A 57087-nucleotide genomic window follows, 5' to 3' on the forward strand; every position below is an offset into this window, starting at 1 on the left:
ATGACATAAGATACACCGAGGGGATGAAAGATCTCTATTCTCACAGGAAAGAAACAATAGAGAGAATCTTTGGGACAGCCAAAGAGAATCATGGATTTAGATATACACAGATGTATGGAAAGGCGCGGATGGAAATGAAGGTCGCGCTTACCTTTGCGTGTATGAATCTAAAAAAGCTTGCAAGAATCAAGAATGAATGGCGGTTAGAAATGGCCTGATAAGGGCTGTTTTGACCATTTTTATTATGAAAATCCGGCTTAAGAAGAAAAATGGTCTTGAGAGCTATGCTCTCAAGACCACTTTGTCTACAGTCTGAAGGGTCAAAAGCTTTTGCTTTTGGCCCTTATAATCTTTAAAACACGTTTAATTCAATTTTTCTTTTATAAAATCATCAGCAGTTTTTCCACCTGAAAAAGTGGCAGTTTTCTTAAAGGGATTGGATCTGTAAGCGGATATGTCCTCTATAACTCCGGAATTTAGTTTGCAATCCTTCATGCTGAATACATTATATTCCGAGTCGGATTTTTCCAGGATTATATTTTTGCCGGGAACATATTCATATTCGTTTTTCGAATGATGCCAATTCATAAATTGATATACATAACCGTCCTTGAAGGTGCATACGGAGAAATTGTTTCCGCCTTCACCTGTATCCATGAGGAGTTCAGGTATGTCATCGTTGTTAATGTTGATAAGATCATATCTGTTTGTTCCGGCAGACATTGTTTCATAAAATCCTATGATGGCTTTATAGCCTTCTTTATAAGAACTAAAATCTCCGTTTATCTGTCCCTTTGAATAGTAATCGCAGACATCATCTACAGTAAATCCCTTATTAAGATATTGTGTTGCGTCAGTGATCGGAGGATATGAAATAAAACAGGTACCCTCGGAATCATAGCTTGAATCGTAACTTAATGAATCGCCAACGAAGAGCCAGGACATTTCGCTTGAATCTTTTGTTCCGGTAAAGAGAAGATCGGTGTATCCGTCAAAGTTAACGTCAGAAGCTTTGAAGCCGGTTATTGTATCCGGAGTGTTTCCATCATCGTGAGAAAATAAAGTACCCAAGCCGCTTTCGTGGCTGTAATAGGAATAATCAATATCGTATGCTCTGTCCGCGGGGAGAAGGATGGTGCATGTATCATCACTTTCGTTAACATCAAATGTGATAGCGTATTCTTTGGGAATATCTCTTGACCAATCCAAAGATACTGATTTATTTATGCCTGCGTCAATATCAATGCTTTCATAGGAAGTATGATCGGCTTCCGGGGCTTCGTCCGAAACGGATTCGGAAGCTGAAGCGGATTCGGATGAAGAAGCTATCGCAGCTTGCGATTTTGGATTTTTATCCTGTGATATTTCATGCTTGGCAAAAAGATACCCGGAGGCGAAAATGATCACGCCTCCGATCATAGTAAGAAATGAAGCGATCGGAATAATAATTCCCAATCGCTTTTTGTTTAGACTTTTGTTTGACAATTTAAATTATCCTCCTGTCCTTTAATAAGCGTTTTATGATTATAAATTCCCCAATTTATAATAACGATCTAAGATCGTTGAAAAATGTGGGATATGAGATATCCACGCATTTATCGTCTGCAATTATTGTTTCGCCTTCTGCGCCGAGAGCCGCGATGGCAAAGCTCATCGCAAGTCTGTGATCGCTGTGAGAATCAATCTCGGCACCTGTAAGAGGTTTTCCGCCGCGGATGATCATTCCGTCGTCGGTTGCCGTAACGTCGCATCCCATCGCCTTTAAGTTATCTACAACCGAGTCGATTCGATTGGATTCTTTTACCTTGAGCTCTGCGGCGTCTTTGATGATCGTTGTGCAATCGGCTGTAGCTGCAAGAACCGCCACAACGGGAAGCTCATCAATCATTGTCGGGATATCGGCGCCGCCGATAACAAATTCTTTGTTTTTATCGCCATGGAGCTTGCTGTATTTAACAAGGATGTCGGCGCGCTTTTCGCTTGAATCATCTTCGTTTAAAAGAGTGATATCGGCGCCCATGCGCTTTAAGACATTTATGATGCCGGCTCTTGTCTCGTTAACTCCGACGTTCTTGATAAGAAGCTCGGAGCCGGGAACCATGAGCGCTGCCGCGATAAAGAAAGCAGCGGAAGATATGTCGCCGGGAACATTTATGTCTATTGCTTTGAGTGACTGCCCGGGATTAAGGACAGCTGCGGCTTTGCCGTCTTCGTAAATTTCATTGTGTATATCCGCGCCGAAAGCTTTCAGCATGATCTCGGTGTGATTTCTTGAAAGAGCGGGCTCTATAACTGTTGTCGCAGAATCTGCGTAGAGGCCTGCGAGTATTATCGCTGATTTAACCTGCGCGGAAGCAACGGGGCTGTTGTAAGTGATTCCGTGAAGCTTCTTTCCGCCTGTGATATGAAGAGGTGCGCAGTCATTGTCTTTTACTGAAACTATATCGGCGCCCATTTCAGATAAGGGTGTGATGACTCTTTTCATCGGACGCTTTTCTATCGAAGCATCACCTGTGATATCGGTGTCAAAAGACTGAGCGGAGAGTATTCCGGAGATCAGTCTCGTGGTCGTTCCGCTGTTGCCGGTATAAAGAAGTGAATCCGGCGCGGTCAGGCCGTTTATTCCTTTACCGTGAACATATATCGTAGGAACTCCCGTCATATGATTGTTCTTTTTCTCAATCTCGATTCCAAGCTTTCTGAAGCAATCTATTGTTGAGAGGCAGTCTGCGCTCTCAAGAAAGCCTGTGATCGTTGTGGTTCCTTCGGCAAGAGCACCGAACATGATACTTCTGTGAGAAATGGATTTATCTCCGGGAACCGTTATTTCGCCTTTTATCGGGGATGTAGCTTTGCTAAGTAATATCATCTTTTTTCCTCAGGTGATTTATTTCTTGTAAACATTGTAGCCTTTGTCTGCGAGTATCTCGATGGATTTTTCCAAGCTTGCGTTGTCGTGAAGTTCGATCTTAAGCGTTCCGCGCTCGTACTCTCTGTTGTGAACAATGCCGATGTTCTTGATGTTGATCTTGTTCTCGGAAAGAAGGAGAGCAACGCTTGCAAGACGGCCGGGCTGGTCGTCAATCTCAACATTGATGCTGTGTACCTTCTGAATCGGTCCGCTTGACGTCTCGATAAATGATTCTCTGTATTCTCTTGCGGATGAAAAGAAATCGAATATCTTATCAGTCTCTTTTTCATCGATGGCAAGCTTGATCTCATATAATGAATCAATGTATTTGCCAAGGAGCTCCGAGATGTTGTCTGCGTTGGTAGTGCAGATCTGTTGCCACATAACGGGTGAAGATGAGGAGATACGCGTGATGTCCTTAAATCCTCCCGCTGCGATTGTCTTCATGAGCTGATCTTCCGAATCGTTGTCTTTTACCAGGTTGACGAGCGAAGCGGAGATGACGTGCGGAACGTGGCTTATTGCCGCTGTGATGTAGTCGTGTCTGTTGTGGTCGACTACAAGCGGGATCGCGCCGATCATCTTGACGAGATCATAATATTTATCAAGTCTTTCTTTTTCCGTAGACTCTGTTGTTGTAAGGATGTAATAAGCGTTTTCCAAAAGAGATGACTTGGAATTGCCAAAGCCGATCCTCTCGGTACCGGCCATCGGATGTCCGCCGATGAACTGAGATTCAAGCGAAAGCTCTTTTATCTTCTCATGGATTCCTGTCTTGACGCTGCCGATATCCGTGAGCGTCGTCTTCTTATCAAGGAAGGGCAAGAGCTTGTCGATGTTGTCGTTGTTGCACTCGACGGGTGCGCAAAGGAAGATGTAGTCGCAGTCCGAAAATTCTTGACCGATCTCGTAAAGGGGCAGGTCTACAATCTTTTGCTCATATGCCTTGTCTACGGTCTCCTTGTGAGGAGTGTAGGCTATGATGCGTGATGCGGGCTGCTTTTCTTTTATTGCGCGGGCTATCGAGCCGCCTATAAGTCCAAGGCCGATAAAGCCGTAGGTTTCATTGTTCATGTAAAAAAATCTCCTAAGTAATATACGCCTTTATTTGAAGGCGAAAATAATCGTAAGTAGTGAATTACACTATAACACTTTAATGTACGAAAATCAAATGCATAAAGGCTTGAATGCTATGTGAGAACGTTGTGCAAAATCACCTATAACTCTTGTTTTGGTACAGTATCTTTAGTAAAATATCATTATAAGTTTTTGGGGGACTTGTATCATATCTCATACATATTACCCAAAATGAAGCGACTGGAGGACAAGATATGAACGTTTACACAACAGACAAGATCAGAAACGTTGTACTGCTTGGGCACGGTGGTGCCGGCAAGACAAGCTTGGCTGAATCAATGGCTTATCTTGCAGGTATTACATCTAGGATCGGTAAAGTGGAAGATGGAAACACTCTCAGCGATTTTGATAAGGAAGAGCAGAAGAGACATATTTCTATCAGCACATCAACAATTCCCATGGAATGGGATGGACACAAGATCAATGTCCTGGATACTCCCGGTTTCTTTGATTTTGTCGGTGAAGTAGAGGAGGCTATAAGCGTTGCCGACGCGGCGATCATCGTAGTTTCCGGCAAGGCAGGAATAGAGGTAGGTACAGAAAAAGCGTGGGAGCTTTGCGAGAAGTATAAGATTCCCCGCATGATATTCGTAGCAGATATGGATATCGATGATGTTTCATACAGACAGGTCGTACAGGATATGACCGATAAGTATGGAAAAAAGATTGCGCCTTTCAATTTACCTATTCGTGAGAACGAGAAGTTCGTCGGATACGTAAATGTTATTCAGGAGAAGGGCTTTAGATGGCAGGGTAAGGAAGTTGTTGAATGTGACGTTCCCGAGTACAACCAAGCCAACTTAAAGATCTGCCGTGACACTCTTTTAGAGGCTGTTGCAGAGACATCCGAAGAGTTCATGGACAGATATTTTAACGGAGACACTTTCTCGGAATCAGAGATAAGAGCGGCTGTCCGCACCAACGTATGTGACGGAAGCATCGTTCCCATCGAGATGGGTTCAAGTACTCTTTGTCAGGGTATTTACACTCTTATGGATGATATCGTTAAGTATATGCCAAGTCCCGAGAATCGTAAGATGGCGGGCATCAACACCAATACCAACGAGATCTTCGAAGCTGACTTTGATTTCTCAAAACCCAAGACAGCTTTTGTATTTAAGACAATGATCGATCCTTTCATCGGTAAGTATTCACTTATCAAGGTTAGATCGGGTATCTTAAAGCCCGACGACGTAATGTTCGTTGCCGGAAAAGATACTGAGGTTAAGATCGGTAAGCTCTATATTCTTCAGGGAAATAAGACTTCCGAAGTACCTGAGCTTCATGCGGGCGATCTTGGCGCACTTCAAAAGCTCGATGTTGCTACGGGCGATACGCTTTCAACCAAGGCTACTCCCGTTCAGTACGCTAAGATGGATATCTCTCAGCCTTACACGGTTATGAGATACCACGCTCAGAACAAGCAGGATATCGATAAGATCGCACAGTCACTTGCCAAGATCGCGGCTGAGGATCAGACGATCAGTGTTGTAAATGACGCCGAGAACAGGCAGACTCTTTTGTACGGCATGGGTGACATGCACCTCGATGTTGTTAAGAGTAAGCTTGAGAATATCTATAAGGTAAACATCGATCTTACCAAGCCTAAGGTTGCGTTCAGAGAGACGATCAGAAAGAATTCTGACGTTGAGTACAAATATAAGAAGCAGACAGGTGGTCACGGTCAGTACGGACACGTTAAGATGCGCTTTGCTCCTTCGGGAGATCCTACAACTGCATATACCTTCGATCAGGAGGTTGTAGGAGGAGCTGTTCCCAAGAACTTCTTCCCTGCAGTTGAAAAGGGTATCGCAGAGTCAGTTCTTAGAGGACCTCTTGCAGCTTATCCCGTTGTGGGCGTTAAGGCTACACTTTATGACGGATCGTATCACCCTGTTGATTCGTCCGAGATGGCGTTCAAGGTTGCGGCTTCCAATGCCTTCAAGAAGGGCTTCATGGATGCAACTCCCGTTCTTCTTGAGCCCATCGTATCTCTCAAGGTTACGGTTCCTGACAGCTATACAGGCGACGTAATGGGCGACCTTAACAAGAGAAGAGGAAGAGTGCTCGGAATGAATCCTACCGCAGCGGGCAAGCAGATCATCGAGGCTGAGGTTCCTCAGATGGAGCTTTACGGATACTGCACACAGCTTCGTTCAATGACGGGCGGCAGCGGCGAGTTCGAGTATGAGTTCAACAGATATGAGCAGGCTCCTTCGGATGTTCAGGCAAAAGAGGTAGAGGCAAGAGCAGACAAGGTTGCAGCTGCAAATTCGGAAGAATAATAAATAAAAAGATTTTTTGGCCGGGAGCTTGTGATGAGCTCCCGGCTTTCTTTATTTCTAGGAAAAAAGAGCTTGCATTAATTGTTAGCAAGCGCTAACATGTTTTTGTTGAGAAATGTATACACTTATAGCTATGATTTCTTTTGGAGGAAATGAAACATGGGACTACTTAAAAAGTTTTTTGCACAGACACGTAAACCTAACGGTGTTTTGGGGAAGATGATGATCAACGGTATGAATAAGGGACATGCGAAAGTTGCTGACTGGGGACTATCACATCTTCAGACAATAGCTCCTTCTGAAATGCTTGAGGTTGGATGCGGCGGCGGTAGAAATGCCCGCGCGCTTATGAAAAAGTATCCTTCCGCTAAGATGACTGCTATCGACTATTCCGATACATCGGTTGCGACAACTAAAGCTTACAATGCGGATATGATAGAAAAAGGCAGATGCGAGGTAAGACACGGCGATGTGTCCGCACTTGATCTTGAAAGCGATAAGTACGATCTTGCAACTGCTTTTGAGACAATATATTTCTGGCCGGGACTTGAGAAGTGTTTTAGCAATGTCGCCAGAGTCCTTAAGCCGGGCGGAACCTTTATGATTGTCAATGAATCCGACGGAACCGACAAGGCATCTTCTTATTATGAGAGTATGATAGAAGGCATGAAATGCCACAAGGCAGAGGATATCGTTAACGCCCTTAAGAGCGCAGGATTTTCTTTCGTTAAGACGGACGTTCACGCATCAAAGCCTTGGATCACGGTTCTTGCGAAGAAGTGATGTTTGTAAATGCTTCAAGCTCGCAGTTTTGCTGGAGGTTGCTCCAGAAATCTTTGAGCGGTGTTTTTCGGAGTTGTGATATAAGACCGCAATTGAGAGCGCCGTGGGCAACGACGAGAATTGTCTTTCCGGCGTTCATATCGGGAATAAGGACTTCTTCTATAAAGGAAGAGGTCCTTTCTTTTAATGATTCAAAAGATTCAGAGCCTCCGATCGGCACGTATTCTTCGGGGCGACGGAAGAGGTTGCTCAAAGGAAAGTTCGGGTCTTTGAAGTAACCGCGTACGCCTTCGTATTCTCCGAAGCACATCTCTTTTAACCTATCATCTGTTATGATTGGGATATCTCTTCCTTCCAATAGTAATTCAGCAGTCTCTTTTGCCCTAAGTAAGGGAGAAGAGTAGCAGACATCAAACTTGATATCGGAATATCTTATCCCGGCGGCTTTCGCCATCTCTTTTCCGTTTTCATTTAATGGTATATCGGTGTGACCCTGGAGTCTTTCTTCTTTATTCCAGTCGGTCTGCCCGTGTCTTGTTATATATAGCATTTTTTCTCCGTTTCAGTTTTGAGTAAAACGCAAATATTAAAAAAAGTCAAGAAAAACTAGATAAATACTGACCTTGACACTCATGGTATGATTGTATACAATTATACGCGATGACCATTTTAGTATTTAGTGAGGAGTTTATTCATGAGTGAGACTAGTGCATTTCAGAACAGGCCGGTGACCATGAACGACAAGAATAACTTGCTTCAGATCGAGGAGCACATGTATATTCTTGACGATGTTCAAAAACCAAACGTTTTCAGAAATATGTTTCCCTATGAGGAAGTTCCCAAAATTCCATTTAATGATAGGATTGTTCCACATAATATGCCCAAGGACATCTGGATCACGGATACGACTTTCCGTGACGGACAGCAGTCAAGGGCTCCTTATACAACCAAGCAGATAGTCGACATCTTCGACATGCTTCACGAGCTTGGCGGCCCCAACGGTATGATCAGACAGAGCGAGTTCTTTTTATACAGTAAGAGCGATCGCGATGCGGTCTACAAATGTATGGAGAGAGGCTACAAGTTCCCTGAGGTTACGAGCTGGATCCGCGCAAGCGAGGATGATTTTAAGCTGGTAAAAGAGATTGGGATGAAGGAGACGGGTATTCTTGTATCTTGTTCCGATTATCATATTTTCTTAAAGCTTAAGATGACAAGAAGACAGGCGCTCGATCATTATCTCAGCATCGTAAGAGCTTGTCTTGAGGAAGGAATCAGCCCCAGATGCCATCTTGAGGACATCACAAGAGCCGATATTTACGGCTTCGTTGTTCCTTTCTGCGTAGAACTTATGAAGTTAAAAGAAGAGTACGGTATCCCTGTTAAGATCCGTGCTTGCGATACAATGGGCTACGGAGTTAACTTCTCCGGTGCCGTTATTCCCAGAAGTGTTCAGGGTATCATCTATGCGATCAACACCAACGCGGGTGTTCCCAGTGAGCTTATCGAGTGGCACGGTCACAACGATTTCTACAAGGCCGTTACCAACTCAACAACGGCTTGGCTCTACGGCTGTTCATCCGTTAACACATCACTCTTCGGAATCGGAGAGAGAACGGGTAACACACCTCTTGAGGCTATGGTATTTGAGTATGCACAGCTCAAGGGTACGCTCGACGGCATGAACACACAGGTTATTACAGACCTTGCCGAGTACTATGAGAAGGAAGTAGGCTTTACCGTTCCTGCCAACACACCTTTTGTGGGCAAGAACTTCAACGTTACAAGAGCGGGTATCCACGCTGACGGACTTCTTAAGAACGAGGAGATCTACAACATCTTCGATACGGAGAAGTTCCTCAGAAGACCTCCTGTAAGTGCCGTTTCAAACACATCCGGACTTGCGGGAATCGCACATTGGATCAACATCCATTACAAGCTCCGTGAGGAGCATGCTCTTTCCAAGTCATCACCTCTTGTTACCAAGATAAAAGAGTGGGTGGACAAGGAGTACGCAGGCGGCCGAGTTACGGTTATGACTGACGAAGAGCTCATTTCCGAGATTAAAAAAGTCAGCAAAGAACTTGGCATAGTTGTTAAAGAGGGTGAGATTGTCTCATCTTCCAAATAAAGGGGAACATTATGGATAATCAAGACTTAAAACAGGAAGTAACCGATAAGTATTCACTTAGAGGCAGAGTTTTCCATCGTATCAGAGAAGATATCCTTAACGGCAAATACAAGGATCACGAAGAACTTAAGGAAGTTGCGATCGGACAGGAGCTCGGCGTCAGCAGAACTCCCGTAAGAGAAGCGTTCAGACAGCTTGAGCTCGAGGGACTTATTCAGATCATTCCCAACAGAGGAGCTTATGTCACAGGCATCAAGGTTAAAGATATCCAGGATATCTATATGATCAGATCCAAGCTTGAGGGACTTTGCGCAAGATGGGCTTGTGAGAATATCTCAAAAGAGCAGCTCGAGGAGATGGAAGAGAACATCTACCTTGCTGAGTTCCATGCGGCCAGAGGTCATATGGAGCAGATGGCTGAGCTCGACAACAGATTCCACAATATTTTATACGAGTCATGCAATTCCAAGATGCTTGAGCATCTTTTGAAGGACTATCATCAGTACGTTTGGAGAGTCAGACAAAAGACTCTTTCCAGCAGCCGAGGTGCTGTTTCCAACGTTGAGCACAAATTTATCATGGAGGCCATTAAGGAGAATAATCCCGACAAGGCCGAAGAGCTTGCCAATCAGCACATGATAAATGCGTACGAGAATATGGTTGAGAAGGGCCTTCTCTCCATGTTTGAGTAAATTTGAAACATAACAACAGCTTTTGAAAGGACATTATTAATGAGCAAGATTCAGATGACAACACCCATCGTTGAGATGGACGGCGACGAGATGACAAGAGTACTGTGGCAGATGATCAAGGATAAGCTTATTTTGCCCAGTATCGATCTTAAGAGCGAGTATTACGATCTCGGACTTAAGCACAGAGACGAGACAGACGATCAGGTAACCGTAGACAGCGCCAATGCAACACTTAAGTACGGTGTAGCCGTTAAGTGCGCTACCATTACTCCCAACAATGAGCGTGTTGAGGAATACAATCTCAAGAAGATGTGGAAGAGCCCCAACGGTACGATCAGAGCCATTCTTGACGGAACAGTTTTCCGTACACCCATCATGGTAAAAGGAATCGAGCCCAACGTAAGAACATGGGTAGAGCCCATCACACTTGCAAGACACGCATACGGCGATGTTTACAAGAACGTTGAGATCAGAGTTCCCGGAGCAGGTAAGGCAGAGCTTGTATTTACCGCTGAGGACGGAACTGTTACCAAGGAAACTATCTTTGATTTCAAGGAGCCCGGTATTATTCAGGGTGTTCATAATAAAGATGCTTCGATCAGAAGCTTTGCAAGAGCTTGCTTTAAATATGCTCTCGCCGAGAAAAAAGAGCTTTGGCTCGGAACCAAGGATACCATCAGTAAGACATACGACAGAAGATTCAGAGAGATCTTTGAGGAAGTATTTGAAAACGAATTCAAGGCTGATTTCGAAAAGGCGGGAATCACATATTTCTACACACTTATCGATGACGCCGTTGCCCGTGTAATGAAGTCTAAGGGCGGATTTATCTGGGCCTGCAAGAACTACGACGGAGACGTTATGAGTGACATGGTTTCTTCCGCGTTCGGTTCACTTGCAATGATGACTTCTGTTCTTGTATCTCCCACAGGAGTTTACGAGTACGAGGCAGCTCACGGAACCGTTCAGAGACACTATTACAAGTACTTAAAGGGTGAGCCTACATCAACCAACCCTGTAGCAACTATCTTTGCTTGGACAGGTGCTCTTCGCAAGAGAGGCGAGCTCGACGGAATAAAAGAGCTTATGGACTGGGCTGACAAGATGGAGAAGGCAACACTTTCAGTCATTGAGTCAGGCCGCATGACAGGCGATCTTGCGCTTATCACATCTCTTCCAAATCCCGTAAAACTCGGAAGTGAAGAGTTCCTTGATGCTATCGCTGAAGAATATGCAAAAATGTAATTAATAACACGCCCTCATCATCAAACGGTAACACGCGTTATTGTTGAAGATGGGGGCGTGTTCTGATATACTATACTCTGGTTGAATATTCATGGGGGAAATGTTTTTTATTCAAAATGGCGTACGATAAAGGTGGGAGAAAAAGTGAAAAGGTACTGTACAACAGGCGTATCCGAAGGCTTCGCAAATTCATTCTGATAACCGTCGCCGCCGCTTGTCTTATTCCCACTTTAATCTGCATTATTTTATCCATAAGATTCGACAGACTTAAGACTGATTACAATCAGACCAAGGCTGATCTTGACTGGTACAGAGAGCGCTTTGGCGATGAGATGGAAATCTTGGCCGAGGAGAGTGAGGACAAGAACTCGCCCGGAGCCTTTGGGGAGAATCCCGATATCGATTATACGGATGTCGATGTTATCGGAGCTCAGAATCCCGAAGATATCGAGGGTACCAGATATGTATATCTGACCTTTGATGACGGCCCGAGTGTCTATACCGAGGAGATACTTGATATCTTAAAGGAGAAAGACGTTAAGGCTACATTCTTTGTATGCGGCAAGCCTAAATATGAGGACAGCTACAAGAGAATAGTTGATGAGGGACATACCTTGGGTATGCATTCCTACAGTCATAAGTACAGTGATATATATGCTTCACCCGAAGCTTTCCATGATGATCTTAAGAAGCTTAGAGTTTTTTTGTATGAGAATACCGACACTATGTCCAAGTATTACAGATTCCCGGGCGGAAGCTCCAACAATGTCAGTAAGGCTGATATGAACGAGCTTGTCGGAATACTTGATAACGAGGATATTACGTTTTTTGACTGGAATGTTTCCGCCGGAGATGATAAAGCGGGCGCCACCAAAGACGTTATTTGTGCTAATATAGTAAATAACATACCTAAGTTTAAACATTGCATTGTCCTTATGCATGACGCAGCGGATAAGAAGGCCACAGTAGAGGCACTTCCCGAGATAATCGATGCAATAAACGGTATGGAAGACACAGTGATGGTTCCGATAACAGATGATACGTTACCGGTTCAACATATCAAAAACAACTAAAACAAACTACTAGTAAGGGGAGGATATCAGGATGGGATTTTTTTCTGAGCTAAAGAGCGATCTGTCCCAGGCAGTTAACACTCTTATGCCGGATGACAAGCTCGAAGGGGCAAACGGTCTTGATAAAGACAAAGCAGCTGAGGAAACGGTTAAGGTGAGTGAGGTCGATATCGACAGCATGCTTAATCGCCTTGACGACATCAAGCTTGAGGACATCACAAACGAAGAGACTAACAAAGAAGAGGAAGCTACTTCTGAAGTTAGTACCGAGGAGGTAGTAACTCCCGAGGAAGAGAGCACTGTGAACGAAAGCGAAAGCTCTTTTGCGGAAGCTTCCGAGGAAAAAGAAGCTGAAACGACAGTATTCAATGAGATCGAGGAGCTTACTGAGGAACTCGAAGATAAGATAGAAGAGGAGACTCAGGCCGAGATAGCAAACGAAGAGCCCAAGAGCGCTCTCGAAGCTATCAACAACGAACACATTGATGAGTACATTGCCAAGAGCAATGAAACTGATAAATCTAATAATGATGGGGGAAATGAAACTATGGAATTTGAACAGCAGACACCAACCGATGAAATCGCTAACATCACCGAAGGAATGGTCATCAACGGTGACCTTCAGACAACAGGTTCTCTTGATCTTGTAGGTAAGATCGTAGGTAACGTTAAGGCTCTCGGTAAGCTCAATGTTACAGGTGAGATCCAGGGTGATTCAGATGCGGCTGAGATCTATGCAGAGGCAGCAAGGATTACAGGTGAGGTAAGAAGTAAGGGCAGCGTCAAGGTAGGACAGAGCACTGTTATCGTAGGTAACATCTTTGGTTCAAGCGCAGTTATCGCAGGAGCCGTTAAGGGTGATATCGACGTACACGGACCTGTAGTTCTTGATACAACAGCAATCGTTATGGGTAACATCAAGTCCCAGTCTGTACAGATCAACAACGGTGCGGTTATCGAGGGTATGTGCTCACAGGCATACGCTGACGTTAATCCTTCAGAGTTCTTCGAGGGACTTAAGAATAAATAATTACAGACATACATGGAGATATTATGAGAATACTATTGAAACTCAGCGGCGAAGCGCTGGCAGGAGACAAGAAGACAGGCTTTGATGAAGCAACTGTCAGAAAGGTGGCTCTTCAGGTTAAGCAGCTTGTGGATAACGGAACCGAAGTAGGTATCGTTATCGGCGGCGGTAACTTCTGGAGAGGCAGGACCAGCGAGAACATCGACCGCGTTAAGGCCGACCAGATTGGCATGCTGGCTACTATCATGAACTGCATTTACGTTTCCGAGATCTTCAGAAGCGTAGGCATGATGACCAATATACTTACACCTTTTGAATGCGGTTCTTTTACCAAATTATTTTCCAAGGATAGAGCCAACAAGTATTTTGCCAAAGGTATGGTTGTATTCTTTGCAGGCGGTACCGGACATCCGTATTTCTCAACAGACACCGGTGTTGTCCTCAGAGCTATCGAGGTTGAGGCTGATTGCATTCTTTTGGCTAAGGCTATTGACGGAGTCTATGATTCAGACCCTGCTACCAATCCCAACGCCAAGAGATACACAGAGATCTCTATTGATGATGTTGTAGCAGGCAACCTTCAGGTTGTTGATATGACTGCTTCGATACTTGCAAGAGACAACAAGGTTCCTATGAGGGTATTCGCCCTTCAGGAAGAGAACAGTATCGTCAATGCTTGCAGCGGAAGCTTTAACGGCACTACAGTTACTGTTTGATAGATTACAAATTTAGGAGGCATCGGTATGAACGATAAGATTAAAGAATACGCAGATAAGATGCAGAAATCTTTCGATTTTTTGAAGGAGGAGCTTGCTTCTATCCGTGCAGGAAGAGCCAATCCCCATGTACTTGATAAGATTAAGGTAGATTATTACGGAACTCCCACACCTCTTCAGCAGGTTGGTAATGTTTCCGTTCCCGAGGCACGTATTATCCAGATCGCACCTTGGGATAAGACACTTATTAAAGATATTGAGAAAGCGATCCTTACATCCGATCTTGGTATTACACCTGCCAATGACGGTAATGTTATCAGACTTGTTTTCCCTGAGCTCACTGAGGAGCGCAGAAAACAGCTCGCAAAAGACATCCGTAAGAAGGGTGAGGATGCCAAGGTTGCTGTCAGAAACGTAAGACGTGACGGTAACGACGCTCTTAAGAAGCTCAAGGGCGGAGATATTTCCGAGGATGAGATCAATGATCTTAACGATGAGCTTCAGAAGGTTACAGACAAGTATATCAAGGACATTGATGCTGCTGTAGAAGATAAGAACAAAGAGATCATGACAGTTTGATCATACGGAAATAGGATTTTTACAATGGAAACACAAGAATTAATGAATGTACCCGAGCATGTGGCCATCATTCTTGACGGTAACGGCAGATGGGCCAAAGAAAAAGGAATGCCCAGAAACTACGGACACATGCAGGGAGCCAAGGCGGTTGAGGATATTCTTGTTGATGCAAGAGATCTCGGTATCAAGTACCTTACCGTCTATGCTTTTTCAACAGAAAATTGGAGCCGTCCCGAGGCTGAGGTTTCAGCCCTCATGACGATCCTTCGAAATTACTTAAAGACAAGTATCAAGAAATCCATGAAGAACAATGTTCGTTGCCGAGTTATCGGTGACAGATCCGCTCTTTCGGAGGATATTCAGAAGGCTATCGCAGAGCTTGAGGAAGCAACTGCGGGCAATACCGGACTCACATTTACGATCGCGATCAATTACGGAAGCAGGGATGAGATCACCCGCAGCGTCAAGAAGATCGCAGCTAAGGTTGAGAGCGGAGAGCTCAAGGCAGATGACATAACCGAGGAGCTGATAGCCAAGAACCTTGATACTGACTTTTTGCCGGACCCAGATCTTTTGATCAGGACGTGCAATGAGCAGCGAGTTTCCAACTTCTTATTGTGGCAGCTTGCATACACGGAGTTTTATTACACCCCGATCGCATGGCCCGACTTTAACAAGGCTGAGCTTGTTAAGGCGATAGAAGCTTACGGCGGAAGAAATCGTAAGTTTGGCGGTCTTAAGAAGGATCAGATCTAAGCACTATCGGAAACTGAAAAAAGGCTGGTTAAAAGAGTTGAAGACTAGAGTTATAAGCGGAATATTTATATTTCTTATTCTCGCGGGAGTGCTTATTCCCGGAGGATACCTGCTTGCGGGAGTGCTGTTTGCGGTATCGTTTATCAGTTTTTATGAACTGGTAAGAGCACTCGGCATACATGAAGAAGGAAAGAATTTCAATGCATTGGAATTATGCGGATACGCATCGATCATCGTACATTACGTTCAGATGATCCTTGTTAGGGACTACAGATATTATATCTTTTCCCTGATGTTTGCATTTTTCCTCATCATGGTATGTTACGTCGTAAACTTCCCCAAGTTTAAGTCTATACAGGCCATAGCTACTTTTTTCTGTTTCGTATATGCACCCGTTAATATGTCGTTCGTATATCTTTTGAGAATACGTGCGTTTGGTAAATATCTTGCTTGGATTCCTTTCATAGCGTGGGTTTGCGACACATGTGCATATTTCGCCGGAAGAGCATTCGGCAAGCACAAGCTGGCACCGCTTCTTTCGCCAAAGAAGACTATAGAAGGTGCGATAGGCGGTATCATCGGAAGTGTTTTGGTCGGTGCGCTTATCGGTTATATCATTTACGTAAGAGAGAATTATAAGGTCGATGTAATTTGGGTTATGGCCATCATTACTTTTGCGGGCAGCATCATTGCTCAGCTTGGTGATCTATTGGCTTCCGGTATTAAGAGAGACCATAATATAAAAGATTACGGCAAACTGATTCCGGGACATGGCGGAATTATGGACCGTTTTGACAGTGTGATATTTGTGATACCTTGCATATATTTCTTGGCAGCGGTTCTAACAAGGCGTTTTTAAGGCTTTAGAAAATTTTTTGCACCGGAGAATAAACTTCGGTGCTGATTTTATATAATAGGAAAATCCATCGGATTTCCCGGTAGATTGCATTAGGAGTTGAAATGAGAAATATCGTTTTACTTGGTTCCACGGGTTCTATCGGAACACAGACACTTGATGTTGTTAGAAACAATTCTTCCGAGCTTAAGGTCATCGGCCTTGCAGCCAACAGGAAGGTAGAAGAAGTAGAGGAGCAGGTTAGGGAGTTTAAGCCTAAGTATGCCTGCATGTTTGATGAGAATGCGGCAAAAGATCTTGCCGACAGGATCAAAGATACGGATACGAAAGTTTACAGCGGTATGGACGGGCTTTTGGAGATCGTAGCGGTTCCCGAAGCCGATACCGTTCTTACGGCGGTTGTAGGTATGATCGGAATCAGACCGACTATCCGCGCTATAGAATCCGGCAAGGACATTGCACTTGCCAATAAAGAGACGCTTGTTTGCGCGGGACATATAATCATGCCTCTTGCAAAAGAAAAGAATGTTAAGATCCTTCCCGTTGACAGTGAGCACAGTGCGATCTTCCAGTCACTTAACGGTGAACCTAAAGATAAGGTTGAAAAGATCCTTCTCACAGCCAGCGGCGGACCTTTCAGAGGAAAGAAGAAAGAAGAACTTAAGGACATGACGGCTGCGGATGCGCTTAAGCACCCCAACTGGGATATGGGCCCGAAGGTTACGATTGATTCTTCAACGCTTGTAAATAAGGGACTTGAGGTTATGGAAGCAAGATGGCTCTTCGATGTAAGCCTCGATAATATTCAGGTTTTGATACATCCTCAGAGCATCGTTCACAGTGCTGTTCAGTACTGCGACGGAGCGGTTATTGCTCAGCTCGGTGTTCCCGATATGAAGCTTCCGATTCAGTATGCTCTGTTCTATCCTGACAGAAGACCTATGAGTGAAAAGAGACTTGACCTTTTTGAACTTTACAGTCTGACATTTGAAAAGCCCGACACGGATACGTTTAGAGGACTAAAGCTCGCTTTCGATTCGGCTTATGCCGGAGGCAGTATGCCGACTGTATTTAACGCGGCCAATGAGATGGCGGTAAAGAGATTCTTAAAGGGCGATATCAAGTATCTTGAGATCTATGACATGATACAGGAGGCTATGGAGCATCATAACAAGATAGATAATCCCACGGTTTCACAGATTCTTGAAGCAGAGAAGGATATCTATGAGTTCCTGGGAAATAAATACAACATATAAGGGGAAATTATGGCAATCAGCATTATCATCTTTTTTATAATATTCGGAATACTTGTAACAACGCATGAATTCGGACACTATATCATAGCCAAGACAGGCGGCATAAGAGTTAAAGAATTCTTTGTCGGAATGGGACCGACTATATGGAAAAAGCAAAAAGGAGAGACTTTATACAGTATCAAACTTCTTCCGATCGGCGGAGCGTGTGTGTTTGACGGAATGGATCCTGTCGCTGAGGAAAGAGAGAGCTATGATGAGAGATCTTTTTTGAATGCTCCCGTATGGAGAAGAATAGCGACACTGTTTGCCGGACCATTCGCAAACTTTATTATCGCATATATACTTGCGGTTGTGCTTGTCAGCTTTTCGGTGTGGGATTTCCCTGTGATAGATAAGTTTACTGAGGATTCTGCCGCAGTTGAGGCGGGACTTCAAGCCGGAGATAAGATAATAAGTGTTGACGGTGAAAAAGTTTATATGGCTGCAGAGGTCACTCTTATTTCTCAGTTTGCGGAAGGCTCACCCATGGACATCGTGTATGAGAGAGACGGACAGCAGTTCAGTACAACTCTTTATCCTAAGTTCAGCGAAAAAGATCATCGTTATTACATGGGCGTATATCTGGGAGAGTTTAAAAACATAAAAGGTATTCAGACTCTTAAATATGCCTGGTATGAAATGAGATATAATTTCAAGGCAACTTACAGAAGTCTTGCGCTTCTTGTTCAAGGTAAGCTCAAGGCTGATGACGTTTCGGGACCTGTCGGAATGGTAAAGATTGTCGATGATGTTTACGAGGAGACGAAGCCTTACGGCATCTCTTCAGTTCTTTTGACAATGCTTGGTCTTACCGTTTTGTTGTCAGTCAACCTCGGAGTGATGAACCTGTTACCCTTCCCTGCGCTTGACGGAGGAAGACTTGTGTTCCAGTTTATAGAGGTTATTTTCGGTAAGCCTGTTCCGCCCGAGAAGGAAGGCTATGTGCACATGTTTGGTATGATCCTGCTGATGGGACTTATGATATTTGTGCTGTTTAATGATATTACAAAGTTTACAAGGTAATTTGGAAGTGCGCATGACGCCGCTTCCATGATAAGGAGTACTTATGACGTACAGAGACAATACCAAGGTTATTAAGATCGGAAACAAGGTTATCGGCGGCGGTAACCCGATCATGATACAGTCTATGACCAATACGCCCACAGAGGATGTTGCTGCTACTGTAGCGCAGATCAAGAGGCTTGAAGCTGCAGGCTGCGATATTATCAGATGCACGGTGCCTACACAGGAAGCTGCGCTCGCGGTAAAAGAGATCAAGAAGCAGATTACGATACCGCTTGTAGCGGACATACATTTTGATTATAAGATGGCTATCGCAGCTATGGAGAACGGAGCCGACAAGATCAGGATCAATCCCGGCAACATCGGTTCTACGGAGCGTATTGCTGCAGTTGTTTCCTGTGCAAAAGAAAGAAATATACCTATAAGAGTCGGTGTTAACAGCGGTTCTCTTGAGAGAAATCTCGTTGAAAAATACGGCGGAGTAACAGCGCAGGGTCTTGTGGAGAGTGCACTTGATAAGATCGGCATCATAGAAGATCTCGGATACGACAACATGGTCGTAAGTATCAAGTCATCAAACGTCATGCTCTGCGTTAAAGCTCACGAGCTACTTGCAGAGAAGTGTAAATATCCTCTTCATGTAGGTATTACCGAAGCCGGAACAGTCTGGGGCGGTAATATCAAATCGTCCGTAGGACTCGGAATCATCTTAAATGAAGGAATCGGAGATACTATCAGAGTTTCTCTTTCGGGTGATCCGATCGAGGAGATCAAGACAGCCAAGGCAATCCTTAGAACCCTTGATATCAGAAAGGGCGGTATTGAGGTTGTATCTTGCCCTACATGCGGAAGAACCAAGATAGATCTCATAGACCTTGCCAACAAGACAGAGACTCTTGTTCAGAATTATCCCGATCTCAATATCAAAGTGGCTGTTATGGGATGCGCCGTTAACGGCCCCGGAGAAGCCAAAGAGGCTGATATCGGAATTGCCGGAGGAACCGGCGAAGGTCTTCTTATAAAACACGGGGAAGTGGTTAAGAAGGTCAAAGAAGACGAGCTTTTAAATGTATTAAAAGAAGAGCTCGACAATTGGAAGTGATACACTTCTTTTGAGAGGTGCTTTAGGGTATGTCAAAAAAGTTTTTTGAGGTTTTCCCTGCACTTAAGCTGGACGCCAAGACCAAAGAGATAATGGAACAAACTGAAGTTACCAAGGTGTCCACGACAAGGAAGCAGGATTTCATACGAATATATATTTCGAGTAACAATCTTATTGATAAGTCAGACATCATTAAGAGTGAGACGAGTATCAAGAAGCAGCTTTTCGGAAGTCACGATGTTAACATCAAGATTTACGAGAAGTTTAGCTTGTCTGCGCAGTACACACCTAAGAATCTGTTAGAACTTTACAAGGACAGCATTGAGCTTGAGCTTAAAGACTATGACCATATGGAGTATAGTCTTTTTCGTTCGGCTTCTTTTTTGTACCCTGATGAAGGAAACGTTACTCTGCAGCTTGAGGACAGCGTTGTAAGCAGGAAGAAGGCGCCCGATCTTATTCGCATTCTTGATAAGATCATGAATGAAAGATGCGGACTTTCCGTGGACATTCAGCCTGAATTTATCGAGGTTGAAAAGAGCAACGATGAACCCGATTACTCAGCAGAATCAGCCAAGATGGCCAAGAAGCTCGAAGAAGCTGAGCTTAAATCAGAGGAAAAGAAAAAAGAGAAGGAAGAAAAAGAAGCAGCGAAGCCGGAAGAAAAGAAGAGTGCCGGTGCTGCGGCAGGTTCTGTTTCAGCTTCCAAAGTGCCTGTTTCGGGCGGCTTCGGAAAAGGTAAATTCGCCGGAAGAAAAGGTGACTTCGGTGCCTTTAAGAGAAGCGACAATCCTGATGTTATTTTCGGAAGAGACTTTGACGAGGAGACAATGAAACTTGAAGATCTTGTCGGAGAGCTCGGAGAAGTTGTTATTCACGGTAAGATCACTGCTTTTGACAAAAGAGATATCAGAAACGAAAAGAGTATTCTTATATTTGACGTTACTGATTTTACGGATTCCATCACGGTCAAGATGTTCGTTAAGACCGAGGATGTTCCCGAGATAACCAAGGACATCAAGCCCGGAGCCTTTGTTAAGGTTAAGGGAATCGCGGCCGTAGATAAATTTGACCACGAGCTTTCGATTCAGTCTGTTGCGGGAGTTAAGAAGATCCCGGACTTTACATCCAAGCGAGTTGACAGGGCTGAGGTTAAGAGAGTAGAGCTTCACTGCCATACCAAGATGAGCGATATGGACGGTGTTTCCGAGGTAAAAGATATCGTTAAGCAGGCCTACAAGTGGGGAATGCCCGGTATCGCGATCACGGACCACGGCGTTGTTCAGGCGCTTACGGATGCCAACCACGTATGGGAGTCTCTTTATGACGATGAGAAAAAGAGAAGAAAAGAAGCGGGAGAGCCGCCTATCGAGAGACAGGATTTCTTTAAACTGATCCTCGGAGTGGAGGCTTATCTTGTTGACGACCTTAAAGAAATTGTCGTAAATGACAAGGGACAGCCGCTTGATAATACGACCTTTGTCGTATTTGATATTGAGACGACAGGTTTTTCACCTATTAAAAATAAGATAATTGAGATCGGTGCGGTTAAGATCGTGAACGGCGAGATTATTGACAGATTCTCGGAGTTTATAAATCCCGAGGTGCCGATCCCGTTTAGGATCACACAGCTTACAAGCATCACGGATGACATGGTCATCGATGCGCCTACAAGAGAGGTTATAATTCCTAAATTCGTTGAGTTCTGTAAGGATGCCGTTCTTGTCGGACACAACGTAGGCTTTGATATCAGCTTTATCAATCAGAACTGCAAAGAGCTTAATATCGATGTTGATTACACAACGGTCGATACGCTCTGGCTTTCAAGATATTTCTTCCCGCTTCAGGCAAAGCATACGCTTGATGCGGTTGCAAAGACACTTAACGTTGTACTTGGTCATCACCACAGAGCGGTTGATGATGCCGAGTGTACCGCGCTTATTTTTAATAAGTTCATACCTATGCTTCAGGAGCAGAAGGCGGTTACACTTACCGATGTAAATATTCTTGGCAAGCCCACCAAGGAGATGATCCGTCATCTTCGTCCCAATCACTGCATTATCCTTGCTAAGAATACTCTGGGAAGGGTCAATCTCTATACCCTTGTGAGTGAATCTCACGTTGATTATTTCAGGAGATTCCCGCTTATACCTAAGAGTGAGCTGCTAAAGCACAGAGAGGGACTCATCATAGGAAGCGCCTGCTGCGCGGGTGAGCTTTACGGCGCTGTTGTAGAGGGAAGACCGCCCGAAGAGATAGCAAGACTTGTCGATTTCTATGACTACCTTGAGATTCAGCCTGTTGCAAACAATCACTTTATGGTTGAATCCGACAGATATGAAGACATTAACTCGGATGATGACATCAGAGAGATAAATAAAGAGATAGTAAGACTCGGCGAACAGTTTAATAAACCTGTTGTCGCCACTTGTGATGCGCATTTTCTTAATCCGGAGGATGAGATCTACCGTACGATCATCATGGCCGGAAAAGGTATGAATGACGAGGAGGAGTCACCTCTTTATCTTAGAACGACCGATGAGATGATGGCTGAGTTTGATTATCTCGGAGGAGACAAGGCTAATGAGATCGTAATAGAAAATACACGTAAGATCCTTGATATGTGTGACAGTATCTCGCCCGTTCGTCCCGATAAGTGCGCGCCTGTCATCGAAAACAGTGATGAGATTCTTACCAAGATCTGCTACGACAAGGCACATGAGATATATGGAGATAATCTTCCCGAGATAGTGCAGGAGCGTCTTGAGAGAGAACTTAACTCCATTATCAAGAACGGTTTCGCCGTTATGTATATCATTGCGCAGAAGCTCGTTTGGAAGTCCAATGAGGACGGATATCTGGTAGGTTCCAGAGGTTCCGTAGGATCGTCGTTCGTTGCGTTTACTTCGGGTATTACCGAGGTTAATTCGCTGAGCCCACATTACGTGTGCCCTCACTGCAAATACAGTGATTTCGATTCGGAAGAGGTCCTTAAATACGGCGGTAATTCAGGCTGCGACATGCCCGATAAGCGCTGCCCCAAGTGCGGAACCATGATGAATAAGGACGGTTTTGACATTCCTTTCGAGACCTTCCTTGGATTTAAAGGAGACAAGGAGCCTGATATCGACCTTAACTTCTCGGGTGAGTATCAGTCTAAAGCTCATAAGTATACGGAAGTTATCTTTGGTTACGGACAGACCTTCAGAGCCGGAACCATCGCTTCGCTTGCCGATAAGACGGCCTATGGTTTCGTAAAGAAATACTACGACCAGATAGGCTTAAGCAAAAGAAAATGTGAGATAAACAGAATTGTTCAGGGGTGTACGGGTATCAGAAGAGGTACCGGTCAGCACCCGGGTGGAATCATTGTTCTTCCCGTGGGAGAGGATATCAACTCTTTTTGCCCGGTTCAGCATCCTGCCAACGATATGACAACGGCTACAATTACGACACATTACGACTATCACTCGATCGACCACAACCTTCTTAAGCTCGATATTCTGGGACACGATGATCCGACCATGATCAGATTCCTTCAGGATTGCACGGGACTAGATCCCAAGCTTGTGCCGCTCGATGATAAGAACGTTATGAGTCTTTTCATGAATACGACTGCGCTCGGCGTTACTCCCGAGCAGCTCGGCGGAACGAAGCTCGGATGCCTCGGTCTTCCCGAGTTTGGTACCGACTTTGCCATGCAGATGGTTATCGATGCCAAGCCCACATCATTGTCCCACCTTATCAGGATCTCAGGTCTTTCACATGGTACGGACGTTTGGCTTGGTAATGCGCAGACCCTTATTCAGGAGGGCAAGGCGACCATCGATACCTGTATCTGTTGTCGTGACGATATCATGATCTATCTAATTCAGAAGGGCATGGATAAGTCTCTTTCGTTCAAGACCATGGAGTCTGTACGTAAAGGTAAAGGACTTAAGCCTGAGATGGAAGAAGCCATGATCGCAGCGGGAGTTCCGGATTGGTACATCTGGTCTTGTAAGAAGATCAAGTACATGTTCCCCAAGGCTCACGCCGCAGCTTACGTTATGATGGCTTGGCGTATAGCTTATTTCAAGGTTTATGTACCGCAGGCATTCTATGCCGCATGGTTCAGTATCAGAGCCAAGGCGTTTAACTATGAGCACATGTGCCAGGGTGAGAATCACCTTCATGCCATTATGAAAGAGTATAACAGTAAAAAAGATGAGCTTACCAATGCACAGCAGGCAGAGTACGGAGATATGAGACTTGTTGAGGAGATGTACGAGAGAGGAATCGAATTCCTTCCTATCGATATCTTCAAGGTTAAGTCAAGGGATTTCCAGGTTATCGGCGATAAGATCATGCCTTCGCTTACAAGTATCGACGGCATGGGTGAAAAGGCCGCAGACCAGATCGTGGAAGCCGCCAAAGACGGCCCGTTCCTTTCCAAGGACGACTTCAGACAGCGTACCAAGTGCCCGCAGACAGTCATCGATAAGATGTCCGATATGGGACTTTTGGGAGATATTCCCGACTCGAATCAGATCAGTATTTTTGATCTTATGAAGGCGTGAGTTTGGACGGTATATCATTAATGTATATACCGTCCCGCAGCACCTCTAAAATTTTTTCCAAAAATTTTAAAAAAAGTACTTGCATTATTTTTATCTATGAGATAATATAAACAAGTCGCCGCGATACAGCGGTTGACACAAGCAAGTAAGCCTCGTTGGTCAAGCGGTTAAGACGCTGCCCTCTCACGGCAGAATCAGCGGTTCGATTCCGCTACGAGGTACTGAGCAGAGCACTTGGTGAGGTTCTATCGAACCTAGTGCGAGCCATGGGGATGCACTTAACGAGGTCCTTTCGAGTTTAGTGCAGTATCCCAGACTGTTAATAGAACAGCCCAACCCGAAACCAGACTTCATAAGAGTCTGGATTTTTTTTACCTTAATAAATAGACTGTTTACAAATTAGCAATCACACGTTATAATATTACGCAGAAGTGGACTTTCGCGAGTCCACTTTTTGTGTGCATAGGATTTTACAAAGGAGTATTTATGGCACGTAAGAATGATATTGAGAAGAAGACTGAAGAGCTTCTTACTCCCATCGCTGAAGCAAACGGCGTCAGCATTTACGATGTGGAGTATGTCAAGGAAGCGGGTGAGTGGTACCTTCGCTGTTACATTGATAAGGACGGCGGCGTAGATATCAACGACTGCGTCAATGTTAACAGAGCACTTTCCGATGCGCTTGACGTTGATGACTTTATAGAAGAGGCATATACCTTGGAAGTCAGCAGCCCCGGACTCGGACGTCAGCTCAAGAAAGACAGACATTTTCAGAACAGCATAGGTATGGACGTAGAACTCAAGCTTTTTAAGGCAAGAGACGGTGTTAAGGAGTTTGCCGGTACACTTAAGAGTTTTGATGACACTTCGGTTACCGTAACTATAAATGACAAAGATGAGACTTTTATAAGAAAAGAGATATCAGTTATTAAGCTTGCTCTTGATTTTTAATCTGAGCGGAAAAAGGAGATTACGATGAGTAAAGAATTAATGGATGCCCTTGACCTTTTGGAGAAGGAGAAGAACATCAGCAAGGATTCTCTGTTCGATGCGATCGAGAATTCACTTATCACAGCCTGCAAGAACAATTTCGGAAAGGCTGAGAACATCAAAGTTGAAGTTGACAGAGACAACTGTGATTTCAAGTGCTATGCAGAGAAGACGGTTGTTGAGACTGCAGATGATGTTATGGATCCCATGCTTGAGATTTCACTTGATGATGCCAAGAAGATCAGCAAGAAGAGCAAGGTTGGAGATGTTGTAAACGTATCACTCAACTCCAAGGAGTTCGGACGTATCGCAACTCAGAATGCGAAGAACGTTATCCTTCAGAAGATTCGTGAGGAAGAGCGCGGTGCGATCTACAACGAGTATTTTGAAAAAGAGCATGACATTGTAACAGGTGTCATTCAGAGATATATCGGTAAGAACATCAGCATCAACCTCGGACGTGCAGATGCAATCCTCAATGAGAACGAGCAGGTTGAGGCTGAGGCTAAGTCAGGCTTCTACAGACCTACATCTCGTATCAGAGTGTATGTGCTTGAGGTTAAGAACGGTTCCAAGGGACCCAGAATCCTTGTTTCAAGAACACATCCCGATCTCGTTAAGAGACTTTTCGAGCAGGAAGTTGCCGAGATTCAGGACGGAACTGTTGAGATCAAGAGCATTGCAAGAGAAGCAGGCAGCCGTACCAAGATCGCTGTTTACTCACACAACCCCAACGTTGATGCCGTTGGTGCATGCGTAGGTGTTAACGGAGCAAGAGTTAATCTTATCGTTGATGAGCTTAACGGCGAGAAAATCGACGTTATCAACTGGGATGAGAACCCCGGTAACCTTATACAGAATGCTCTTTCACCTGCTAAGATCGTTGCGGTATTCGCAGATCCCGATGAGAAGAGCGCCAAGGTAGTCGTTCCCGATTATCAGCTTTCACTTGCTATCGGTAAGGAAGGACAGAATGCTCGTCTTGCAGCAAGACTTACAGGATATAAGATCGACATCAAGAGCGAGACTCAGGCTAAGGATGCTCCCGGATTCCGTATGGAAGACTATCTTGATGATGAAGATTACGATGATGAGGATTATGAAGGCGAGTACGAGGAAGAGGAGATCGAAGAGATCGATGAGACTTCTGAGGATGCCGACGTAGAGGAATAAGATGCAAAAAAAGATTCCAACAAGAAAATGTGTCGGATGCGGCGAAATGAAGGATAAAAGAGAACTCGTAAGAGTCATCAAGACTCCCGAGGATGAGATCCTTCTCGATACGACAGGAAGAGCGAACGGAAGAGGTGCTTATATCTGCAACAACATTGATTGCTTTAAAATGGCACTTAAGAACAAAGGACTTGAACGTTCACTCAAGGCACAGATTCCCGAAGATGTACTTGATAAGTTAAGTAAAGAGTTTGGAGAGTAAATTGGATTCTAATTCAAAAAAAGTTTATTCCATGTTGGGGCTTTGCATGAGAGCGGGTAAGCTTAAGAGCGGCGAATTATCGGTTCTTGAAGCTGTTCGCGCTAAAAAAGCCCATGTAGTTATAGTCAGTGATGACGCTTCCGAAAATACCAAGAAGCAATTCGCTGATAAGTGTAGTTATTATAAGGTGCCCATTGTTTTTTTTGGAGACAAGGAGAGCCTGGGACACGCAATAGGTAAGGGTGTTCGAACAAGCCTGGTAGTCACTGACGAGGGGCTGGCGAAGTCGCTTTTAAAGAACTTACTCTTAGAAGATCAGTTTGGAGGAAATGTGAATGGCAAAAATTAAGATATCTGACCTTGCGGTGGAGCTTGGATGCGAAGGAAAAGAGCTGATAAGCTACGCTCAGGAGAATGGAATAGAGGCGAAGCGTTCGAACAGTTCTATCGAAGAGTCCGATGCTGATAAGATAAGAAAGCATTTTAAGGGCAAAAAGACAACCGCAGAGGCACCCAAGAAAGAAGCTAAACCTGCCAAGGAAGCTAAACCTGCCAAGGAGGCTGCTGAGGCCAAGGCTGTGGAGAAGGAAGTAAAAGAATCTAATGCGGAAGCTGCCAAGGCATCTGCAGAGGACGCTCCCAAGAAAAAGAAGAAGATCATCATGGTTACCAATGCAGGTAATTCCAAGATGGGCGGCTTCAACGGACAGGGAGGAAACTCCGGCAACCAGAGACCTCGTGACAACAGACAGGACAGAGGCGGAAACAACAGACGCGGAACATTCGCTCAGTCACAGAATGTTTATCATCCTATCAAGCCTTTGACAGCGCCTTCACAGCTTGACAGCTATGATAACGCATATAACAAGACTCAGCCCGCTGCTAAGCCCGCTCCTGCCAAGAAGGAAGCACCTGCAGCACCTGCACCCAAGCAGGCACCTGTTAAGGAGAATGTGGCAAAAGAAACACCTCAGAACAGAGATGTTTCAAGAGAGAGAACACAGGCTCCCGACAGAAACAGAGACAACAGAAATAATCGTCAGGGCGCACAGGGAAATGCACCCAGAGGCGACAGAAATAATTTCCAGAACAGACAGGGCGGCCAGAACGGCGGCTTCCGCAGAGACGACAACAGAAACGGCGGAGCAGGTCAGAACGGCGGAAAGTTCGGTCAGAGAAATGACAATAAGTTCGGCGGCGGAAACAAGTTCGACAAGGGCGGAAGAGGCAACTTTGCAGATGCTCCTTCAGCTAAGGAAGGACAGGGCCGCAGAGACGAAGAAAGAAGAAGACTCGGTCAGGAGAAGGATAAGAGAAACAAGAAGGATCTTGCTTACGAGCAGGAAGAGATGATGCCGAGAAGTAAGAGAGTCGGCAGATTCATCAAGCCTGAGGTTAAGAAGGTTGAAGAACCCGAAGAGCAGATCAAGGTTATCTCTATTCCCGAGAAGGTTTCTATTAAGGAACTTGCCGAGAAGATGAAGATGCAGCCTTCAGTTATCATCAAGAAGCTCTTTATGGCAGGACAGGTTTCTACCGTTAATACAGAGCTTACTTATGAAGAGGCTGAGAATATCGCTATCGAATACGACATCATCTGCGAGAAGGAGATTCCCGTTGATATCATCGAAGAACTCCTTAAAGAGGATGAGGATGCACCCGAGACACTTAAGAAGAGACCTCCTGTTGTCTGCGTAATGGGTCACGTTGACCATGGTAAGACATCACTTCTTGACGCTATCCGTAAGACAAGCGTTACAGATCGTGAGGCAGGCGGTATCACACAGAGAATCGGTGCTTATACAGTATCTGTAAATGACCAGAAGATCACATTCCTTGATACTCCCGGTCACGAAGCGTTCACAGCAATGCGTATGCGTGGTGCTACATCAACAGATATCGCTGTTCTTGTAGTTGCTGCCGATGACGGTGTAATGCCTCAGACAATCGAGGCTATCAACCATGCCAAGGCTGCAGAGGTTGAGATCATTGTTGCGGTTAACAAGATTGATAAGCCCAATGCCAATATAGATAAGGTTAAGCAGGAGATGACCGAATACGGCCTTATCTCTACAGATTGGGGCGGAACAACAGAGTTCGTTCCCGTATCCGCTAAGTCAGGTGAAGGTATCGAGACACTTCTTGAGACCATCATTCTTACAGCAGATATCCTTGAGCTCAAGGCTAACCCCGACAGAGAGGCAAGAGGACTTGTCCTTGAGGCAAGACTTGATAAGGGTCGTGGTCCTGTAGCAAACGTACTTGTTCAGAAGGGTACACTCCATGTCGGAGACTTCATTTCTGCAGGCGCAAGCTCAGGTAAGGTTAGAGCGATGGTTGACGATAAGGGCAACAAGCTTAAGGAAGCACGTCCTTCACAGCCTGTTGAGATCCTCGGACTTTCCGATGTTCCCAACGCAGGTGAGGTATTCCTCGGACATGAGACAGATAAGCAGGCTAAGCAGTATGCCAACACTTATCTCCAGCAGCATAAGAAAGACCTTATCGAAGAGACCAAGGCTAAGATGTCGCTTGACGATCTTTATTCCAAGATTGAGGAAGGAAGACTTCAGGAACTCAACATCATTATCAAAGCCGACGTTCAGGGTAGCGTAGAGGCCCTCAAGCAGAGCCTTCTTAAGCTTTCCAACGAAGAGGTTGTTGTTAAGGTTATTCACGGCGGTGTTGGTGCGATCACAGAGTCTGATGTTACTCTTGCCGCAGCTTCTAACGCAGTTATTATCGGTTTCGACGTTCGTCCCGATGCTACAGCTAAGAGCATGGCAGAGCACGAAGGCGTTGAGATCAAGCTTTATAAGGTTATTTACCAGGCAATCGAGGAGATTGAGTTTGCCATGAAGGGTATGCTTGCTCCCATCTATGAGGAGAGAGTTACCGGACATGCCGAAGTTCGTCAGATCTTCAAGGCTTCCAAGGTTGGTAACATCGCAGGTTCCTTCGTTAAGGACGGTGTTATCAAGAAAGACTCCAAGGTTAGGATCACAAGAGACGGTGAGCAGATCTTCGAAGGTGATCTTGCTTCCCTTAAGAGATTCAAGGATGACGCCAAGGAAGTTAAGGAAGGCTTCGAGTGCGGTCTTGTATTTGACGGATTCGACCAGATTCACGAAGGTGATATGGTAGAGGCATACGAGATGGTTGAGGTTCCTCGTACATAAGTGATATAGGGACTAAAAGGCAAAGATTGCCGTGCCGGCACAATGCAATCCGTATATCGCGGAAAGAATAATATATGAGAAAAAACAGCAATAAGAATAAAAGAATAAACGGAGAGGTTATGAAGGTTATCTCAGAGGCCATCCGTTACAGTAAAGATCCCAGGATCAGCCCCATGACATCCGTTATGGATGTCGAGGTTGCTCCCGATCTTAAGACCTGCAAAGTATGGGTTACCGTCATGGGTAATGACGAGGACAGAGAGCGTACTTTGGAGGGACTTAAGAGTGCTGCGGGATACGTTCGCAGCACACTTGCAAAAGAGCTTAACATGAGATATACACCCGAAATCAGATTCATCATGGACGACTCCATTGAGTATGCAATCGATATGTCAAAGAAGATTGATGAGATAGCTGCCAAGGATAACGAGGCCAGAAGAGCCCGCGGAGAAGAGAATGAAGATTGATGAGTTAATGAACGAAGTACGCACGGTCGGAATAGGCGGACATATTCGTCCGGACGGAGACTGTGTGGGATCGTGTCTTTCGATGTATCTTTATATTAAGAAGAACTATCCCGATGTAAAGGCGACTGTTTTTCTTGAGAAGATACCTCCTGAGCTTATGTTTATAAAAGACGCTGAGCTTGTTAACAACGACTTTTCGACGGATGTAGAGTCTTTTGACTTATTTATCGCACTTGATTGCGGCAAAGAAAGACTGGGAGATGCCGAGAAGTTTTTTGACAATGCAAAGCACACGGTTAATATCGATCATCATGTGAGCAATGAGGGAACGGGTGACGTCAATTACATCGTTCCTACGGCAAGCAGCGCATGCGAGCTTGTTTACGACGTTATAGACACAGACAAGATCGATGCGGAAATTGCGAAGGCTATTTACACCGGAATGGTTACGGATACCGGAGTTTTCAAGTATTCCAACACTTCACCCAAGACCATGAAGGTTGCGGCTGAGCTTATTTCCTACGGCTTTGATTTCGGAAGCCTTATCGATCATGTCTTTTATGAAAAGACATATCTTCAGAATCAGATACTTGGAAGAGCGCTCCTTGAGAGCATGCTCGTACTTGACGGAAGATGTATTGTTTCCGTTATTTCCAAGCAAACAATGGATTTTTACGGGGCATCAAGCAATGACCTTGACGGTATCGTAAGCCAGATGCTTCTTACTATCGGCGTTGATTGCTCGCTCTTTATGTATGAGATATCACCGCTTGAATATAAGGTTAGTCTTCGTAGTAACGGCGCGGTTGACGTTGCCAAGATAGCCGGACTTTTCGGTGGCGGCGGACATACAAGAGCCGCAGGATGCACAGTCAACGGCACATGTCATGATGTTATCAACAATATAGTTAAGTATATCCATCACCAGATGGAAGCATAAAACGAATTTAAGGGTACCCATATAGTCAGTATTTGGGTACCTTTTTAAGAAAGAGCGTATGAATAATTACAACGGACTCATAAATATATATAAGGAACCCGGATTTACGTCCAACGATGTTGTGGCCAAGCTTCGCGGAATTTTAAGGCAAAAGAAAATAGGCCACACCGGAACTCTTGATCCCGATGCCGTCGGGGTTCTTGTGGTGTGCCTCGGAACGGGTACCAAGCTTGTTGAGATGCTCACAGACCACGATAAAGAATATATCGCAGTGTGCAGACTGGGCGTTGTTACGGATACTCAGGATATGTCGGGTAACGTTCTTGAGACAAGCGAAGTTAACGTGACAAGAGAAGAGCTTCACGAAGCGGCAAGAGCTTTTGTGGGAGACTATGATCAGATCCCACCTATGTATTCTGCGATCAAACAGGGCGGTAAGAAGCTATATGAGCTTGCCAGAGAGGGAATCGAAGTAGAGAGAAAACCACGCCATGTACACATCGGCGCGATCATGATCCTGGATGATTCTCATCTTGAGAAAGAACACTTTTTTACCATGGAAGTTAAATGCTCCAAGGGTACATATATAAGAACGCTTTGCCACGATATCGGTCAGAGACTTGGATGCGGAGCGGCGATGCAGCATCTTACAAGAACCAAAGTCGGTGCATTCGGACTTGAGGATGCGATCACTCTCACGCAGGTTGAGGAACTTAGAGACGCAGGAACGCTTGGTGAGAAGATAAAGTCCCCCGAGTATATTTTCAGAGACCTTGATAAGATCCATGTCAAAGACAGTGCAAGAAAGCTTCTTGAAAACGGCAACAGTTTCAGGAAGGACAACATCCTCAGCGAAGATCCCGCGGACGTTAACGACACGGAATTTGAAGAGAGTATGTTTGTTGATAAAGACACGGTCAGAGTTTATTCCGAGGACGATACCTTTTTTGGTATATACAAATACAACGAGAAAACAAGACAGTTTGACGTTGTGAAATTTTTCTATGAAGGTTAATGATGCGAATAATCAGTAAGCACGAAGAATTTAATATAAAAGACAAAACGGCGATCGCGATAGGTAAGTTCGATGGCATACACCTTGGGCACAGAGAGCTTTTATCAAGGATTGTCGATAAAAAGAAGGACGGTCTTAAGAGCGTTATCTTTACCTTTGATCCGTCGCCCGAAGAGTTTTTTATGGGAAAAAAGATGCCTCAGCTTTTTACACGTGATGAGAAGAGAAGGGCTTTTGAAAAGCTGGGAATAGACATTCTGGTTGAGTTTCCACTTAATGAAGTAACCGCAGCTACGCACCCCGAAGACTTTGTAAGACGTATTTTGGTAAAAGAGCTTGGAGCAAAATTTATCGCTGCCGGATCGGATGTTTCTTTTGGCGACAAAGGAAAAGGCGACAGCGCGCTTCTTGAGAGCCTTAAGGATGAGCTTGATTATGAGCTTTGCATCATCGATAAGGTTCAGGTCGACGGAGAGGAAGTAAGCTCAACAAGAGTCAGGAACGCCGTTGCCGACGGGGAGATGCTTCTTACAGAGAGGCTTCTTGGCGATAAGTACAGCGTAAGCGGAACGGTACAGCAGGGTAACCGCATAGGCAGAACCATCGGAGTTCCCACGGTAAACATTCATCCCGAGATGTACAAGCTTCTTCCGCCTTACGGAGTTTACAGCAGCATAGTCGTTATCGACGGCGCTGAGTATAAAGGAATGACCAACATCGGCAGAAAGCCTACAATCTCAGAAAAAGAGAGGGTTGGCGTAGAGACATATATCTATGATTTTGACGAAGATGTTTACGGAAAATTCATTGAAGTAAGGCTTGGAGCTTTCGTTAGACCTGAGATGAAGTTTGATAGCATCGATGCCCTTAAGGCACAGATCAAACAGGACCTAAAGAATTCTTATGAGTCATGACTGTTTTTTTGTATGGAAATAGATGTGATTCACTTAACAAATTTGACATAAATATGTAATGTGTGATATGATAAATGCGTGTGGTTTTTTCCACACGTGTTTTTTGTAAAAGGAAAGGAGAAAATAATGAAAAAAACAGGACGAAAGATAATTTTTGGACTTGTAACAATGGGGATGCTCGCAGTTACAGGTGCTTCGGCAATTGTTGGAGAGATACCTGCCGAGAAAATCGAAACAGTTGAATATAAGATGGAGAAGAACGATTCTAGCCTTGTTAGTGGCCCCTATGATTTAAAGTGGACATATGATCGCAATAAAAAAGGACAGTATGTAACTACCTTTGATGAGGCTATAAATATATATATAACATTTAGACAAAGGTATGCGCTTGTTAATATTAAAGGATATGATAAACCGGTTTTGATTCGGGCGATGGAAGAAGATAGACGTGATAATTTGACGTATAATGTACAAGTATATACTGAACAGGGAAAAAATAAACCGCTAAAAATGGTGGGCGAGTTGGAGTCAGATTTTCCAATTACAATGAAGGATGGCGTTATTTATGCAAATAGTAGTAGGTCATATGAAACATATGTAGTTTCCTCTGATGGTAAACGATTGGTTCCTAAGGACTATATTAATTTCAACGGTTGGTCAGGATATACAAATTCATCAGGGGCTGAAAGTACAAGGGTTTCTTATAAAGGAGATGCTATAAAGGTAAGTAATTTATGGAAAAGCACATATGAAAAATCCCATTTAATAAATTTTGTACCTGGTAAGGGCAATGCTTGAATATTCTTTACACGTTTGAATTTATATGCTAGAATTAGTAAGTTGTTGGGAGACTGACAACTGTTACAGAACTACCGTTACTGAAGGATGCGGATACTCCAACCCGTTCTCGGTAATTGGCGGATTCAAGTTTTATAGTTTTTATAAGGAGAAAGAAATGATTTCAAAAGAGAAAAAGTCAGAAGTTATCAGCAAGTTTGCAAGAAAGGCCGGAGATACAGGTTCACCGGAGGTTCAGGTAGCTATCCTTACTGAGAGAATTCAGGAGCTCAATGCTCACCTTCAGCAGAACCCTAAGGACAACCACTCAAGAAGAGGTCTTCTTAAGCTCGTAGGTCAGAGACGTAGACTTCTCGGATACCTTAAGAATAAGGATATCGAAGCTTATCGTAAGCTTATCGCAGACCTTGGTCTTAGAAAGTAATCTGATTAAAAAGGCGGGATGAGGCTGACTAAAGTCAGTCTATTCCGTCTTTACTTTTTTTCTAAAGGTTTCTATATGATATGCGGATTCAAAGTTGTAGCAAAGTGCGTGGTGAACAGGCGGCACGCCTTTTGCTATAACCTTGAAGACTGTATATCATATAAGTTTATATGATGAAAGGATGAATAATATGGTAAAGACTTACACAATGGAACTTGCCGGACGTACTCTTAAGGTTGAGATCGGCAAGGTCGGAAAACAGGCTAACGGATGTGCATTCATGCAGTATGGTGATACAACGGTTCTTTGTACAGCAACTGCTTCAGCAAAACCCAGAGACGGAATTGATTTCTTCCCGCTCAGCGTTGAGTACAGCGAGAAGTTCTACGCAGTGGGCAAGTTCCCCGGCGGATATAACAAGAGAGAGGGTAAGCCCTCTGAGAACGCGATTCTTACAAGCCGCGTTATCGACAGACCTATGCGTCCTCTTTTCCCCAAGGATTACAGAAATGACGTAACTATCGAGACTATGGTAATGGCAGTTGATCCTCAGTGCCGTCCCGAGCTCGTTGCTATGCTTGGTGCTTCAGTATCTGTTTCAATCTCAGATATTCCTTTTGACGGCCCTTGCGCTATGACACAGATGGGTATGATCGACGGTGAGCTCATCGTTAACCCTACTCAGGAGCAGTGGAACACAGGTGACCTCAAGCTTACAGTTGCATCTGTAGGACAGAAGGTTATCATGATCGAGGCAGGTGCCAACGAGGTTCCCGAGGAGAAGATGAAGGAAGCCATCTACAAGGCTCACGAAGTTAACCTTCAGATCATAGAGTTCTTCAAGGGTATCGTAGCTGAGGTTGGTAAGGCTAAGCACGAGTACACAAGCTGCGCAGTTCCCGAAGAGCTCTTTGCAGCCATCAAGGAAGTTGTTCCTCCGGAAGAGATGGAGAAGGCGGTCTTCACAGATGACAAGCAGACAAGAGAGAACAATATCGCAGAGATCACAGACAGACTCACAGAGAAATTTGCAGAGAACGAAGAGTGGCTCGCAATTCTCGGTGAAGCTATATATCAGTATGAGAAGAAGACAGTTCGTAAGATGATCCTCAAAGATCACAAGAGACCTGACGGACGTGATATCAAGCAGATCAGACCTCTTTCAGCAGAAGTTGATCTTATTCCCAGAGTACATGGAAGTGCTATGTTCACTCGTGGACAGACACAGATCTGTGACGTTACAACTCTTGCACCTCTTTCAGAGGCTCAGAAGGTTGAGGGAATGGATGCTTTCGCTCAGGACAAGAGATATGTACATCACTACAACTTCCCTGCATATTCAGTAGGTGAGACCAAGGTTTCAAGAGGTCCCGGACGTCGTGAGATCGGTCACGGAGCACTCGCTGAGAGAGCACTTCTTCCTGTACTTCCCAGCGTTGAGGAGTTCCCTTATGCTATCCGTTGCGTATCAGAGACATTTGAGTCTAACGGATCAACATCAATGGCTTCAACATGCGCATCATGTATGTCACTTATGGCTGCAGGTGTTCCCATCAAGAAGATGGTTGCAGGTATCAGCTGCGGTCTTGTAACAGGCGATACAGACGATGATTTCATCGTTCTTACAGATATCCAGGGCCTTGAGGACTTCTTCGGAGACATGGACTTCAAGGTAACAGGAACAAAAGACGGTATCACAGCTATCCAGATGGATATTAAGATCCACGGTCTTACAAAGCCTATCGTTGAGACAGCTATCGAGCAGTGCCGTGAGGCTAGATTCTTCATCATGGACGAGTGCATGAGCAAGGCAATTGCAGAGCCTCGTAAGGAAGTTAACCAGTACGCTCCCAAGATCGTATCTGTTCAGATCGATCCCGAGAAGATCGGTGACGTTGTTGGTCAGAGAGGTAAGACAATCAACGAGATCATCGCTCGTACAGGCGTTAAGATCGATATCACAGATGACGGTAAGGTTTCAGTTTGCGGCGAGGATCAGGAGATGCTCCAGAAGGCTGTAGACATGGTAAACATCATCGTTACAGACTTTGAGAAGGGTCAGACTTTCACAGGTAAGGTTGTAAGCATCAAGGAGTTCGGTGCATTCGTTGAGTTCGCTCCCGGTAAAGAGGGAATGGTTCACATCAGCAAGATCTCCAAGGAGAGAATCGATCGCGTAGAGGACGTTCTTACACTTGGCGATACAGTTAAGGTTGTATGCCTTGGCAAGGACAAGATGGGCAGAATCAGCTTCTCTATCAAGGACGCTAAGTAATCACCTGACGAGGTTTTTTCGAGTCTGGTGTACTACTTAGTTCTGGCGAGCACGAAGTGCGAGAGCAGAACTTCCTTGTATATAATTTTAAAAATAAAGGGGCCGGCGTGTTTTTGCATACCGGCCTCATACTTAGTTAAGGACAATAAAATGAGTAACACAAAAGAGACAATAAACGAGATAAATAAGAGGCGAACCTTCGCCATCATTTCCCACCCCGATGCAGGTAAGACAACACTTACCGAGAAGTTCCTTCTCTACGGAGGAGCGATCAATATGGCGGGAAGCGTTAAAGGTAAGGCTACGGCAAGACATGCGGTATCCGACTGGATGGAGATTGAGAAGCAGCGTGGTATTTCCGTTACTTCTTCGGTTCTTCAGTTTAACTATGAGGATTGCTGCATCAATATTCTTGATACTCCGGGTCACCAGGATTTCTCTGAGGATACCTACAGAACACTTATGGCTGCGGATTCTGCTGTCATGGTAATTGACGCAAGTAAGGGCGTTGAGGCACAGACAAGAAAGCTTTTCAAAGTCTGCGCAATGAGCCATATTCCGATATTTACCTTTATCAACAAGCTGGATAGAGATGCAATGGATACATTCGATCTTCTTGATGATATCGAGAATAACCTTGGTATCGCCACATGCCCTATGAACTGGCCTATCGGTTCAGGTAAGAACTTCAAGGGTATCTACGACAGAAGAGAAGGACATATCGTTACTTTCTCAGAGACTCAGAAGGGAACCAAAGAGGGAAAAGAAACTTTTATAACCCTCGACGATAAAGCAGCTATAGACAGCGAGATCGGCGCAGAAGCATATGAAAAGCTTCAGGGCGAGATAGAGCTTCTTGACGGAGCAGGAGCTGAGTACGACCTTGATAAGGTTCGTGCGGGTGAACTTACACCTGTATTCTTCGGATCTGCTCTTCAGAACTTTGGTGTTGAGCTTTTCCTTCACCATTTCCTTAAGATGGCGACTCCTCCCACAGGAAGAACATCGGCCGACGGTGAGAAGGTCGATCCTCTTGAGAGAGATTTCACGGCATTTGTATTCAAGATTCAGGCCAACATGAACAAGGCTCACAGAGACAGAGTTGCGTTTATGAGAATCTGTTCCGGAAGATATGATGCCGATAAGGAAGTTAAGCATGTTCAGAGCGGCAAAGTAATGAGACTTTCACAGCCTCAGCAGCTTATGGCCGATGAGCGTAAGATCTTAAGTGAGGCTTACGCAGGTGATATAATGGGTGTATTCGATCCCGGTATTTTTGCGATCGGAGATACCGTCTGCATGCCCAAGGACAATGTTGTATATGAGGGAATACCTACATTCGCACCCGAGCACTTTGCGAGAGTACGTCAGGTAGATACCATGAAGCGTAAGCAGTTTGTAAAGGGTATCACACAGATTGCGCAGGAAGGTGCCATTCAGATATTCCAGGAGTACAATACCGGACTTGAGGAGATCATCGTTGGCGTTGTAGGTGTACTGCAGTTTGATGTCTTGAAGTTTAGACTACAGAACGAGTACAATGTAGATATTATATTGGAGAATCTTCCTTACGAATATATCAGATGGGTTGATAACGAAGACGTTGATATGGCTTCACTTGTCGGAACTTCTGATATGAAAAAGATCAAAGATATGCATGACAGACCACTTCTTTTGTTTATTAACGAGTGGAGTGTGGGTATGACAATGGAGAGAAATAAGGGGCTTATTCTCTCAGAGTTTAAAAAGAACTAAGATAAGGTAAAGGGTTATGATCAAAGGAAAGAGAAAAATCGCGCTTATAATGACGCTTACATTGATAGCGCTGACAGGTTGTTCTTCAAAGGGGCTTGATAATTATCTGGAGACGCTTGGGTTAAAAGATCCTGAGTACAACGATACTTCAAATGAGGCTTCTGTCGGAGTTTCAGGTGTGGATTCCTATGTAACTTCAAGTGATAGCACGGAAGAAGCATCTTATCATGTAGTGGAAAAAGACGATGTTGTTGCTCCCGCAGAGGGTGCATCCAAACATGTTGAGAAGTACACAGAATCAGGCATAGAGACTTTATATAAAAAGCTTACCGGCGCCGAAGAAAAGGAAATGAAGGAAGCCAGGCTTGCCATCGGATTAACTGACGAGAACATCGCCAAGATGAAAAAAGAGCAGGCCGGCAAGTATTATTACGACAGGCTTACAGAAGCAGGTAAGACCATTTATGTTGAAGTGCTTACAATCCTCAACAATGAGGCGGAAAACATAGCTCTTTCATCTGTTATTAACGATGATGCCATTGAACTTGTTTTTTCATATGTAATGAACGATCATCCGGAGATTTTCTGGGTAAACGGATATAAGTTCACCAAGCATTCAATTGCGAATGAGGTCAAAAAAGTGACCTTCCAGGGAGATTATATCTATGAAAAGGCAGAGGTTGAGAGCCGTAAGAGCAAGATTAACGAATATGTAAATGAATGTCTTGCCAATGCCCCCTCATCGGATGATGATTACTATGCGATCAAGTATGTTTATGATTACATAATAGAGCATACCGAGTATGTATCGGGAGCTCCCGACAATCAGAATATCTGCTCGGTATTTATCACAGGAAAAAGTGTATGTAACGGTTATGCCAAGGCAACACAGTATCTTCTTGAAAAGCTTGGCATAGAATGCATTTTTGCTGAAGGTACGGTACGTACCATGAATAATGAGCGTGGCAAGCATGCATGGAACCTGGTAAAATCCAATGATAAATATTACTATGTAGATACCACATGGGGTGATTCATCCTATCAGGTGGGTTCGGGATCAAGCCTTGTTAATGACAGCAAGATGCTTGAGATCAATTATGACTATCTTTGCGTAACCACCAAAGATATCATGCAGACTCATACACTTTCCGATATCATACGCATGCCTGAATGTAACAGTCTCGAAGATAATTACTATGTCAGAGAAGATGAGTATTTCAAGACGGATGATATCTCTCTTGTGAAAGATCTTTTTGACAGAAGATACAAGGACGGAAGTGACAATGTCACCATCAAGTGTGCGGATAGGCAGGTATTTGATTCGCTTAAAAAGCAGCTTATAGATGACAGTAAAGTGTTTGATTATATGGACAGCGAGAAAAATACGGTGTCATACACGGTATTTGAGGATTCCGGGACCATTATCTTTTGGCTGTGATCATGTATTATCAAGCTTAGAATTATGATATACTTGAATAAGATTTTATACATACAGAGGTGAATAATATGGGAAAAGAAATTGCAGAGGTTGGATCGGTTAAGATTGCGGACGACGTAGTGGCAAGAATAGCAGCTCTTGCAGCTCTCGAAGTCGACGGAGTATCTGCAATGGCCGGTAATTATACAAGCGATGTTCTTGAAAAGGTAAGTCGCAAGAATCTTGCAAAGGGCGCAAAGGTACTTGTCGGACAGGCTGAGGTCAAAGTTGATCTGGCTCTTATGATGGCTTACGGCTATAACATTCCCGCAACCTGCCAGCAGGCCCAGACAAGAGTTAAGACAGCCGTTGAGAACATGACAGGCCTTGAGGTTACTGATGTTAACATCAGGATCGCAGGCATTACAATGCCTAAGGCATAAATAGCAGCTAAGGCGAATAGAAACAGAAGTAGGGAAAATATGATGAACAGAAGCTTATTGAGAGAGCAGGTTTTCAAGCTGCTCTTTCGTGTTGAATTCAATTCAAAAGAAGAGATGCCGGAGCAGGAGGAGCTTTTTACCTCAGCGGTAGATAATGATTTTTCAACCGCGGATGCTGACTACATCAGAGATAAATATGAGAAGATAGCCGAGAAACTTGATGATATCGACAAGGCTATCAATGACAAGACCAAGGGTTGGGATACTGCACGTATGGCCAAGGTCGATCTTACGATCATCAGACTTGCCGTATATGAGATACAGTATGACGAGACGGTTCCGACAGGAGTTGCCATCAACGAGGCAGTTGAACTTGCCAAGAAATTCGGACAAGACGGTTCACCTGCCTTTGTAAACGGAGTGTTAGCTAAATTTGCGGAGTGAGTATACAGTCACACAGGTTAATTCCTACATTAAGAATATGTTTACTCAGGACTTTCTCCTTAAATCGATAACGATCAAGGGAGAAGTAAGTAATTGTAAGTACCACTCTTCCGGACACATTTATTTTACGTTAAAGGATCGGGGTGGTGCTATTTCTTGCGTCATGTTTAGGGGCGACCGCGATAAGGGCGGCCTTAGATTTGATATGAAGGAAGGCCAGCAGGTCAAGGCATCCGGTACCGTCGATGTATATGAGAGAGACGGTAAATATCAGCTATATGCAAGGAAGATAGAGCTTGACGGTGAGGGAGCTCTTTTTGAAAAGTTTGAAGAGTTAAAGAAAAAGCTGGCGGAATCGGGAATGTTTGCCCAAGAATATAAGCAACCCATTCCTCCTTACATAAAGACTCTTGGCATAGTTACCGCTCCCACGGGCGCGGCCGTGCGGGATATAATCAATGTTTCGACCCGCAGAAATCCACATATTCAGATAATTCTTTATCCTGCCATAGTTCAGGGTGACCGGGCTGCCGAGAGTATTGTCAAAGGAATACAGACTTTGTCCGGTACTGACGTAGACGTTATCATAGTCGGACGTGGCGGAGGTTCTATAGAAGATTTATGGGCTTTCAATGAAGAAATAGTGGCTCAGGCCATTTTTGACTGCCCCGTTCCGATCATTTCAGCAGTTGGACATGAAACCGATATAACGATCGCGGATTATGTAGCGGACAGAAGAGCACCTACGCCTTCTGCGGCTGCGGAGCTTGCAGTATATGAATACGACAGATTTATTCAGGATCTTGAAGATTATTCTTATACTCTGCATAAAGGCATCGACAGAAAGCTACATGCGGCTAAGCTCCTTTGTGACGGATATGCCAAGTCGCTGAGACTTTTAAGCCCTATGGGCAAGATAAAGGACAGGCTCCTTAGAATGGATCAGTACGAGGATGCTCTTTCCAATCTTATGAAGAACAAGCTACAGGCTACAAGACACAGATTTATGATAGATACCGAGAGGCTTAAAGGTCTTTCACCTTTGGACAGACTCCTTGGAGGATATTCTTACGTTGCCGACAAAAAGTGCAAGAACATCCGCAGCATAAAAGGTATCAAGAAAGGCGACGAACTGTCTGTATATGTAAGCGACGGTATTATCAGTACCATAGTTGACGATACGTCCAAAGAAAAATGGGAGTAAGATATGGCGACCAAGAAGGAAAAAGAAGAAAAGCAGAAGCTCTCAGTTGAAGAGGCTTTTGCCAAGATAGAAGAAAAAATAGAGGCTCTTGAGAGCGATGATATTTCCTTAGAAGATTCTTTTAAAGAGTATCAGGAGGGAATGAAGCTTTTAAAGAGCTGTCATGATATGATAGAACAAGTGGAACAAAAAGTTCAGAAGATTGCCGAGGACGGCAGTCTGGAGGATTTTGAATAATTATGGGCGATACAGGTTTTGAGGCAGAACTTAAACAGAGAGTGGAATATATAGAGGGTGTTCTTAAGTCCGGGCTTCCCAAGGAGGAAGGCTATGCAAAGACCGTTATCGAGGCTATGAATTACAGCCTTATGGCGGGCGGCAAGAGACTTAGACCCATGATGATGCTGGAAACATATAGGCTTTTTGCGGGTGATTCCGCTGATGACGCGGTTATTCATCCGTTTATGACGGCTATGGAGATGATCCATACGTATTCACTGGTTCACGACGATCTTCCGGCTATGGACAACGATGAGTACAGAAGAGGAAGAAAGACGACACACGCTGTATACGGCGCGGGAATGGCGACGCTTGCGGGTGACGGACTTCTTAATCTTGCATATGAGACCGCGATTTCAGGTGCGGCGCTTGGGGCAGAGCTTTCCGAATATGACGGTGAGACTAAGAGCAGGTACCTTGCGGCGCTTAAGGTCCTTTCAACCAAGGCCGGAATCTACGGAATGGTAGGCGGACAGTGCGCGGATATCATGGCTGAGAACACCGATATCACGGACAAGGACGAGCTCTCTACGCTCCTTCGCTATATTGATGACAACAAGACGGGAGCTCTAATCGAGAGCAGTCTTATGATAGGCGCGATTCTCGGAGGTGCGAGTGCATCTCAGGTTAAGGCCATTGAGAAGGCAGGAAACAACGTCGGAGTTGCATTCCAGATTCAGGATGATATTCTTGATATCGTAGGAAACCTCGAAGAGCTGGGCAAGCCGATCGGTTCAGATGAGAAGAATCAGAAGACGACATATGTCAGTCTCTATGGCATGGAAGCTGCTAAAGATAAGGTAAAAGAGCTTTCGGATGAAGCTTCGGATATATTAAAAGAGCTTGGATTTAAAGATTCGTTTTTGGATAAGCTTTTCCAATACTTGATATACAGAAGGAAATGACATGTTACTAGATCAGATTAAAGATACGGGTGATATAAAGAAGATACCCCAGTCAAAATATCATATTCTTGCGCAGGAGATAAGAGAATTCCTCATAGATAAGATATCTGTGACAGGAGGTCATCTTGCGTCCAATCTGGGTGCCGTTGAGCTTACAATGGCTCTTCACCTTGCACTTAACCTTCCCAAAGATAAGATCATATGGGACGTTGGACACCAGGCATATACACATAAGATCCTTACCGGAAGAAAAGATAAGTTCGATACACTTCGTCAGTTTGGCGGCCTTTCGGGCTTTCCAAAAAGATGCGAGTCAGACACTGACTGTTTTGATACGGGACACAGCTCCAATTCTATCTCAGCGGGACTTGGTATGGTAAAGGCCAGAGATCTTGCCGGAGACGACTATGCTGTTGTATCCGTTATAGGTGACGGTTCTCTTACGGGCGGTCTTGCTTACGAAGCGCTCAACAACGCTTCCAAGCTTGATACCAATTTCATCATTATCTTAAATGATAATGAGATGTCCATCTCGGAGAGTGTCGGAGGTATGAGAAAGTACCTCAACAACGTTCGTACCGCACAGGGATATCTTACTCTTAAAGAGGACGTTTTTGCCCAGGTCGGAAATAACCACAAGGTTGTTGAGAGCATCAGAAGAGCCAAGAACTCTTTTAAACAGCTCTTTATCCCCGGGATGGTATTTGAGAACCTCGGTATCACTTACCTCGGACCTGTTGACGGTCATGATACGGTGAGCCTTGAAAAGACTATTAAAGAGGCCAGAAAAGTCAAAAAGGCCGTTATGATACATGTAATGACCAAGAAGGGTAAGGGCTATGAGCCTGCGGAAAGGCACCCTGCAAGATTCCACGGAACGGAACCTTTTATCGTAGAGAACGGACTTCCCAGGAACCCGAGAACAACTTCCAATTATCAGGATATCTTCAGTACCGTTATGTGCAAGCTCGGAGCAAGAGATGACAAGGTCGTTGCGATCACGGCTGCGATGGCTGACGGAACGGGACTTAAGAGATTCAGAAATATTTATCCCGATAGATTTATTGATGCGGGAATAGCGGAGGAACACGCTGTTTCTTTTGCCGCGGGAATGGCTGCAGGCGGATACAGACCGGTGTTTGCCGTATATTCATCATTCCTTCAAAGGGCATATGATCAGATCCTTGAGGATGTTTGTCTTCAGAATCTTCCTGTCGTATTTGCAATCGACAGAGCAGGCCTTGTAGGAAGCGACGGAGAGACGCATCAGGGAATATTTGATGTATCGTTTTTATCATCAATGCCAAACATGCATATAATGGCGCCCAAAAATAAATGGGAGCTTTCGGATATGCTTAAATATGCGGTCAACTTTGACGGACCTACTGCCGTAAGATATCCAAGGGGCAATGCGTACGACGGCCTTAAGGAATTCCGCGCGCCTATCGAGATGGGCAAATGTGAGCCTATCTATGAGGAGAAAGATATCTGTCTTCTTGCCGTCGGATGTATGGTCAAGATAGGTGAAGAGGTCAGAGAGATACTTAAGAATAACGGACTTAACTGCTCGCTTATAAATGCGAGATTTGTAAAGCCGATAGACACCGATTATATTCATACTGCGTCCGCATCGCACAGACTTCTTGTAACAATGGAAGAGAATGTCTTGAGCGGCGGCTACGGAGAGAAGGTTCGCGACTACGTTGACGAAAACAGGCTTGATGTCGGAGTTCTTAATATTGCGATCCCCGATCAGTTTGTAACTCACGGAAGCGTAGACAGACTCCGCAAGGAGCTCAGAATAGATGCACAGTCCATTGCTGAGAGAATAATGCAGGAGATACACAGATAATTTATGGCAAAGGATAAAGAAAGGCTTGATGTCCTACTTGTAAACAGAGGATTGGCTCCTTCAAGAGAAAAGGCCAAGACTCTCATAATGGCGGGAGATGTTTTTGTAAACGGACAGAGAGAAGATAAACCCGGAACCACTTTTGAAGAAGCCAAGATAACATCTTTGGAAGTAAGGGGCGATACGCTTCCTTATGTGAGCAGAGGCGGACTTAAGCTTGAAAAGGCTGTAAACAATTTCGGCTTTTCTCTCGAAGGGAAAGTGTGCATGGATATCGGAGCTTCCACAGGAGGCTTTACCGACTGCATGCTGCAGAACAAGGCTTCAAAGGTCTATTCCGTCGATGTGGGACACGGACAGCTTGATTGGAAGCTTAGAAGCGATGACAGAGTTGTCTGCATGGAAAAGACCAATTTCAGATATATGGTAAGAGATGATATTGATGACGATCTGGATTTTGCATCCTGCGATGTTTCTTTTATCTCACTTACCAAGATACTTCTTCCCGCAAGGAGACTTCTTAAGGACAACGCACAGATGGTATGTCTTATTAAGCCTCAGTTTGAAGCGGGCAAGGATAAGGTTGGGAAAAAAGGTGTAGTCAGAGATCCCAAGGTTCATGAAGAGGTTGTGCACAGGATAATTGATTTTGTTCACATCGCGGGCTTTGACGTTCTTCATCTTGATTTTTCTCCTATAAAGGGACCTGAGGGAAATATCGAGTACCTCGTACATATTGAGAAGAATCCCGAGTACAACGAGAAGGTTTCGCAGCTGTCGGAAGCCGATGGCGAAAAGATATTAAGGGAAACGGTAGAAAACGGCAGCGGTTATTCTCATGAAAGTGATATGGAGAAGCTTATTAAAGAAACCGTAGACAAGGCACACGGCAATTTGGATTAAGCTATTGTGGGGGAGCCATGGAAAAGTTTTGTATAGTCACAAATAAAACTAAGGATAAAAACCTTGAGATTACAGGTTATATCATTAAATATCTTGAAGGTCACGGCAAAACCTGTACTATTGCGGAGACTACGGGACGACCGTCGGAAGGTACGATAGGAAGGGACTTTATGAGTTCCATTCCCGAGGATTCCGATTGCTGCATAGTCTTAGGCGGTGACGGCACAATGCTTGAAGCCGCAAGGAGTCTTGCTTTTCTTGATATTCCCATAATCGGTGTTAACTTAGGAACTATGGGATATCTTGCCGAGGTTGAAAAGAGCGGTATCGATGAAGCACTTGTAAAGCTTCTGTCGGGAGAGTACGAGACAGAAGACAGAATGATGCTTCACGGCAGCATAAACGGTAAGAAGGATTATGCGCTGAACGATATCGTAATAACCAGAGCATCTACGATTCAGGCTATTAATTATAATATCTATATTAACGATCTTCTTTTGTGTGAGTATCACGCAGACGGAATCATTATTTCAACTCCGACGGGATCTACCGGCTATAACATGTCTGCCGGCGGCCCGATTGTTGAGCCGTCAGCGAATATGATCCTGCTCACACCCATATGTCCGCATACGCTCAATTCAAGAAGCATGGTGCTTCCTGCAGATGCGAAAGTATCCATCGAGCTGACGGACAGCTTTAAGAATAGGAACAGCAAGGTGGTCGCTGCGTATGACGGCGGCGGTATCATCGACATGAAAGTCGGTGACAGGATAGATATCAGGAAATCCAAGAAGACTACCAAGATATTAAAACTCAACAGAGTTAGCTTTTTGGAAGTTCTAAGTAAGAAATTCAGTATGTGACGACAGCTCTTTTGGCGGAAAGGATAATCCGAAAATGAAGAATAAAAGACATGATAAGATCATCGAGATCATCGCATCACACGTTGTAGAGACTCAGGATCAGCTTGCCATGTATTTAAGACAGGCGGGCTTTGACGTTACTCAGGCGACCATTTCAAGAGATATAAGAAAGATGAAGCTTACCAAGCAGGTTACCGAGGACGGAAGACAGAAGTACGTTTATACAACAGCCGATTCGAGTGCTATGCAGGAGAAGTACGTAAGCGTCCTCAAGGCAGGCTTTGTCAGCATGGATGTTGCGCAGAATATTCTCGTTATCAAGACCGTATCGGGTATGGCGATGGCTCTCGCGACAGCGATCGATGCGCTCAAGTTCAAAGAGATCGTTGGATGTATCGCAGGCGATGACACCATTATGATCGCGATAAAGACCAATGAAGAGGCTCAGAAGGTCATGGATACATTACATGACATGATGCAAGAATAAGTGGGGAAATATGCTATATAGTTTACACGTTAAAAATCTGGCTCTAATAAAAGAGCAGGAGATAGAGTTTTCGAAGGGGCTTAATATACTTACAGGTGAGACCGGTGCAGGTAAATCAGTGGTTTTGGGCTCTGTTAATCTTGCGCTCGGAGCCAAGGCGGATGCTTCTCTTATAAGGACCGGAGAAGAGTCGGCGCTTGTCGAGCTTGTTTTCGGGATCGAAAGCGATGTTCAGAGAAATGTTTTAAAAGAGATGGATATTCCTGTTGAAGATGATGAGACGATCGTCATTCAGAGAAAGATAATGCAGGGAAGAAGCATTTCCAAGGTTTGCGGAGAAACGGTTACGGCAAGGCAGCTCAAAGAGATTGCAAATGCCTTTATCAATATTCACGGACAGAACGACAATCAGGAGCTTCTTAAGAAAAAGAAGCATCTTGAGATTCTCGACGATTACTGTGCGGACAAGACACAGGCTCTTTTTACCGAGTTAAAAGAAAAGTATGCGGATATGAAAAAGCTCGAGGAAGAGCTTGAAAATACGGATATAGACGAGGCTTCAAGGCTTAGGGAACAGGAGCTTTTGGAATATGAGATAAAAGAGATTACGGATGCGGAGGTCGTTCTCGGAGAGGATGACGAGCTTGAGGGAAGCTATCGCAAGATGGTAAATGCCCAGAAGATTTCGGGTGCAGCCAACATGGCTTTGGCTATGACGGGCTCAGGAGAATCGGAGGACAGCGCGGCAGACCTCGTGAGCAGGGCGGTCAGAGAGCTTTCATCGGTTGCTTCATATGACGATGAGCTTGAGGACGTCGTGTCACAGATTTCCGATGTTGAGAATCTTTTGACTGATTTTAATCGCAGTCTTTCTGCGTATATCTCGGGACTTGAGTTTGACGATGAGAAGTTTAAGACCTGCGAGGACAGGCTTAATATACTGAATCACCTTAAGGATAAGTACGGCGGAAGCTTGGAAGCAGTGCTTAAATACCTTGATGAGAAGACGGAAAAGCTTGATGCGCTAAACGACCTTGATGCGCACAGAGCTGCTCTTAAGAAGAATCTGGAAGAGAGAAAAAAGCAGGTTACAGAGCTTTGCAAGAAGATATCGGATATAAGAAAAGAGTCGGCAAAAGAGCTTGAGAAGAAGCTAATTGCTGCGCTTATAGATCTTAATTTCCTTGATGTTAAGTTTGAGATTCAGATAGATTATGATGAGAATATGATATCGAGCAGGGGCTGTGATGATGTGAGATTCATGATATCAACGAACCCCGGCGAGAGTCTTAGGGCACTTGATGATATCGCAAGCGGCGGTGAGCTTTCAAGAATTATGCTTGCGCTTAAGACTGTTGTTGCAGACAAGGACGATATCAGCACGCTTATCTTTGATGAGATTGATGCGGGTATCAGCGGAAAGACGGCGTGGATGGTCGCAGGTAAGCTCGGCGAGCTGTCTTGTGATCACCAGATCATTTGCATTACGCATCTTGCGCAGATCGCGGCGATGGCCGATTCTCATTACATGATCGAGAAAGGTCTTTCTGACGGAAGAACCGTTACAAGTATTTATAAGCTTGACGGTGAGCAGTCGGAGAGAGAAATAGCCAGACTCCTTGGCGGCGAAGAGATCACCGAGGCTTCACTTACAAACGCACGAGAACTTATAGAAAAGGCAAAGAGATGACAATTGACAATGACGATCTTATAAACAGCATAATGGCGTCACTTGGAAGGATAGATGCGATAAAGCTCGAGGACATTCCGAACATCGATCTTTATATGGATCAGCTTACGACGTTCATGGATGAGAGGCTCAAGAAGGCAACTCGTCATCCGGGCGAAGACAAGATCCTTACGAAGACGATGATCAACAACTATGCCAAGAACGATCTTTTACCTCCTCCCGTAAGGAAGAAGTATTCCAAGGATCACCTTATACTCCTCATCTTTATCTTTTACCTTAAAAATATCCTGTCGATAAATGACATTCAGACTCTGCTTGAGCCTTTAAAGAACAGGTTCCATCACAGCGACGACGAGCTTAACTTAAGCAAGATCTATGAGCTTGCGTATGAGCTTCAAAAAGAGGAGCTTGAGCCTTGTATCGACGATCTTAAGAAGAAGTACGAGAAGTCGCTTACGACATTTGAGGATGACAATCTTTCGGATGAAGAGAAAAAGAAGATGCAGATGTTTTCTTTTATCACTCTTTTATCCTACGATGTTTATGTCAAAAAGCTCCTCATAGAGAAGATCCTCGACAATATCACGGGCGCCGGGGATGATGCGGCTAAGGACAAGAAAAAAGAAAAGCCCGCGAAAGATAAGAAGAGCAAATAGGCTCCGATGTTTAGTATTAAAAGAAATTAAGAAGCAAGGAAACATAATATAAATGGGAATATACGATACACTTAATTCGCAGCAAAAAAAGGCGGTACTGCAGACGGAAGGACCGGTTCTGATACTTGCGGGAGCAGGCTCGGGAAAGACAAGGGTTCTTACGCACAGGATCGCTTATCTTATTGATGAGTGCGGAGTTAATCCATGGAACATCATGGCCATCACGTTCACCAATAAGGCGGCCGGCGAGATGAGGGAGAGAGTAGACAAGATAGTGGGCTTTGGCGCCGAGAGTATCTGGGTTTCGACTTTCCACTCAAGCTGCGTAAAGATCCTTAGAAGATACGCAGACAGGCTCGGATACGGCACCAATTTTACAATTTACGATACCGACGACTCCAAGAGTCTTATGAAAGATATATGCAAAAAATATCAGCTGGAGACCACACAGCTTAAGCTTCGCAGCATTATGGGAAGCATCTCGAGATGTAAGGATAATCTGGTAACTCCCGAAGAGTATGCATTAAGTACGCAGAATGATTTTATCAAACTCAAGATTTCCAAGGCATATACTGAATATCAGCTCGCTCTTAAAAAGAACAACGCGATGGATTTTGACGATCTTATCTTTAAGACCGTTGAGCTTTTTAAGTCCAATCCCGATGTGCTTGATAACTATCAGGAGCGCTTTAGATATATCATGGTCGATGAGTATCAGGATACCAACAATGCGCAGTTCGAGCTTATAAGACTTCTTGCCGATAAGTACAGAAACCTTTGCGTTGTAGGTGACGACGACCAGAGTATCTACAGATTCAGAGGCGCCAATATCAGGAATATTCTTGATTTTGAAAAGGTGTACCAAGAGGCGACCGTCATCAAGCTTGAGCAGAACTACCGCTCAACGCAGCAGATTCTTGATGCGGCCAACGCTGTTATCAGAAATAACTATGGAAGAAAAGACAAGGCTCTTTGGACGGATGAAAAAGACGGCGAGATCGTGCGCCTTAAGCAGTTTGACACTGCGTATGACGAGGCTACTTTTATTGCCGATGACATCGGAAAGCTTATGAGAAACGGTAAGCTTCGTTACAGCGAGACGGCTGTTTTGTACAGAACCAATGCGCAGTCCCGACTCCTTGAAGAGAAGTTTGTCTTAAACGGAATCCCTTACGATATCGTAGGCGGAACCAATTTCTATTCAAGAAAAGAGATAAAAGATCTTTTGGCTTATCTTAAGACTATCGATAACGGTCTTGATGATGTTGCGGTTAAAAGAATCATCAACGTGCCAAGACGCGGTATCGGCGCTACTACAATAGAGCATGTTCAGAGCTATGCCGATGAGAGACAGATAAGCTTTTACGATGCGATGTGCGAGGCAGATCAGATCGTTGCGGTTAACAGAAGCGCGTCCAAGCTCACTGATTTCGTTACGATGATCAGGGCGTTCAGGACCAAGATGAAGAGCTATTCTCTTGAAGAGCTCCTCAAGGATGTCCTTGATGTTACGGGATACATGGAGTATCTTAGGTCACTTGATGACGATACCGATGAAGAGAGTAACGACAGAGCCGCCAACGTTGATGAGCTTATTTCCAAGATCGCTGCTTATGAAGAAAACGAAGAGATTGAGCAACCCACTCTTTCAGGCTTCCTTGAAGAGGTTGCGCTCGTATCGGATATAGACAGGATCGGAGAGGACAATGAAAAGGTCCTTCTCATGACCATACACAGTGCCAAGGGACTTGAGTTTGAGCACGTTTATATCGCAGGAATGGAAGAGGGAGTTTTCCCTTCATATATGACACTCGGTAACGAGGATTCGGACCCCGAGGGCGTCGAAGAGGAAAGGCGTCTTGCTTATGTTGCGATAACAAGAGCCAAGAAAAATCTTACCCTCACTGCCGCAAGGCGTCGTATGGTGCGCGGTGAGACTCAGTATAACAGGGTCAGCAGGTTCATAACGGAGATTCCCAGGAACCTTTTGGATGAATCAAATGTATCGACTTCACCGTCGTTTTTATTCGATGACGGCGAGACGATCGATGAGTACGAGAGCGTTGAGGATACGTTTGGAAGAAGCGGAAGCAGCGCGTACGGCGGAGGTTCGAGGTCTTCAAGCGGATACGGCTCAGGTTCCGGAGCGTACGGCGGAAGTGGTTCACACGGTGGAGTGTCAGGATACGGTTCTTACGGCGGTTCATCTAGATCGGGCGCCGGCTCCAATGGCGGGGCGAGGTCCGAACTGGCAAATACCTACAAGCTCAAGGCTACTCCCAAGCCCGTGAAGAAGATTCCGAGGGCGGTGCCGTCCGAGAAGCCTTATATTGCAGGTGTTGCAAAGACTCATGCAAGAGGAAGCCTTGCGGGACTTTCCAAGGGCATGCCTCAGGTGGCTCAAAAGCCCGATTATGTAGTAGGAGACAAGGTTAGCCACGTTAAATACGGCATCGGAACAGTAACGGACCTTCAGGAAGGACCAAGAGACTACAAGGTTACCGTAATGTTCGATGAAGTCGGACAGAAGGTCATGTATGCCGCTTTTGCCAAATTGCAGAAGGTATAAAGTGTGGTATACTGATATTGATCATAGTTTTCAAAAAGAAAGGGGTTATCTATGGAAGTAAAGAACAAGATTGACGACTTAATACAGATGACTAGATTAAATGAACTTCTTGATAAGAGAGATGCAGAAAATGCCAAGAAGCCTTCCAACATAATCCTCTGGGTTTTGGCGATTCTTGGTTGCATATCAGCAGTTGCTATCATTGCATATCTCGTATATCAGTACATGACACCTGCATACGAGGATGATTTTTATGACGATGATTTCGACGACTTCGAGGATGACTTTGAAGACGAAGATTTCATTAGAGAAAGTTAAGTTGACAGCGTGAAGAAGAAAGAAATAATAACAGGAACAGTAAAAAGGGTGGAATTCCCTAATAAAGGAATAATGGAAACTTCTGAAGGGAAGGTCGTCGTTAAAGGCGTTCTTCCCGATCAGAAGATATCAGTCCAGATTCAGAAGGTGCGCAAGGATAAAGCGGAAGGAAGACTTGTTGAAGTCCTTGAGGAAGCACCTGATTCTATCGAAAGCCCCTGCATTCATTTTGGTAAATGCGGAGGCTGTAGTTATCTTACAATGCCTTATGTAAAAGAGCTCGGTCTCAAAGAGCAGCAGGTCAGAAGTCTTCTTAAGCCTGCGATCGACAGACAGACCACTAAGTTTACATGGGAAGGCATCAAGACAAGCCCCGTTAAATTTGCATACAGAAATAAGATGGAGTTTACCTTTGGCGATGAAGTCATGGGAGGCCCCCTTGCTCTTGGTATGCACAAAAAGGGCAGCTTTTATGACATTGTGACAGTTAGCGGATGCAGAATTGTTGACTCCGATTATCAGGCAATCCTTTCTGCAACGCTTGATTATTTTGCACCTTTGTATGAGGAAAAAGAAATCTCTTTTTACCACAGGATGAAGCAGGAAGGATATCTGCGCCATCTTCTTGTGAGAAGAGCTGTAAAGACAGGTGAGATACTTGTTGACCTCGTTACGACAACTCAGGAAGAGCACGACCTTACAGGCTTTAAGAATGCTCTTTTATCATTGTCGCTCAACGGCAGGATTGTGGGCATTCTTCATACCAAGAACGATTCTCTTGCCGATGCCGTGATCGACGAAGGCACAGAGATCCTCTTCGGACAGGACTATTTCTTTGAATACTTGCTCGGACTTCGTTTCAAGATCAATCCGTTCTCGTTCTTCCAGACCAACAGCCTTAGCGCAGAGGTTCTGTATCAGACCGTCCGCGGCTATATCAGGAGCCTCTTTGATCAGAAGAAGATAAGAGAAGACGGCGTGATCTACGATCTGTATTCCGGAACCGGCACTATCGCGCAGCTCCTCGCGCCTGTCGCCAACAAGATCATCGGCGTCGAGATTGTCGAAGAAGCCGTTGAAGCCGCCAAGGACAACGCTAAGCTTAACGGCCTCGATAACTGCGAGTTCATCGCCGGCGACGTCCTTAAGGTGCTTGATGAAATCGAAGAAAAGCCTGACATGATCATCCTGGATCCCCCCAGGGACGGCATAAATCCCAAGGCGCTCACCAAGATCATCGGATACGGCGTTCCTTACATGATCTACGTCTCCTGCAAGCCCACAAGCCTTGCCCGCGACCTCGAGATCCTCCAGGAAAACGGCTACGCCATGACCCGCGCCGTCGCCGTCGACCAATTCCCCTGGACAAGCCATGTTGAAACAGTCGTTCTCTTAACGAAAACGACTGTTAAGGAAGTTTGAGTTTAGAGACGACTGTTGTTCCGGCTCGCGCGTTTTTTTGCGCGAGCGCGGAACTTCCTTGCTAATATACGGTCCATGCGATAGATGTCCACGATTGGCGAGCGCGGAACTTCCTAATATAATTCACATGTGTTAAAGAGAAGCACAAGAGAGATTTCAAAAATGTTGAAAAAAAATAGAAGGTGCTAGTTAATATAGAATCAATGTTTGTAGATGATGTAAAAGCAGGAACAACAACACTATTTGATATAACTACTTATTCAAAAGAAAAGTTTGAAACTATGGAGTTTTACGCAAATCAATGGTGATTTATATGCAGCTTGAATAGTGTGTTATGAAAGGCAGAGAGTTTTTTCCTCTGCCTTTTTTCTATCTAATTTGAATTGCTTCTTATGAATAACTTGAACATCTATCAACATGAATAGAACTGAATAAAGATATGCAAGTGCCAAAATCAAATTGACACAAACATGGCACAATAATATAATTGTGCCATGAGATTATTGGCACAGGAGGGATGAGATATGATCACAACACTTGATGATGCTTTAAAAAGAATCTCAGAGCTTGAGGAAGAAAATTCAAAGCTCAAAGAAGAACTTAAATATTATAAGAGCAAAAAGTTTGCAGGCAGACAGAAGCATGATGAGCATTGGATGCAATCATATAACAACTTCGTAATCCAATATGAAGATGGAATGACAATAATGGAGATTGTGGATAAGGGTGAAATTAGTCGCAGGACTGCATACAGATATAAGGCATACTACGAGAGACTCAAGAAGATGCAGGAGAAATAAAAAATGAAACCGGTGAGAATGACAATAAATAATGGGAGTGTTGAATAATGCAAGTACTTGTAATTCCGGATGTACATCTTAAAGCTTGGTTATTTGACCGAGCCGCAGAAATTCTTAGGGAAGGAAAGGCTGATAAAGCAGTGTGCCTTATGGACATACCTGACGATTGGGGAATGGAACTCAGTGTAGATCAATACCGAGACACTTTTGATAGGGCTATTTCTTTTGCTAAGGAATATCCTGAGACTTTGTGGTGCTATGGAAATCATGATGTGAGTTATCCTTGGGGAAAGCTGGAAACAGGGTATTCGCCTTATGCTGAAAAAACAGTCATTGCAAAACTGAATGAACTAAAATATGGGTTGCAGAACCAATCTCAGATTGCGTTCATACATAGAATGGATAATGTTCTGTTTATGCATGGAGGATTAATAGCTGAGTATGTCAGCAGATTAAATCCTGAATTATTGGCTGCAGATATAGATGAAGTTTTAGAGGCAGTGAACAATGCATCAGATAAATACCTGTGGAATGATGAGTCACCGCTTTGGTATAGACCGCAGTATAAAGATATAGATGCTTTTAGGAGAGAAACATATTTACAAGTAGTAGGTCATACTCCAGTAAAGAATATATACGAGAAAAATGGATTCATTTCTACAGATGTTTTTTCAACATATAGTGACGGAAGGCAAATCGGGGAATCAGCCATGATTATTATTGATACTGAAACTAGGAAATATGAAAAGGTTCCGGTAATTGGGAAACTTGGGTATAAGGTTTGTACTGTTACAGTGGATGAAGAATAGACAAAGACATGATAAGTATTGAAAAAATAGTAGCTTTTGTTATAATAAAACTAACAGGAGCTCCCACACCTCTCTTTGAAGTGTCCAATGGGAGCACATTTTTATTTTAGGGGTTATTATGCAACTTAAAAAGTCTAAGACTTATAAGGAGCAGGTTGAGATATTAAGAAATAAGGGACTTAAAATTCAGAACAGTGGCAATGTTATTTCTTTTCTCAATCATGTTAACTATTATAGGTTTTCGGGATATTTTCTTCCGTTTATTTCAAAAACAGATAAAAAATTTCATGATGGTACAAGCTTTGAGCAATTAGAGAATATATATCATTTTGACTCAGAATTAAGAAAGCTGATAATGGGAACAATAGATGAAATAGAGATATACTTGAAATCTCAGATTTCGTATTACCATTCTCAGAAGTATGACGCAGAAGGGTATACAGATAGTGCAAATTACAATAGCAAACATAATCATAATGCTTTTTTGCAACGTGTATCAATCTGTATAGCTGAAAACCAGCGTACTCTTGTTGTTAAGCACCATATGAATAATTATGGTGGTCATTTTCCAATATGGGTATTGATTGAGTATTTTTCTATTGGAATGCTTTCATATTTTTATCGTGATCTACCTAATATTGATAAAGCGACTATTGCACAAGATACATATGGTGTGAATTATCAGGTACTTGATAGTTGGTTTAGGTGTCTTACGGATTTACGAAATAAATGTGCTCATTATTCTAGATTGTATTATTGGATATTTACAGCGTTACCAAGGATGCCACAAGGCGAAAAATATATACCTACAAGAAGATTATTTGCTCAGCTATATATGCTGAAACTTATGTATCCAGATCATAAAAGATGGAATGATGAATTTGTAAAAACGTTGGCAAAACTAATGAGGAAGTATAAATCGGACATAGTGAAGGCGCATATTGATTTTCCATATAAATGGAAATCTATGCTGGTGTATAAATGATGTACGCTATTTTTAACCCCTTCACTCCAAACTATGTAAAAAGGGGTGAACATATCAAAGCCTAGTATCTACGCAGTATGTTTAAATTGTCTGCAGTAGTACCGCACGTCGAAACCGTCGTTCTGTTAACGAAGACGAGCGGTAGCGAAGGCTGAGTGTTACAGGCGCGGTTGTTCTGGCGAGCCCCGTATTTTGGGGCGAGAGCGGAACTCCCTCATAAAATATGTATTATCCCCGGGAAAAAATATTTCCCGGGGATTTTTTGCATTATTACAGGAGATTTGTTACCTTTATATAATATACAAATAATTATTGAGGAGATAAACCGATGAAAAATAGAACGTAAGCGTCAAATAATCCGCCTATCTGTAAAATAAACGCCGCAGGTTTATTTGCGGCGTGGTTTACGGCAGTTATCTGGTAATGTCTCGGACCATGGTAATAACTGATCCAGACTTGCCGTATCTATATTTCCATTCTCATCACGGAGCTTTGGAAGTTCTGTAAGGAGGTGATCAACGTAGTAATAGGAACTGAGGTTATTTAATCTTGCAGTCTCAACAACTGAATAGATCACAGCACTGGCTTTCGCGCCTCTGATGGTGTTCATGAACTCCCAGTTCTTTCTGCCTATCGTGAACGGTCTTATACTTCGTTCAGCAGCTTATGCGAATAT

Annotated in this window: 50 protein-coding genes, 1 tRNA gene and 2 pseudogenes; 48 read left to right on the forward strand and 5 right to left on the reverse strand. The window is 44.2% G+C overall.

What is annotated here, in order from left to right; all coding sequences use genetic code 11:
• Positions 1-316 (forward strand): annotated as a pseudogene (locus BM377_RS11420) (transposase); the annotation flags it as partial.
• 47 nt (positions 317-363) lie between these two features.
• Here the strand turns inward: BM377_RS11420 and BM377_RS11425 are convergent.
• Genes BM377_RS11425 through BM377_RS11435 form a run of 3 tightly spaced genes read right to left on the reverse strand, consistent with a single transcriptional unit; the run spans position 364 to position 3985 of the window.
• Positions 364-1485 carry a hypothetical protein gene (locus BM377_RS11425; protein WP_092248322.1) on the reverse strand — a complete coding sequence of 374 codons (1122 nt, stop codon included), beginning with the start codon at positions 1483-1485 and terminating at the stop codon, positions 364-366.
• 55 nt (positions 1486-1540) lie between these two features.
• Entirely contained in the window at positions 1541-2869 is a 1329-nt protein-coding gene (aroA, locus tag BM377_RS11430) for a 3-phosphoshikimate 1-carboxyvinyltransferase (protein ID WP_092248325.1), read from the reverse strand.
• A gap of 18 nt (positions 2870-2887) precedes the next feature.
• On the reverse strand, positions 2888-3985 hold the full coding sequence (locus BM377_RS11435; RefSeq protein ID WP_092248328.1) for a prephenate dehydrogenase/arogenate dehydrogenase family protein: 1098 nt from the start codon (positions 3983-3985) through the stop codon (positions 2888-2890).
• A gap of 257 nt (positions 3986-4242) precedes the next feature.
• On the opposite strand from BM377_RS11435, the gene BM377_RS11440 reads away from it, so the two are divergent.
• Together BM377_RS11440 and BM377_RS11445 are read left to right on the forward strand one after the other, a co-directional pair.
• Positions 4243-6333, forward strand: a complete 2091-nt coding sequence (locus BM377_RS11440; RefSeq protein ID WP_092248331.1) for an elongation factor G — start codon at positions 4243-4245, stop codon at positions 6331-6333.
• Positions 6334-6492: 159 nt separating this feature from the next.
• The gene (locus tag BM377_RS11445; protein WP_092248334.1) at positions 6493-7116 is read left to right on the forward strand and encodes a class I SAM-dependent methyltransferase; all 624 of its coding nucleotides are present in this window, start codon (positions 6493-6495) and stop codon (positions 7114-7116) included.
• Here the strand turns inward: BM377_RS11445 and BM377_RS11450 are convergent.
• Positions 7094-7666: a histidine phosphatase family protein gene (locus tag BM377_RS11450; RefSeq protein ID WP_092248337.1), complete on the reverse strand. Its 573-nt coding sequence runs from the start codon at positions 7664-7666 to the stop codon at positions 7094-7096. The genes BM377_RS11445 and BM377_RS11450 overlap by 23 nt on opposite strands.
• Positions 7667-7810: 144 nt before the next feature.
• Here BM377_RS11450 and BM377_RS11455 point away from each other — a divergent pair, with 144 nt between their 5' ends.
• From BM377_RS11455 to BM377_RS11675, 45 genes are all read left to right on the forward strand, one after another.
• Positions 7811-9247 carry a 2-isopropylmalate synthase gene (locus tag BM377_RS11455; protein WP_092248340.1) on the forward strand — a complete coding sequence of 479 codons (1437 nt, stop codon included), beginning with the start codon at positions 7811-7813 and terminating at the stop codon, positions 9245-9247.
• An 11-nt stretch (positions 9248-9258) separates the two neighbouring features.
• Positions 9259-9939, forward strand: coding sequence for a GntR family transcriptional regulator (locus BM377_RS11460; RefSeq protein ID WP_092248343.1), 681 nt, complete (start codon positions 9259-9261; stop codon positions 9937-9939).
• A 39-nt stretch (positions 9940-9978) separates the two neighbouring features.
• Entirely contained in the window at positions 9979-11184 is a 1206-nt protein-coding gene (locus tag BM377_RS11465) for an NADP-dependent isocitrate dehydrogenase (protein WP_092248346.1), read from the forward strand.
• 116 nt (positions 11185-11300) lie between these two features.
• Positions 11301-12257 (forward strand): polysaccharide deacetylase family protein, encoded by a 957-nt coding sequence (locus tag BM377_RS11470; protein WP_092248349.1) that lies wholly within the window; start codon positions 11301-11303, stop codon positions 12255-12257.
• A gap of 31 nt (positions 12258-12288) precedes the next feature.
• Positions 12289-13287 carry a polymer-forming cytoskeletal protein gene (locus BM377_RS11475; RefSeq protein WP_092248352.1) on the forward strand — a complete coding sequence of 333 codons (999 nt, stop codon included), beginning with the start codon at positions 12289-12291 and terminating at the stop codon, positions 13285-13287.
• Positions 13288-13307: 20 nt separating this feature from the next.
• Positions 13308-14003 carry a UMP kinase gene (pyrH, locus tag BM377_RS11480; protein WP_092248356.1) on the forward strand — a complete coding sequence of 232 codons (696 nt, stop codon included), beginning with the start codon at positions 13308-13310 and terminating at the stop codon, positions 14001-14003.
• A 27-nt stretch (positions 14004-14030) separates the two neighbouring features.
• On the forward strand, positions 14031-14582 hold the full coding sequence (gene frr / locus BM377_RS11485) for a ribosome recycling factor (protein WP_092248359.1): 552 nt from the start codon (positions 14031-14033) through the stop codon (positions 14580-14582).
• Positions 14583-14606: 24 nt separating this feature from the next.
• The gene (locus BM377_RS11490; RefSeq protein ID WP_092248362.1) at positions 14607-15338 is read left to right on the forward strand and encodes an isoprenyl transferase; all 732 of its coding nucleotides are present in this window, start codon (positions 14607-14609) and stop codon (positions 15336-15338) included.
• A gap of 37 nt (positions 15339-15375) precedes the next feature.
• A complete protein-coding gene (locus BM377_RS11495; protein WP_092248365.1) occupies positions 15376-16197 on the forward strand; it encodes a phosphatidate cytidylyltransferase in 822 nt (273 codons plus the stop codon).
• Between the two features lie 101 nt (positions 16198-16298).
• Positions 16299-17450: a 1-deoxy-D-xylulose-5-phosphate reductoisomerase gene (locus BM377_RS11500; RefSeq protein ID WP_092248369.1), complete on the forward strand. Its 1152-nt coding sequence runs from the start codon at positions 16299-16301 to the stop codon at positions 17448-17450.
• Positions 17451-17459: 9 nt separating this feature from the next.
• On the forward strand, positions 17460-18512 hold the full coding sequence (gene rseP / locus BM377_RS11505; protein ID WP_092248372.1) for an RIP metalloprotease RseP: 1053 nt from the start codon (positions 17460-17462) through the stop codon (positions 18510-18512).
• Positions 18513-18555: 43 nt separating this feature from the next.
• The gene (gene ispG, locus BM377_RS11510; RefSeq protein WP_092248375.1) at positions 18556-19614 is read left to right on the forward strand and encodes a flavodoxin-dependent (E)-4-hydroxy-3-methylbut-2-enyl-diphosphate synthase; all 1059 of its coding nucleotides are present in this window, start codon (positions 18556-18558) and stop codon (positions 19612-19614) included.
• A 29-nt stretch (positions 19615-19643) separates the two neighbouring features.
• The gene (locus BM377_RS11515) at positions 19644-24173 is read left to right on the forward strand and encodes a PolC-type DNA polymerase III (RefSeq protein WP_092248378.1); all 4530 of its coding nucleotides are present in this window, start codon (positions 19644-19646) and stop codon (positions 24171-24173) included.
• A gap of 149 nt (positions 24174-24322) precedes the next feature.
• A tRNA-Glu gene (locus BM377_RS11520) sits at positions 24323-24394 on the forward strand.
• Positions 24395-24659: 265 nt separating this feature from the next.
• Positions 24660-25124 carry a ribosome maturation factor RimP gene (rimP, locus tag BM377_RS11525; RefSeq protein ID WP_092248381.1) on the forward strand — a complete coding sequence of 155 codons (465 nt, stop codon included), beginning with the start codon at positions 24660-24662 and terminating at the stop codon, positions 25122-25124.
• A gap of 24 nt (positions 25125-25148) precedes the next feature.
• Positions 25149-26336 carry a transcription termination factor NusA gene (gene nusA, locus BM377_RS11530; RefSeq protein ID WP_092248383.1) on the forward strand — a complete coding sequence of 396 codons (1188 nt, stop codon included), beginning with the start codon at positions 25149-25151 and terminating at the stop codon, positions 26334-26336.
• Position 26337: 1 nt separating this feature from the next.
• Positions 26338-26598, forward strand: coding sequence for an RNase P modulator RnpM (gene rnpM / locus BM377_RS11535; RefSeq protein ID WP_092248385.1), 261 nt, complete (start codon positions 26338-26340; stop codon positions 26596-26598).
• Between the two features lies 1 nt (position 26599).
• Positions 26600-26947, forward strand: a complete 348-nt coding sequence (locus BM377_RS11540; RefSeq protein WP_256372420.1) for a L7Ae/L30e/S12e/Gadd45 family ribosomal protein — start codon at positions 26600-26602, stop codon at positions 26945-26947.
• A complete protein-coding gene (gene infB, locus BM377_RS11545) occupies positions 26934-29777 on the forward strand; it encodes a translation initiation factor IF-2 (RefSeq protein ID WP_092248388.1) in 2844 nt (947 codons plus the stop codon). Before BM377_RS11540 ends, infB begins: the two co-directional genes overlap by 14 nt.
• A 74-nt stretch (positions 29778-29851) precedes the next feature.
• Positions 29852-30244 carry a 30S ribosome-binding factor RbfA gene (gene rbfA / locus BM377_RS11550; RefSeq protein WP_092248392.1) on the forward strand — a complete coding sequence of 131 codons (393 nt, stop codon included), beginning with the start codon at positions 29852-29854 and terminating at the stop codon, positions 30242-30244.
• A complete protein-coding gene (locus BM377_RS11555) occupies positions 30234-31184 on the forward strand; it encodes a DHH family phosphoesterase (RefSeq protein WP_092248395.1) in 951 nt (316 codons plus the stop codon). Before rbfA ends, BM377_RS11555 begins: the two co-directional genes overlap by 11 nt.
• Positions 31185-31242: 58 nt before the next feature.
• Positions 31243-32199: a tRNA pseudouridine(55) synthase TruB gene (truB, locus tag BM377_RS11560; protein ID WP_092248398.1), complete on the forward strand. Its 957-nt coding sequence runs from the start codon at positions 31243-31245 to the stop codon at positions 32197-32199.
• 2 nt (positions 32200-32201) lie between these two features.
• Positions 32202-33113 carry a bifunctional riboflavin kinase/FAD synthetase gene (locus BM377_RS11565; RefSeq protein ID WP_092248401.1) on the forward strand — a complete coding sequence of 304 codons (912 nt, stop codon included), beginning with the start codon at positions 32202-32204 and terminating at the stop codon, positions 33111-33113.
• A 126-nt stretch (positions 33114-33239) separates the two neighbouring features.
• The gene (locus tag BM377_RS11570) at positions 33240-33911 is read left to right on the forward strand and encodes a hypothetical protein (RefSeq protein WP_092248404.1); all 672 of its coding nucleotides are present in this window, start codon (positions 33240-33242) and stop codon (positions 33909-33911) included.
• Positions 33912-34068: 157 nt separating this feature from the next.
• A complete protein-coding gene (gene rpsO / locus BM377_RS11575) occupies positions 34069-34335 on the forward strand; it encodes a 30S ribosomal protein S15 (RefSeq protein ID WP_092248407.1) in 267 nt (88 codons plus the stop codon).
• 190 nt (positions 34336-34525) lie between these two features.
• Positions 34526-36610 (forward strand): polyribonucleotide nucleotidyltransferase, encoded by a 2085-nt coding sequence (locus BM377_RS11580; protein ID WP_092248410.1) that lies wholly within the window; start codon positions 34526-34528, stop codon positions 36608-36610.
• A gap of 150 nt (positions 36611-36760) precedes the next feature.
• Positions 36761-38365, forward strand: coding sequence for a peptide chain release factor 3 (locus tag BM377_RS11585; RefSeq protein ID WP_092248413.1), 1605 nt, complete (start codon positions 36761-36763; stop codon positions 38363-38365).
• A gap of 16 nt (positions 38366-38381) precedes the next feature.
• Positions 38382-39803 (forward strand): transglutaminase domain-containing protein, encoded by a 1422-nt coding sequence (locus tag BM377_RS11590; RefSeq protein ID WP_092248416.1) that lies wholly within the window; start codon positions 38382-38384, stop codon positions 39801-39803.
• 68 nt (positions 39804-39871) lie between these two features.
• Positions 39872-40225 carry an Asp23/Gls24 family envelope stress response protein gene (locus BM377_RS11595; RefSeq protein WP_092248419.1) on the forward strand — a complete coding sequence of 118 codons (354 nt, stop codon included), beginning with the start codon at positions 39872-39874 and terminating at the stop codon, positions 40223-40225.
• A gap of 42 nt (positions 40226-40267) precedes the next feature.
• Complete coding sequence (gene nusB, locus BM377_RS11600) at positions 40268-40669, forward strand: transcription antitermination factor NusB (protein ID WP_092248472.1); 402 nt, start codon at positions 40268-40270, stop codon at positions 40667-40669.
• The gene (xseA, locus tag BM377_RS11605) at positions 40659-41873 is read left to right on the forward strand and encodes an exodeoxyribonuclease VII large subunit (RefSeq protein WP_092248422.1); all 1215 of its coding nucleotides are present in this window, start codon (positions 40659-40661) and stop codon (positions 41871-41873) included. The genes nusB and xseA overlap by 11 nt, the downstream gene beginning before the upstream one ends.
• Positions 41874-41876: 3 nt before the next feature.
• Positions 41877-42110: an exodeoxyribonuclease VII small subunit gene (gene xseB, locus BM377_RS11610; RefSeq protein WP_092248425.1), complete on the forward strand. Its 234-nt coding sequence runs from the start codon at positions 41877-41879 to the stop codon at positions 42108-42110.
• Positions 42111-42112: 2 nt separating this feature from the next.
• The gene (locus BM377_RS11615) at positions 42113-43057 is read left to right on the forward strand and encodes a polyprenyl synthetase family protein (RefSeq protein WP_092248428.1); all 945 of its coding nucleotides are present in this window, start codon (positions 42113-42115) and stop codon (positions 43055-43057) included.
• A 1-nt stretch (position 43058) separates the two neighbouring features.
• Complete coding sequence (dxs, locus tag BM377_RS11620) at positions 43059-44909, forward strand: 1-deoxy-D-xylulose-5-phosphate synthase (protein ID WP_092248431.1); 1851 nt, start codon at positions 43059-43061, stop codon at positions 44907-44909.
• A 3-nt stretch (positions 44910-44912) separates the two neighbouring features.
• Positions 44913-45812, forward strand: a complete 900-nt coding sequence (locus BM377_RS11625) for a TlyA family RNA methyltransferase (protein WP_092248434.1) — start codon at positions 44913-44915, stop codon at positions 45810-45812.
• 17 nt (positions 45813-45829) lie between these two features.
• A complete protein-coding gene (locus tag BM377_RS11630; RefSeq protein WP_092248437.1) occupies positions 45830-46675 on the forward strand; it encodes an NAD(+)/NADH kinase in 846 nt (281 codons plus the stop codon).
• A gap of 34 nt (positions 46676-46709) precedes the next feature.
• Positions 46710-47162, forward strand: coding sequence for an arginine repressor (locus tag BM377_RS11635; protein ID WP_092248440.1), 453 nt, complete (start codon positions 46710-46712; stop codon positions 47160-47162).
• A 10-nt stretch (positions 47163-47172) separates the two neighbouring features.
• The gene (gene recN, locus BM377_RS11640; RefSeq protein WP_092248444.1) at positions 47173-48852 is read left to right on the forward strand and encodes a DNA repair protein RecN; all 1680 of its coding nucleotides are present in this window, start codon (positions 47173-47175) and stop codon (positions 48850-48852) included.
• The gene (locus BM377_RS11645; protein WP_092248446.1) at positions 48849-49508 is read left to right on the forward strand and encodes a DUF1836 domain-containing protein; all 660 of its coding nucleotides are present in this window, start codon (positions 48849-48851) and stop codon (positions 49506-49508) included. The genes recN and BM377_RS11645 overlap by 4 nt, the downstream gene beginning before the upstream one ends.
• Before the next feature lie 52 nt (positions 49509-49560).
• A complete protein-coding gene (locus tag BM377_RS11650) occupies positions 49561-52077 on the forward strand; it encodes an ATP-dependent helicase (RefSeq protein WP_092248448.1) in 2517 nt (838 codons plus the stop codon).
• A 51-nt stretch (positions 52078-52128) separates the two neighbouring features.
• Positions 52129-52395 (forward strand): DUF4366 domain-containing protein, encoded by a 267-nt coding sequence (locus BM377_RS11655; protein ID WP_092248451.1) that lies wholly within the window; start codon positions 52129-52131, stop codon positions 52393-52395.
• Between the two features lie 9 nt (positions 52396-52404).
• A complete protein-coding gene (gene rlmD, locus BM377_RS11660) occupies positions 52405-53817 on the forward strand; it encodes a 23S rRNA (uracil(1939)-C(5))-methyltransferase RlmD (RefSeq protein WP_092248454.1) in 1413 nt (470 codons plus the stop codon).
• Positions 53818-54341: 524 nt separating this feature from the next.
• Entirely contained in the window at positions 54342-54617 is a 276-nt protein-coding gene (locus BM377_RS11665) for a helix-turn-helix domain-containing protein (protein ID WP_092248459.1), read from the forward strand.
• A 47-nt stretch (positions 54618-54664) separates the two neighbouring features.
• Positions 54665-55426, forward strand: coding sequence for a metallophosphoesterase (locus BM377_RS11670; protein ID WP_092248462.1), 762 nt, complete (start codon positions 54665-54667; stop codon positions 55424-55426).
• A 118-nt stretch (positions 55427-55544) separates the two neighbouring features.
• Positions 55545-56411, forward strand: coding sequence for an Abi family protein (locus BM377_RS11675; RefSeq protein ID WP_092248466.1), 867 nt, complete (start codon positions 55545-55547; stop codon positions 56409-56411).
• Between the two features lie 388 nt (positions 56412-56799).
• Here the strand turns inward: BM377_RS11675 and BM377_RS11680 are convergent.
• Positions 56800-57072 (reverse strand): annotated as a pseudogene (locus BM377_RS11680) (transposase domain-containing protein); the annotation flags it as partial.
• Positions 57073-57087 lie beyond the last annotated feature (15 nt).

The sequence above is a fragment of the Butyrivibrio sp. INlla21 genome (assembly GCF_900116875.1).
In the GTDB taxonomy this organism is placed as follows: domain Bacteria; phylum Bacillota; class Clostridia; order Lachnospirales; family Lachnospiraceae; genus Butyrivibrio.

What these genes read in the sequence shown, in the direction of transcription:
- BM377_RS11650 (WP_092248448.1), top strand. Translation starts at nt 49,561, where the DNA reads ATGGGAATATACGATACACTTAATTCGCAGCAAAAAAAGGCGGTACTG.
- ispG (WP_092248375.1), top strand. Translation starts at nt 18,556, where the DNA reads ATGACGTACAGAGACAATACCAAGGTTATTAAGATCGGAAACAAGGTT.
- dxs (WP_092248431.1), top strand. Translation starts at nt 43,059, where the DNA reads ATGTTACTAGATCAGATTAAAGATACGGGTGATATAAAGAAGATACCC.
- BM377_RS11445 (WP_092248334.1), top strand. Translation starts at nt 6,493, where the DNA reads ATGGGACTACTTAAAAAGTTTTTTGCACAGACACGTAAACCTAACGGT.
- BM377_RS11655 (WP_092248451.1), top strand. Translation starts at nt 52,129, where the DNA reads ATGGAAGTAAAGAACAAGATTGACGACTTAATACAGATGACTAGATTA.
- frr (WP_092248359.1), top strand. Translation starts at nt 14,031, where the DNA reads ATGAACGATAAGATTAAAGAATACGCAGATAAGATGCAGAAATCTTTC.
- BM377_RS11635 (WP_092248440.1), top strand. Translation starts at nt 46,710, where the DNA reads ATGAAGAATAAAAGACATGATAAGATCATCGAGATCATCGCATCACAC.
- BM377_RS11645 (WP_092248446.1), top strand. Translation starts at nt 48,849, where the DNA reads ATGACAATTGACAATGACGATCTTATAAACAGCATAATGGCGTCACTT.
- rnpM (WP_092248385.1), top strand. Translation starts at nt 26,338, where the DNA reads ATGCAAAAAAAGATTCCAACAAGAAAATGTGTCGGATGCGGCGAAATG.
- nusB (WP_092248472.1), top strand. Translation starts at nt 40,268, where the DNA reads ATGAACAGAAGCTTATTGAGAGAGCAGGTTTTCAAGCTGCTCTTTCGT.
- BM377_RS11465 (WP_092248346.1), top strand. Translation starts at nt 9,979, where the DNA reads ATGAGCAAGATTCAGATGACAACACCCATCGTTGAGATGGACGGCGAC.
- aroA (WP_092248325.1), bottom strand. Translation starts at nt 2,869, where the DNA reads ATGATATTACTTAGCAAAGCTACATCCCCGATAAAAGGCGAAATAACG.
- rimP (WP_092248381.1), top strand. Translation starts at nt 24,660, where the DNA reads ATGGCACGTAAGAATGATATTGAGAAGAAGACTGAAGAGCTTCTTACT.
- nusA (WP_092248383.1), top strand. Translation starts at nt 25,149, where the DNA reads ATGAGTAAAGAATTAATGGATGCCCTTGACCTTTTGGAGAAGGAGAAG.
- BM377_RS11630 (WP_092248437.1), top strand. Translation starts at nt 45,830, where the DNA reads ATGGAAAAGTTTTGTATAGTCACAAATAAAACTAAGGATAAAAACCTT.
- BM377_RS11625 (WP_092248434.1), top strand. Translation starts at nt 44,913, where the DNA reads ATGGCAAAGGATAAAGAAAGGCTTGATGTCCTACTTGTAAACAGAGGA.
- BM377_RS11500 (WP_092248369.1), top strand. Translation starts at nt 16,299, where the DNA reads ATGAGAAATATCGTTTTACTTGGTTCCACGGGTTCTATCGGAACACAG.
- rseP (WP_092248372.1), top strand. Translation starts at nt 17,460, where the DNA reads ATGGCAATCAGCATTATCATCTTTTTTATAATATTCGGAATACTTGTA.
- BM377_RS11665 (WP_092248459.1), top strand. Translation starts at nt 54,342, where the DNA reads ATGATCACAACACTTGATGATGCTTTAAAAAGAATCTCAGAGCTTGAG.
- BM377_RS11585 (WP_092248413.1), top strand. Translation starts at nt 36,761, where the DNA reads ATGAGTAACACAAAAGAGACAATAAACGAGATAAATAAGAGGCGAACC.
- BM377_RS11670 (WP_092248462.1), top strand. Translation starts at nt 54,665, where the DNA reads ATGCAAGTACTTGTAATTCCGGATGTACATCTTAAAGCTTGGTTATTT.
- infB (WP_092248388.1), top strand. Translation starts at nt 26,934, where the DNA reads ATGGCAAAAATTAAGATATCTGACCTTGCGGTGGAGCTTGGATGCGAA.
- xseB (WP_092248425.1), top strand. Translation starts at nt 41,877, where the DNA reads ATGGCGACCAAGAAGGAAAAAGAAGAAAAGCAGAAGCTCTCAGTTGAA.
- BM377_RS11515 (WP_092248378.1), top strand. Translation starts at nt 19,644, where the DNA reads ATGTCAAAAAAGTTTTTTGAGGTTTTCCCTGCACTTAAGCTGGACGCC.
- BM377_RS11460 (WP_092248343.1), top strand. Translation starts at nt 9,259, where the DNA reads ATGGATAATCAAGACTTAAAACAGGAAGTAACCGATAAGTATTCACTT.
- BM377_RS11675 (WP_092248466.1), top strand. Translation starts at nt 55,545, where the DNA reads ATGCAACTTAAAAAGTCTAAGACTTATAAGGAGCAGGTTGAGATATTA.
- BM377_RS11440 (WP_092248331.1), top strand. Translation starts at nt 4,243, where the DNA reads ATGAACGTTTACACAACAGACAAGATCAGAAACGTTGTACTGCTTGGG.
- truB (WP_092248398.1), top strand. Translation starts at nt 31,243, where the DNA reads ATGAATAATTACAACGGACTCATAAATATATATAAGGAACCCGGATTT.
- rpsO (WP_092248407.1), top strand. Translation starts at nt 34,069, where the DNA reads ATGATTTCAAAAGAGAAAAAGTCAGAAGTTATCAGCAAGTTTGCAAGA.
- BM377_RS11615 (WP_092248428.1), top strand. Translation starts at nt 42,113, where the DNA reads ATGGGCGATACAGGTTTTGAGGCAGAACTTAAACAGAGAGTGGAATAT.
- BM377_RS11570 (WP_092248404.1), top strand. Translation starts at nt 33,240, where the DNA reads ATGAAAAAAACAGGACGAAAGATAATTTTTGGACTTGTAACAATGGGG.
- BM377_RS11555 (WP_092248395.1), top strand. Translation starts at nt 30,234, where the DNA reads ATGAAGATTGATGAGTTAATGAACGAAGTACGCACGGTCGGAATAGGC.
- BM377_RS11595 (WP_092248419.1), top strand. Translation starts at nt 39,872, where the DNA reads ATGGGAAAAGAAATTGCAGAGGTTGGATCGGTTAAGATTGCGGACGAC.
- BM377_RS11435 (WP_092248328.1), bottom strand. Translation starts at nt 3,985, where the DNA reads ATGAACAATGAAACCTACGGCTTTATCGGCCTTGGACTTATAGGCGGC.
- BM377_RS11455 (WP_092248340.1), top strand. Translation starts at nt 7,811, where the DNA reads ATGAGTGAGACTAGTGCATTTCAGAACAGGCCGGTGACCATGAACGAC.
- BM377_RS11475 (WP_092248352.1), top strand. Translation starts at nt 12,289, where the DNA reads ATGGGATTTTTTTCTGAGCTAAAGAGCGATCTGTCCCAGGCAGTTAAC.
- BM377_RS11490 (WP_092248362.1), top strand. Translation starts at nt 14,607, where the DNA reads ATGGAAACACAAGAATTAATGAATGTACCCGAGCATGTGGCCATCATT.
- BM377_RS11470 (WP_092248349.1), top strand. Translation starts at nt 11,301, where the DNA reads ATGGCGTACGATAAAGGTGGGAGAAAAAGTGAAAAGGTACTGTACAAC.
- BM377_RS11565 (WP_092248401.1), top strand. Translation starts at nt 32,202, where the DNA reads ATGCGAATAATCAGTAAGCACGAAGAATTTAATATAAAAGACAAAACG.
- BM377_RS11450 (WP_092248337.1), bottom strand. Translation starts at nt 7,666, where the DNA reads ATGCTATATATAACAAGACACGGGCAGACCGACTGGAATAAAGAAGAA.
- BM377_RS11590 (WP_092248416.1), top strand. Translation starts at nt 38,382, where the DNA reads ATGATCAAAGGAAAGAGAAAAATCGCGCTTATAATGACGCTTACATTG.
- BM377_RS11580 (WP_092248410.1), top strand. Translation starts at nt 34,526, where the DNA reads ATGGTAAAGACTTACACAATGGAACTTGCCGGACGTACTCTTAAGGTT.
- rbfA (WP_092248392.1), top strand. Translation starts at nt 29,852, where the DNA reads ATGAGAAAAAACAGCAATAAGAATAAAAGAATAAACGGAGAGGTTATG.
- recN (WP_092248444.1), top strand. Translation starts at nt 47,173, where the DNA reads ATGCTATATAGTTTACACGTTAAAAATCTGGCTCTAATAAAAGAGCAG.